This window comes from Myxococcales bacterium (assembly GCA_016706225.1).
In the GTDB taxonomy this organism is placed as follows: Bacteria; Myxococcota_A; Polyangia; order Polyangiales; family Polyangiaceae; genus JADJKB01.
In genome coordinates this window covers 57,672-114,785 of the sequence record JADJKB010000024.1, presented here as the reverse complement: position 1 = coordinate 114,785, position 57,114 = coordinate 57,672, and the positions used below count along the sequence as shown (strand labels likewise).

The following is a 57,114-nucleotide window of genomic DNA, read 5'->3' as shown; positions in this document are numbered from 1 at the left end:
GGTGGCCATGAGGGCAGGCGCCCGCGCCGACGACGCGTCAGCGTGTTGCAACGACGATGAGCACCCGCTCGAACGGTGGCGGGCAGACGTCGCCTCGCGCTTCTGTTCGGAAGCCCTGACCCTCGAGCAGCGTCCGCACCTTGGGCCACGCGAACGTGAGGTAGTACATCACGAACTCGGGCTTCCAGACGGCATTGCGCACGCGCATGACGCCGTTGAAGGCGTGAGTGGCCCAGCGCCATGGCGAGCTCAGCGGTGGCATCTCTCCGGTGGCAAAGAGAAAACGTCCTCCGGGTCGCAGCGCGCGCCAGATCCCGCGAACGAAGCGCTCTTCGTCGCGTGGCAGGATGTGACCCAACGCGCCGACGCAGGTGACGACGTCGAACTCCCGCTCGAAGGGCATATTGAGTGCGTTGCCGTGCACCAGCTCGACGCGGGCCTGACCGGGTGCGTCGCCGAGACGCCGACGTGCCTCGCTGAGCATGCCCTGGCTGAAGTCGATGCCGACCACCCGCGCCCGGCAGACGGCGCGAAGGTGTGCCATCGCCGCGCCTGTCCCACAGCAGACGTCCAACGCAGAGTCGATGGAGCCGGGGCCCCCGATGAGATCCACCATCGGCGCGAGCACTGCATCCGGTGTGCGAAACGGCGTGTAGTCGAACTTCGGCGCGAGCAGGTCGTAGCCGCCCTCGGTAGACGCGAGAGCCTGCCGCACGAGCTCGAAGAACGTGGGTCCTTTGGCGTGGAACATGGGCCGCGCCCGCCTTACGGTTTCTTCCGTGTGAGCGCCACCAACGTGCCTTCATTGTCGCCGCCGTACATACTCGAGCCGCACAGCGCCACCGACACTTGATACGGGCCGCCGAGCGGGATCTTCATGGGCGACGGCGTCATGAGTACGAGGCTGTGCCCGCGCGACGATGCGGCGTCGCTCAGCGTGACGTGCGGCGGAGGTTGAGGTTTGCACGCCCTGCCCTTCGGGCACGGCTTGGGGACGAAGCGATCAGACACCCAGCCCTCGGTGTTGAAGCCGCCCGCCTGCACGGACTTGCGTGACAGCTCCGCCAGAGGCAGGCGAGGCCACGCCTCGAGCTTGGCAAGCGGTGCCGAAGAGTGCACTTCCATGAGACAGCCGGCGGCGGGCGCGCCCACCGTTCGGTCGAGAATACTCGCGCCACGCAGCTCGGCATACGGGCGGCCGGCGTCGTCGGCCCCACACCACACGATCGAAAACTGGTGCCGGCGACCGAGCGCCAGATACTCGCCGCGCTCGTTGTGGCCCGCCCGGAGCTCGATGTTCGTGCCGTCGTCGGCAGCGACCGTCGCAGTCAACGGCGAGAGCTCCGCACAACCGACCGGTGAACCGCCGCAGTTGTAGCCGGGTTTCAGTGCATCGAGCTTGCCACTCACGTTGACGCCGCCACGCCGGCTCGAAACCTCACGACCACTTGCAGTGGGCCAAGCCCGCAGCCCACCCACCCCCACCCCTGAGGCACAACGCTCCTCCGGCGGTAGCTCCGACAACGCCTCGGTAGGGACCGGCGCTGGCTCAGCCAGTTCCTCGGCGGCGGCGGCGTCGCGCACGGGCGGGTCAGGTAGGACACTCGGCGCGGAAGGGTGCGCCGGCTCAGCGCAGCCAAAGTGCAGGAACAACCCGGCGGCCCATGCGAAGCTCCCGCTTCGCCAGCGCCGAGCTCCGAACGCGCCCGCCCTGCTGCCCATCATCCCGCTCGCAGTGTCCAACATCTTCATGACCTTCGCCTGGTCCAGGAGATCATGACACTCTCGCAGGCGGTGAGCCTGCGCTCAAGGCCCCTGACACAGCGACGTCGAGGTGCTGACTCTCTGTCCGTTCACACAGGTAGACAGGGTCGCTCCGGAGCACTCGGGCGCTGCTGCCTCTTCGCCGCACTCCGCTGACACCGGCGCCGGGTAGATACAGCCCTCCGAGCCGTCCGGGGTGGTGCCGCAGATCCCGCCAAGGCGCGTGCAGTCATGGTAGCTCACTTGACCCATGCCGTCGCAGCCGAGGCGAACGTCACCGTCACAACGGTCCTTCGTGCTGATGTCCTTGGGGCACGCCGAGTAGTGTCGGTCGGTACAGCCGGTCTCGCTCTTCGGATCGCACTCCGCGAACGCCCGCGCGCAGTCGCGACTGAACGAAGCACCAGCTCCTTTCAGCGTTGCCACACTGCCGTTGCACGACACCTCGAACTTCTCCGAAGCAGAGCAGCCGTCCTCCTGACAAGTGATCCTGGAATCGCGCTTCGTCGCACAGGCGTTGACCGCGCCGCAGTCATTGGTGTGCGTGAGCACACAGTCGACCCAGTACTCCGCGCGCTCGTTGCGAGCGGACCACTGGCTGATCGGAATGGCGCGCTCGGCCGAGAAGACCATGTCGGAGACGCAGAGCTGAACCAGAGAGACTCGGGTCGACTTGTCCTCAGCGGTGACTTCAGGGGCGCAGGCGCCTGCCAGCGCGCAGGCATCGAGAATGGCTTGCTCATCGATGGCCGGGACCTGTGTTGGCGCCTTGGGCCAGGCCTCCGCCGCCGAGGCAGCAACGGGCCCCTCGGGATCCGTGAGGCGCGGCGAATCGTCGTCGTGCCGGAACGAGCAGGCGGTGGAGAGACAGACAATCAGGAAAGAAGCGGAGAGAGCTTTCATGACCGAGCCACTCTGCACTGGTCATACCAGTCCACACAGTCGCCCATTTTCCAGCACTTAGCCTCGCCGCGCAGCACTCTGCGCGTCGCTCTTTCGCCACAGAGTGAGCGCAGGGCGTCAGGGCCTCGACCACACCGAGTCGGAGCTCGCCGGCGGGACTGTGCTCTGGGCGCACCGGCGAGCTCCCTCGGAAAATCGACGGGGACCGCTGCAAGATCGACGCGCGCGCTTGTCTTGGATTTGCCAGATCCGCGCGCCGTGGATCCGGCGTCCCATTTCCATTTCCGCGCAGCCAACCGGTGATCACACCACCGGTGAGGCGGCATTGCGAGCAATCGAATGACTCACCTCGGACGAATCATCTGGGTGGCCGGAGCGGCATTGCTCGCGGGCTGTGCTGTCGACGGGGCAGGCGACCTGACGGGGACGCCCGCCAAACAATCGAGCCCGAGCAGCGATCCGTCATTCCCTCCCATTGACGGCAACGACAAGTACTTTGATCCGGGGCCGCCGCTGGCGACTCCCGACGACGTCGAGCTCGACAAACGCTTCGTCTACCACCAGAACGTGATCGACACCCACCAGTACAGCTACAGCATCAGGAAGAGCGACCCGACACACCTCGAGCTCGTGAGCCTCGCTGGCTTCGCGCTCCCGGCGGACGTCGGCGACGAGAAGCCACAGCAAGCGCCCGAGGCGTACGACATTCAGCTGCCCGATCACTGGGATTCGCGCGAACACGGCGTCGGGATCCCGCCCGTTCGCTCGCAAGGCAGCTGCGGCAGCTGCTGGGCCTTTGGCACGGTGGGTGTGGTCGAGGCCGCCATCGCCGTCTACGACAAACAGATCGTCGATTTGAGCGAACAATTCGTGCTGAACTGCAGCGGCAAGGGCAGCTGTGGTGGCGGGTACTGGGCCTACACTGCCTTCACCAAACAAGGCGGTGTGTGGGAGAAGGACTACCCGTACACGGCCCACGATCAGTACTGCAAGAACGTCCCAGAGCACCCGTACAAGATCGAGTCATTCCACAGCATCCAGACCGGCGACATCAGCGCGATGAAGGCCGCCATCCTGCAGCACGGCTCGGTCGGTGTGACCATGAGTGTGTGTGGGTCGTTTCCCGGATACGGCGGAGGCATCTACGACTCGAACGAGTGCAACTACTACTCGACGAACCACATCGTCACGCTCGTGGGCTGGAACGATACCGTGCAGCACAAGAGTGGCAAGGGTGTGTGGATCTTGCGCAACAGCTGGGGCAGCAACTGGGGCGACAACGGATACGCACTCATCGCGTACGGCAAGGCGCGCATCGAAGAGAATCCGACCTACGTCATCTACAAACCCGAGGACCCGACCGACACGGACGGCGACGGCGTCACCGATCTGCACGACAACTGCAAGGACACGCTCAACGCTGATCAGAAGGACACGGATCACGACGGGAAGGGGGACGCCTGCGACGCCCACTTCGACCCCTTCGAGGAGAAGCTCTCACTCACTGACGACGACAGCCGCAAGCTGAGCCTCGGTTTTTCGTTCCCCTTCTACGACACGAGTTATCCCGAGGTGTACGTGAACGCCGATGGCAACCTCAGCTTCGGAGCCGGCGACAACGCGAGTGTTCCCAGAGACAAAAGCCGCTTCTTGACCGGCGCACCCCGCATCGCGGCCCTTTACGCCGACCTCAACCCCGCGGCCGGTGGCTCGGTGAGCTGGGGCAAGAGCGCAGCCGATGCGGTCTTCGTGCGTTACGACAAGGTCGGCCGCTTCGACAAAACCGGCAGCGGTAGCGTGACCGTGACCCTGAACGCCTCCGGTGCCATCAGCTTGGCGTACGGCGGTGTGAGCGGCTCGGGCTACGTGGTCGGAGTGTCGCGCGGCGGCGCGGGCAACAACGCGGGCGAGCTTCAGCTCAGCCCCGGCAAGCTCGCGTACAGCAGCACGCCCGCCCTGTACCAGGTCTTCGCCAACAACTCCTTCGGCCTGCAGAACCAGACTCTGGAGCTCACGCCCGGCGACGGTCCCGGGCCGACTCCGCCTCCTCAGCCCGTCGAGACCGTGCTCAAGCTCAGCGACGATGCGTCCGCCGAGATCCCGCTAGGGTTCTCGTTCCCCTTCTTCGGCAAGAGCTACACGAAGGTCTTCGCAAACTCCGACGGCAATCTCAGCTTCGGGAGTGGTGACTCGTCGACGGCCCCACGCGACAAGGCGCGTTTCCTCGCTGGCGTTCCGCGCATCGCCGCGCTGTACCGGGACCTCGATCCGTCTGCGGGCGGAAGTGTGGCCTACGAAGCAAAAGACGGCACGCTCACGGTCCGATACCAGGGCGTCCGCCTTTACGGTTCGACCTCCACGAGCACGGTCGCGGTCACCCTGCACAAGGACGGGCTCATCGAGCTCGCGTACGGGCAGGTGGCGCCGGGCTCGTACGTCGTCGGCGTCTCCAGGGGCGGCAACGGCAACAGCGGCACCGAACAGTCGCTGGGCAAACTCGCCCAGCCCATCGGTAACGGTGGAACCGACACCATCTTCCAGGTCTTCTCCGGCTCCGCGCCCTTCGATCTCGGCGACAAGAGCATCGCCTTCAGCCTCGACGGCGGGGTCAAACCGCCCCCACCGCCACCGACCGAGTACCTGTTGCCGCTCTCCGACGACGGCAGCATGTCGGTGCAGCTCGGCTTCAACTTCCCGTTCTTCGGCCAGACCTACGCCTCGGCCTGGGTGAACTCCGACGGCAACATCACGTTCGGCAAGAGCGACAGCTCCCAGTCCGATCGCAACGAGACTCGCTTCCTCACCGGCGCCCCGCGGATCGCGCTCTTCTTCGCCGATCTGGATCCATCGGCGGGGGGCAAGGTGACCTATTACCACGAGGACCCTGCCAGCATCTCGGTGCGTTTCGCCAACGTGGCCCAGTGGGGCGGAGGGGGCACCGCGACTGCGACCGCAAAGCTGACGTCGTCCGGCGCTGTCACGTTGACGTTCGGAGATCAGTCCGCGTCCGGCGGCATCATCGGGGTCTCGAAGGGCGGCGCGGGCAACAACACCGCTGGCATCCCCCTGGCTTCGCTGCTGCAAAGCTCGTGGAGCTACTCGGCCTCCGGCTCGGTGCACGCGGCCTACTCGGGCAACGACCCATTCGGTCTGAGCGGGAAGTCGGTGACGTTCTCCCCCTGAGAGTGACGCGGGTCGACGCGCGCCAGCCTCAGGGTGCCGGCGCGCGTCGGCGCATTCCGGGTCAGAACGGGTTGAAGTAGCAGGTGCCGCCGCTGATGCAGTCGCCAAGCACACAATCGGCGGTCGTCGCGCAGACCGTCTTGCAGAGGGTGCCGCCGCAGGTGAGGAGTCCACACTGCAAGGTGCCCTTGTCGACGCACTTGCCCAGACCATCGCAGGTGTCAGCGTTGGTCTGCAGATAGGTGAAGTTGTTGGCTGGGTCGATGGCGCACGAAGCGGGAGCGCACACCGTGCCGCCAGCCCACAACCGACACCCACCAGAGCCATTGCACGCTCCGTCGGTGCCACAGCTCGATGCGGCCTGCTGCGTGCAGTTGTTGTGTGGATCTTGACCCGCGATCACGTTGCCGCAGCTACCGCTGGCCCCCGTGCCCTTTGCTGCGGCCGAACAAGCCTGGCACGCCCCGGCGCAGGCCGTGTTGCAACACACGCTGTCCGCGCAAAAACCGCTGGTGCACTCCTGCCCGGCGCCGCAGGCAGCGCCGTTGGACTTCTTGCCCTGACAAACTCCGCTCGTGCAGAAGCTGCCGCTCACGCAGTTGCTCGCGCTCCCGCAGCTCGTTGCGCAAGTCGACCCGCCGCATTGGTAGGGAGCGCACTCGGTGGCACCATTGGTCACGCACTGACCGTTGCCATCGCAGGTCTTGGCGTTGGTCTGGGTGGAGCCCGAGCAAGTGGCTGCCTGACAAATCGCGGTCGAGCCGTATTTGCGACAGGCACCAGCGCCGTCACACTTGCCGTCGTCGCCGCAGCTGGCCGGCCCCTGGTCGGAGCAGTCGTTGTCCGGATCCGTGCCGACGAAGACCGGCGCGCAGGTGCCACTGGCGGCAGCAGTCAATTCCCCCGAGCACGCCTGGCAGCCCCCACTGCAGGCACTCTCACAGCACGAACCGTCCACGCAGAACCCCGTGGAACACTGCGCACCGGCCTGACAGTTCTCGCCCTTGCCCAGCTTGGCGACACACGCGCCGGTGAGCTTGTTGCAGTACTCGCCGCTGGCACACGAGGTGTCGTCGACACAGTCAGACGAACAGACGGAGCCGTTGCACGTCGCAGGGGTGCACGGCTCCGTCCCCGTGGCTACACACTGCCCGAGGCCGTCGCACAGCTTCGGCAAGGTCTTGACCCCTGCCGAGCAGCTCGAGGGCCCGCAAGGTGTCCCCGCAGCGTGTCGTTGGCACGCGCCGAGCCCGTCACACTTGCCGCTCTTGCCGCAACTTTCCGGAGCTTCTTCAGGGCAATCACCCCGGGGATCCGTCGCGGCTTTCGACGGTCCGCACTCACCGTCCACCTCGCCGCTCTCCTTTGCCGCCGCAACACAGGCCATACAAGGGGCGGAGCACGCGGTGTCGCAACAGATGCCGCTCGAACAATGCCCGGCTGCGCAGGAGTCGTCCGTGGTGCAGAGCGCGCCGTTGGGCAGTGTTCCCTGCGGCCCGCCGTCTCCACCCTTGCCGCCACTGGCTGCGCCCCCCGAAGCGCCAGCGTCGGCGTTGTCCTTCAGCTCATCGAGCCCGTTGAAGGAACAGGCTGCCGCCAGCACCCCGACAGAGAGCAGCAAGCGAACGAAGGACCGCATCCGGCGCTAGTCTACTCCAGGTTGACGCAGGCCCGGATGCTCGGCCGCTGGGAGCGAGCATTTTAGCGAAGAAGGTCGCGCTCTCAATCGCCCGCTGCGAGCCAGGTCTCTTGCAAGTGGCGCCACACCAAGCGGTCGTGGTCGATGACGAACACCGCGGTCGAAAAGCGGTGGCTGGACTCGGCGGACCTCTTCGCTCCGCGCTGGTGCTCCTCGTAGGTCACGACCAAGGTCTTTGCATCCGAGAGCACCACTGCGACGTTGTGGATCTCGATGCGAAAATCCGGATTCGACGCATGGGCGGCGTAGATCAGAGGTGTCAGATCGGCGAACACGAGTCGTGCGCCGCTCGGCATCACGTACGAGAACTCGGCGGCGAAGCGCGAGAGGAAGTCGCGCTCGAAGCGGATCAGGTCGCGCTCCGCCCTTCCGACGAACCAGTCCTCGAAGAACACGTGCAGGCTGTCGATCTCTCGAGTCGCCACAGCCAGGTGCTCGGACTCGTCCACGGTTCAGTGCCGAGTCCCCCGCCCGAGCGGCTCCGTGGCGAGCAACACGACGGCGAGCAAGCGACGGAGAGCGGCTTCCGTGCTGACCCCTGCCCCACCGGCTCCTGGTGTATCCGCGCCACACTCGGCGAGCGCGTTCCTGAGCTCGGGCCGTCCCCGTCGCTCGAGCTCTTCCAACCAGGCCGCGACGTGTGGGCTATGCACGCTGACCTCCGTGATGGTGGCGTGCACGGCACCGTCGACTTGCGCTTCCAGCAAGGCATCGAGCACGGCACCGCGACGAACTCGCGCCGACTCCGAGCGCTGCGCCCCGCCCATGATGGCACCGTTGCGCCGGACCGCGGAGGCCACGCTGAAGGCGTGCAGCCCCTCCGACGCTCGCCGGAGGATCGGCGCTGCCGCCTGAACCGCTGCCCGCAACTGCGCTCGGGTCGCTTCGGACAGCGCAGGGTCGCCGAGCTGATCGGCGATCCAGTAGGCCATCAACATCGTATCCTGCGCCGCGGCAACGTCGTGATTTTCCGCGAGCCACTCGGACGGCCACGGCTCCCTGCGTGCCCGGGGCTCGTGCGGAGGAAGCGGCGGCCGAGTGCTCGAACGGCGTGTGGGCGCAGGCGGCGCGCTGCTCACGCGCCCGCGCGAGGGCGCCGGAGGCACGCTGCTCACGCGCTTGGATGCGGGCATCGCAGGCGGCGCTCCGCTGTCCCGCCGCGGCGGCACGCTGGAGATCGCCGTCGTCGTCCCGCGCCCTGCACCGCCAGCCTTCCTCCTCGCTTTGGGCGTGCTGGGTTCGGCAGCAGCCGGGCTGTCCACCGAGGTCTTGGGTTTCTTCGGCTTTGTTTTTGCCGAGGCCCCCCGCTTCTTGGCCGTGGCCATGGAGCGCCATGCTAGCCGCGTTTGCCCACCCGGGGACAATTGCCCGGCACCGGACTACTTCGGTCCCCAGGTTCAGTGCACCAGGTTGAGCACGACGGCCGCCACCCCAATTCGTGCGCGAACTCCGAAGGGTAACTCGATGGCGTCGCTCTCGATTCCATCGCCGAAGAGCACGCCGTTTTCGCTCATTTCGGAGACGATTTCCACCTGCGCCGGGGCGTCGACCACCCCCTGCGTGAGCTCCGTGCCCGTCGCCACGCTGGGGAAGGCCTCGCGCACGAAGAAGGCCACGCGTTTCTCGGACGGCTTCGGCAGCTCGACGGGCGCGCGGCGTTCGCGCGAGATCGACCGCGCCCAGCCCGTCGCGCCAGTCCCCGTCGCGAAGATGGCTCCCGAGGAGGAGTGGCGCTCCGTCTCCTTGCCACACGTGAGCCGGTAGCGTGCCGACTGATGCCCGCGGTGACCGACGAAGATCTCGTTGAGCGCCAGCAAGTGCTGACCGTCGTCGAGCTCGGCCCGAACCATCGTGCGAACTTCGAGCTCGGCGCGACCCGCCAACACCGCCGCGAGCAGGCGCCCCGCCCGCTCCGGCGAGTGCCGCACGAGCACGCCGTCGTATTGCCCGCGATCTGGGTTGACCCCGATCACCGACTGCCCGTCGAGGTACTTCGCGGTGTTCGCGACCAATCCATCCTGCCCGACCACGAGCACCACGTCTGCCGGCTCGAAGACGAAACGCTCCAGATCACGCCGCGTGACACGGGTGCGACGCAGATCGGCGGGGATGGCCGCCGCGACGCCGCGCATGGCCTGAGTGAAGGCCGCGTGCCGAGCCTCCAGCCCGTCGATGCACTGCCCGCGCGTCGAGAGGAAGAACGCCGCCTGCCCGCGCGTGCCGTGGCGTTCGAGCACGGCCTCATACTCGGTCGGACGCGTCACCAGCACGATCCTCGGTTTCACGCTGGCCATGGACCCTCACTTCCCCGCGTCCAGCCGCGCCGTTCCGGCCCGCAAGAGGTCGGTGATCAGCGGGCCAAACAGCTCGGGCGTGATGTTGACGTGGTCGATGCTCTCGATCTTCTGCGCCAGCGACTGCGCCGCGAGGCTCACGATCACGGACGGCGGCAGCGTGCGGAACACATCCATGCGCTCGCGCTCGCTCGCGACCTTGGCGGACTCGACGACGCGGATCCCCTCGGCGTCTGCCGCAGCGCGGATCCGAGCACGCTCCGCCGCACCCTCGGCGTCGACGCGTTTTGCGAGCACGTCCTCTTCCTTGCGCCTGCGCTCGTTCAGGCCGCTCTGGCGGATCAGCTCTTCCTCGCGCCGCGCCAGCTCGATGCGATTGGCGAGCTCGTTCTCCTGAATCGCGCGCTCCTTGTCCACGGCGCGTGCGCGTCGTTCGAAGCCGGCGTCATCCGCCTGCTGCTGGATACGCTCGCGCGCCGGCGCCTCGAGCGCACGCTGCAGCTCCGCTGTGCTCTGCACCGCCGACACTCGCACCGTCACGACCTCGAGCCCCATGTCGCGAACGCCCGCGTCGTCGAGCAGACCTGCCTGCACGACCTCGCGCACCCGCGGCGCACCCTCCGCGCAGAGCTCGGGGATCGGCGACGCAGCGAGGGTTCCGAGGGCCAGCTGCTCTGCGAGCCCGGTCAAGAGCGTCGCAAGCACGTCCAGCGGCCGCGCGACCCAGGCACCGGTGGCGAGATCGACGCTGAAGTCCACGCGCTCCGCCAGGTTCTTCGGGTCGACCACCCGAAAGGTGATCACCCCCTGGGCGGTGACGTCCTGAAAATCCGAGCTCTTGCCGTGGAACATGAACGGCAGCTCGCGGTCGTCCATCGGCACCTCGGCGATGCTGGTGGAGAGCGGGAAATACCAGAACGAGACGCCGCGCCCGGAGCGAACGAGGCGCCCTCCGCGGTGCGCCAGCACGAACTGACTGAGCTCACTCCTGAGGTGCCGAACGACGATGAAGTTTCTGACCTCTGCCATGATCGTCTCCTTTCATTCAAACCGCTGAGCGCCGCACGAACCGGTACAGCTCCGCCGGGCGATGCCCGACGTCCGCCTGCCGCTCTCCGGTCGCCTCGAGCTGCCCGGAGGCCAGCATCTTGCGGCGGAACGAGTCCTTGTTGAGGCTGCGGCCGAGCACGGCTTCATGCACCGTCTGGAGCTCGAGCAGCGTGAAGGTGTCCGGCAAGAGCTGGAAGCCGATGGGCGTATAACCGAGCTTGCCGCGTACGCGTTTGACCGCCATTCCCAGGATGTCGTCGTGATCGAAGGCGACCGACAGCTCCGCGCCGCTGGTGTCGACCACCTTGACGGGGCCGCCGGTCTCCCCCTCCCACGGCACTTCGAGCCGGGCAACCGTCACGCCCTCACGATTGGCCGGATGCTCGGCGAAGCGCTCTGGCTCGACCAGGGCGTAGTAGGTGACGCTGATCACACGCGTGCGCGGGTCACGCTTGGGATCTCCAAAGGTGTAGAGCTGCTCCACGAACAACTTCGACAAACCCGCCTTGGTCGAGAGCACACGCCGCGCAGCGGCATCGAGCGACTCGTGCATGCCCACGAAACCCCCAGGCAGCGCGAAGCGCCCCCGGTGCGGGTGCTCGGCGCGGCGCACGAGCAAGGTGTGCAGACGTTCGTCTCGGACGGTGAGGAGCGCCACGTCGACGGCCACCGACGGGTGCTCGAAGTGGCTGGGGTCGTAGCCACTCAGGAACGCCGCCTCGCTGTCGGGCGCCGGATGGGCGGCTCGTTCTGCCGGTTTTTGCCTGGGCTTGCTCATTGGCCTCTTATATGCGACAAACATATATGCAGAGTGTATCTATGTCAATGGGCCTACTCACCGAGCTGAGCTCGTTCACCGAGCTGTGCGCCCGTTTGCCCGCCGCGGGGCGGCACGTCGTGGCGGCCTACGACGCGGAGACCGTCACCGTCTATCAAGCCTACCGCCCGGCCATCGCCGAGTTTGCGGTCGCCCACGGTGTGTTCGGCGGCGAGTTCAGCTTCAGCCGCATGAGCTGGATCAAACCCGGCTTCCTCTGGATGATGTACCGCTCCGGGTGGGCAACGAAAGAAGGGCAAGAACGCGTGCTCGCCGTGCGCCTCACGCGTGCGGGCTTCGATCGCATCTTGTCCGAAGCCGTCGAGTCGAGCTTTCACTCCGAGACTTACGGCACCCGTGAGAACTGGGAACGCCGCCTGCGCGAGAGCGACGTGCGCTTGCAATGGGATCCCGATCACGATCCCCACGGCCGCCCGCTCGAACGCCGGGCGATCCAGCTCGGCCTGCGCGGTGAGACGCTGGCGTGTTATGGACGAGACTGGGTACGCGGCATCGAAGACGTGACTCCTTTCGTGCATGCGCAGCACGAGCTCCTGCTGCGCGACGGAGTCGATGCGCTGCGTCTCCCGGTGGAGCGTCCGTATCCGTTCGGCGACCCGGAAGTGGCGGAGCGATTGCGGCTCACGCGTGCGAACGGTTGAGAGGGTCGCGCCTCCGTGAGACAGTCCACGGCGTGGGCGCCCGACCCTTTCGAGCTTGGATCCTGATCGCGGGAGCGCTGTGTCTCCGGCCGGCGCGAGCGGACGCCGAACCGCGCCCCACCCTGGACGATTTCTACGACCGCACTCGCAGCCGCGCCGAGGGTTTCGAACATTGCCTGGGGTACTGCGATGGTGAGCACCTGGCCGCGTTCCTGATCGGCGCCCAGGTCGCAGATCCCACCACGGACGCGGTTCAACGTGCGGTCGCGTACGGCGGCCGATTTGGCGTCGATCTCGGGGTCTTTTTCGGGCGCTACGACATCGCGCGGACCAAGCTGTGGGCGGACGTGTTGCGGGTGCCGGACCAGAACCAGACGATCACGGATCTTGCCTGGCAAAACACCTGGTTCTGGACGTCGGCGGAGCCCGGAGACACCGGCGTGCACCTCTCGCTCGACACCCTCTTCACGAAACGCTCTGAGCTGGAACCCTCGGATCTGGCTGAGCTGCAGCTCGTTCCCTATCGGAGCGCCGACGCGGAGGTCGAAGCGACGCCCGTCGGCGGCATGGTCGACAAAGACGTATTTCTCGCCGTGCCTGTGGGCGCCGCAACCCGCCTGCGCTGGTCCGAGGATGGCCCCATCATCGAGCGGCGTCAGAGTTTCTCCGGAGCGCTGGCTCTGCGCGGTTTTCCCAGACGCGTGCGCCATCACTACCAGTTCGATGTGCTGCGGCTGAAGCGCACGGCCTGGGAAGTGCGCGGCGGTGACGCAACGGCTTGGAGTGCGTCGCTGGGCTACCAGCGCCTGTCGTCGGACGTCGATTGGCTCCAGATCTGGCTGCTCGCTGGCTACGCCTGGAACAGCGGAGCCAACGACGCACGGGGGGTTCTCGCTCAGCTGGGCGCGGAGACGCGTTTCCCGCTGGAGTCGGGTGAGGTCGAGGTGGGGCCGATGTACGAGGCGCACTTCGTGCTCGACCAGCGCAGCGCGAAGTTCGCGCGCGTGCACGAGGTCCGCCTCTACTATCGTCAGCGCTGGGGCCGGCTCCGCTGGGGCCTCGCCTATCAGGGAGTCGCGCTCGAAGATCTCGCCAAGCTGCACGCGCTCACTCCGGAGCTCGGCGCGAGCTTTTTCGGCCTCGATCTGGGTGTGCGTTATCGTTATGCGATCGTGCGGGACGAGCGTTTTCCAGGCATGCCGGACCATCGCTTCAACGCCATGGCGGACTTCGTCTTCTGACGCGACAGCAGAAACGCGGTAACTTCAGGCTCATGAGTCCCGCCGACGATCGCGCCGCCGTCCTCAGACGCCGCGCGTTGTTCATTGGGTCGACCCTGGCTGCACTCGGGGGTTGCCAGAAGAACAGCCCACCCGCCGAGGGCGCCGGCGGCACGATCGTGCGTGTTCCGGCGGGTGAGCCGACGGTCACCGAACCGGACGCTGGCGTGTTGCCGACGCGCGGGGAAGGACGACCCTCGCGAGCGGGCGCGCCTTCCCTGGAAATCCCGACCGGGCTGAGTGAGGCCGGGCAGAGCCGATACGATGCGCTGGTTCGCAGCATGACACGCGCTTACGCGATGCTGGACGAGCTCGAGGCAGAGCTACCCAGCTGCGCCGTTGCCCGCTGCGAGGACCAATGGCAGCGCACGGCCGCGAAGTTATTTCAACTGCACGACAGTTTCAGATTCTCCTATTCCTGTCCGGGCTCCAGCGAGGAGGCGAAGGCCTTCGAGCTGCGGCAGAAGGAACACACTGACTATTATCAAGGGCGACTTCGCAGCCTCGACGAGCTCATCGCTCAGCGCGCGGGAGACGGCGGACGGGCACGGCTCGACGAGCTCCTGGAGCAGGAGAGTGCGGCGAACCCGCGTCCCTGCTTGAGCTTCGCTTGCATGGACTGGTGAACGCCGATTGTTGGGGCGCGCTCAACTCTTCGGCGCGTCGCCGAAACGCCGCCACGTCGGGCCGGGATGCGGCTTCCCCCGTGCTTCCGCCGCGGCCAGCTCCACCGCCTCTAGGATCTGTGTATAGCCGGTGCACCGACACAGGTTGCCGGAGAGCGCCTGCTTGATGTCGCCGCGCGATGGGCTCTTGTTCTTCGCGAGCAGCGCCTTGGCGGACAAGATCATGCCGGGCTGACAGAAGCCACACTGCAGCGCGCCGCAGCGATCGAAGGCATCTTGGACCGGATCTGCGCCGCTGCCCCCGGCCTTTCGATGCAGCGGCGTGAGCCCCTCGATGGTCACGACCTTCTTGGTCCCGACGCTCGCCGCCAGAGTCAGGCAAGCGAGCACTGGCTCGCCGTCGATGAGCACCGTGCAGGCGCCGCAGTCACCCTTGTCGCACCCTTGCTTACTTCCGGTGAGGCCCAGCGTGTAGCGAAGAACTTCGAGCAAAGTCCAGTGGTCCGGCGCCGCCACCTCGAGGGTGTCACCGTTCACGTCGAGCTCGAAGCTGCGCAGGCGGGGCATGGGATCAGGCGTCCGTGAGCGGCCCGGATGATGTGCGGCAACCGGGGGTGGGTCAAGGCGATCCGCCGCGTGCGCCCGTGCTATCTTTTGGCCGTGGGTTTCGGAAGCGGCATGCGCGGGCTGGCGTTGCTCGGGTGCGGCGCGGGCGCCATCGCCTGTTCCGTGCTCGCCCCCAGCGACGAAGAATTTCTCGGTGGCGACAAGAACGCCACCGGCGGTGTGAGCAGCGGCGGGACCGGAGCCACCGGGGGCGCCAACACCGGGGGTGCGGGAGCGTCGGGCGGAAGCGCGGGCGCGGGTGGACTCGGCGGCGTCGCGGGCAACGGCGGCGCGGGCGGCGCAGGCGCAAGCGGCGCAACCGGAGGTACCGGCGCAACCGGAGGCAGCGGCTCAAGCGGAGGCACTGCGGGCGCCGGCGCGACCGGAGGCACCGCGGGTACGGGTGCAACGGGCGGTACCGGCGCAACGGGCGGTACCGGTGGTGCGGTCGGCGGCGGCGGAACCGGCGGAGCGACCTGCACACCCGGGACCACGACCGCAACGGCAAAGGCCGTCGCGGTCTATGCCCTGGTCGATCAGTCGGCGAGCATGAGCGCCGCCGATCTGAACAACATCGTCAGCGGTTTTGGTCTGTACGTCGACTCGAGCCAGTCAGTGGGGGTCGAGTTGGGGCTGCAGTTCTTCCCGATTCAAAACGGGAGCTGCTCCGGTTCGGGATACAGCTCACCGTTCGTGCCCATTGCGCTCTTGCCGGGCAACGCCACTGCCATCAAGAACGCCGTCGGGAGTCCGCCGAACACCGGCACCGGCGACCCCATGGACGGAGTGCTCCAGGGTGGAATCAACGCGTGTAAGGCCTACGCGAACAGCAACCCGGACAAACAATGCAACCTCGTGCTCGTCAGCGACTACGACGCGAACAACACCTGCACATCGAGCACCGCAGGGTTGGCGAGCCTGCTGAGCAACGCGCTGAACACCCAGCCGAGCGTGATGACGTACGTAATCGCCACGGATAGCACGGCGGATCTGTCTCAGCTTGCGACGGCCGGTGGGACAGTCGCCTGGAATGCATCGACTGCCAGCGCGGTACGCACAGGACTGCAGCGCGCAGCAAATCGCTGTCAGTTCGAGCTCCCCAACAGCGGTACGGCAACCTGGCTGCTGAACGCCCAGCCTCTCACCCAAGTTTCCAGCGTCACGGCGTGCGCCTCCGCAAACCAGAACCAGTATTACCTGACCTCGAACGCAATGGTGCTCTGCCCACGCACTTGCAGCGCGGGTGAGGGAGGCGGCCCTGGCGGGAAATCCGTCTCCGTGACGGTCACTTGCAGCTAGCCTCCCATTGACGCCGCCTTCTCGGTCCGACGCGGACGCCGGCCTGCGACATGTGGCTGCGCCCGGTGTCATCGGCTGCATTACAGCGCGGCCAGCCTTGGCAGAGGACGATCGTGCTACCCTTCGCTAGTGGGCTCTGGTCGCTGGACACCGCGCATCGTGCTCGTCACCCTTGCCGGCGCGACGGGTTGTTCGGTGTTGGCACCGAGCGACGACGAGTTTCTCGGCGGTGGGCAGAACGCCACCGGCGGCAAGAGTGGTAGCGGCGGAGCGAGCAACACCGGCGGCGTGACGGCGACCGGCGGGTCCAGCACGGGCGGTGGCGGCACATCGGGCGGCGGAACAGCCGGCACCGGCGCGACCGGTGGAACAGCCGGCACCGGCGCGACCGGTGGAACAGCCGGCACCGGCGCGACCGGCGGAACAGCCGGCACCGGCGCGACCGGCGGAACCACCGGCACCGGCGCGACCGGTGGAACCACCGGCACCGGCGCGACCGGTGGAACAGCCGGCACCGGCGCGACCGGCGGAACAGCCGGCACCGGCGCGACCGGCGGAACAGCCGGCACCGGCGCGACCGGCGGCTCGGGTGGCAGCGGCGGCGCGACGTGCACGCCGGGGACCTCGACCGCAAAAGCGAAACCCGTCGCGCTCTACGCGATCGTCGATCACTCGACGAGCATGGTCGCGAGCGGCGACTGGCAGAACATCGTCGGCGGTGTCAATCAGTACGTCGACCTCTCGTCTTCTGCGGGCGTCTCGCTCGGCTTACATTTCTTCCCGTTCACGCAGGGCAATTGCTCCGGCAGCGGATTCTCCAATCCTGCAGTGCCCATCGCGCTCCTGCCGGGCAACGCCAGCGCAATCAAGAGCGCGCTCGGCAATCCGCCCTCGGGCAGCGGCCTGAGCGATCCGATGGACGGCATCATCCAGGGCGGCATTTCGGCCTGCAAGACCTTCGCCGCCGCCAACCCGGACAAACAGTGCAACTTCGTCCTCGTCAGCGACTACAGCGGCAACAACTCGTGTCCGTCCAGCTCCGGTGCGCTGTCGAGCATGCTCCAGAACGCCGTGGATAACGCACCGAGTGTCATGACCTACGTGATCCGTGCGTATCTTCAAGGAACCACCGTGCTCAACCAGTTCGCGGCGGCGGGCGGGACCGGGAGCGCCTCGTACGCGAGTAGCGCAGCATCGATGCGAGATGGTTTCCAGAGAGCTGCGTCGCCGTGTCGTTTCGAGTTGCCAAACAGCGGCACAGGCACCGTGACCTGGCAGGTGAATGGCTCGGTGCTCAGCCAAGTTTCAGGGCCGGCCGGCTGCGGCGGGCAAAACTACTACCTGACCTCGAACGCGATGGTCCTCTGCCCGAACAGCTGCGCCGGCGGCGGCGGCAATCAGCAGAAGACGGTTACCTCGACGGTCGTCTGCAACGGACCATGACCCGTGGTTGGCTGCTTCCCCTGCTGACCTCGCTCAGCGTCGCGTGCGCCGCGGTACCTGCGAACAGTTCCAGCGTGAGCTCGGCTTCCGGCAGCCCCGAGCCCACGTCGGACGACGCGCCGCCAGCCACCGCCGCGGGAGCCAGCACGAGCGAAGCGCCCCCCGAGCTGCCAGGCGCCCCCCCGGTCACGGATCCCGGGTGGGACTTCCACGCCTGGGCGTACGCCCGCGAGCTGAAGGTCGAGCTCGTCTCCGACGGTTGTGAGGCCGCGAAGCTCGGCGACAAACCGGACGAGACGGTGTGGTGTGCGCATCACCAGGAGTCGAAGGAGGGTGCGGCGCTCTACACCCGCGCGCTCTACGTTGCGCGGAACAAACGGCTGCTCAAGCTGGTCGAGATCCCGATCGCCGTCGGGGTCATGGACAATCCCGACGCGCCAAGGGACGAACAGGATCGCCATGTGATGCGCCTTCGCCTCACCCCGCCGAAGGACGGCAAGGCCGTGTCCCTGGAAGCGGCCAGCGGCTTCGACTGCGAGAAGGCGCTCAAAGACAACGACACCAACAAGGCCTCGGCGCGCGATCTCACGCGTGCGCTGGACGAGCGCATCAAGAAGGTCTGCGCGGCCCGCGGCGAGTGGATCTGGGCTGGCGGCACGCTGCGGCACGGGGCCGGAGGGCGCTGAAAGACCGCTCGCTCCAGCGACACCGCTCGCAACGGCACAATTTCCGCGCTACAAACGCGATCGTCATGGGCTCGAACGGCCAGAGCAACGTTCCGTACGACTGGAACCGCGCGCGCAGCATCATCAAGCTGATGCACGCGGGTGTGACGTTTCAGGACGAGACGCTGCGCGACGGGATCCAGAATCCGTCCGTCATCGACCCGAAGATCGAGGACAAGGTCGAGCTCATTCACTTGATGGATGAGCTCGGCATTCACCTGGTGAACGTCGGCTTGCCGGCAGCGTCGCTCCGAAATTTTTCGGATTCGGAGATCGCGTGCCGCGAGATCGTCTCGAGCAAGCTCGCCATCGCGCCCGTGATGGCGGCTCGCACCGTCGTCTCCGACATCGTGCCGATCGCGGAGATCCAGCAGAAGGTCGGCATCCCAGTCGTGGCCTACGCTTTCATCGGCACGAGTGAGATCCGGAAGCTGGCCGAGAACTGGGATCTCGAGTCCATCGTGAAAAAGAGCACCGACGCCATCGCGTTTGCGGTGAGGGAGGGCGTCGATGTCGCGTACGTGACCGAGGACACGACCCGCGCTCGGCCGGAGACGCTGCGGACGATCTGGAAGAGCGCGCTCGAGACCGGCGCCAAGCGGCTGTGTCTGGCCGACACGGTGGGTCACGCCACGCGTGACGGCGTGCGCAATCTGGTGGTCTTCACCCGCGCGCTGATCGACGAGACGGGCATCGACGGTGTCGGGCTCGACTGGCACGGCCACAACGATCGCGGGCTGGCCCTCGACAACGCGCTCTGGGCGCTCGAGTACGGCATCGACCGCATCCACGGCTGCGCCCTCGGCATCGGGGAGCGCACCGGCAACACACCCATGGAGCTGTTGCTCTTGAACCTGTGGCTGCAAGGTGAGCTCGACCTCCCCGATCCCGCCGCCCTCGACCGTTACTGCGAGGTCGCCGCGCGCGCCTGCAAGTGGTCGGGGCGTCGACTGTCGTCCGACCGGGAGGCGACGGAGTGGGGCAGTTTGGTGCCGTTTCCGTGAAGGTGCGTCACCGGCCAACTCGTCACGATTGAAGCGGGGCTCAGCCGTCCTCTCGACGCGCCCGCACCGGGGGCGGCAGTCCGCTCATGGGCTCCTCGCTCGGGTCGTCGGCGTGCACGCCAGTGCGCAAGCTGCGATACGCCCCCTCGAGGCGATTGACGCCGACCAGGACGCCCAGCGTCAGCAGCGTCGCCGCGATCGCCTCTCCGCCGCGACCGGTACCGACCAGACTGCCAATGGCCGCCAGGATCCAGACCACCGCCGCGCTGGTCATGCCCTTCACAAGACCATCGCGGTTCAGGATCACGCCCGCGCCGAGGAAACCAACTCCGGTGACGACCTGCCCCACGACGCGAGCGGTGTCCGTGTTCGACCCGGCGGTCGCGCCGAGCTCGGCGCCGATGCGCACGAACAGGCAGGTGCCGGCGCAAATCAGCATGCTCGTACGCATGCCGGCGGGTTTGCCCTTGAGTTGCCGCTCCAGACCCACCAACCCGCCGCACACGAGAGCGATGGCTTGCGCCAACCAGAATTCGCTATCGACGGGTACGAACTGCACGCTCGTCGTCCCACATCTCACCGCGCCCGAGCGGCGGCCAAGTTTCGCGCTGAGTCCGCCGCCGAGGCAGGCAGAGCTAGCGAAATCCGTACACGGCCTGCTCGCGGCCGGAAGCATCCGCGGCCAGCGTCGAGCGCAGTGAGTACCCACAACGCAGGCACACCGCCACACTCCGCTCGTTCAACGGGTCCACGCGGATCTGCACATCTTCGGCCGCGAGATCCTCGAGTGCATGGCGCGTCAAACACTCCACGGCCTCGGACACGTACCCGTGCCCGAGCGCTGACTCGGACAAGAAGTAGGAGAGCTCCAACATCGAGTCCGGCTGCTCGCGATCCAGACGCAGACCCGCCGCACCGATCAGCTCTCCGGTCGCCGAAAGTGTGACTGCCATCCCGAGCGGCAAGTTCTTGGCTGGCCCCTGGAGCCGCTGGAGCCAGGCCTCGACCGCCGCCCGGGTCGTCAACGGAACGGGCCATCTGAGCCAACGCTCCAGGTGCTGCCGGTTCGTCTCGATGAGCTCGAGCAGCGCCGGGGCATCGCAGAGCTCGAAACGACGGAGCGCCAAGCGCCGGGTCTCGAGACAGTGAGCAAGGAGATTCAGGTCCACCCGGATCACCCATTCAGTTCTGTTACCCGCCAGGGCGGCGAAGAGCCCGGGCGGCCGCTAGTTGCAGGTCGCCGCGGCCCCTTCCACGCCCAGAACCACCACGTCGCTGAAAATTGCACCAATCGGCATCCCGGCATCCGCAACGGCGTCGTGGCGGGGACAGCCCAACGTGAAATGCAGTTCGGACGGGCCGAAGTCGAGACTGGTCTTGGAGTAATCGTTGGTCCAGACCTCGACGCCGTCCCGAGTGTAGGTCGCCTTGCCCTTGCCCCACACCACCTTGATCTTGGTCGCCGACCCGTCCCAGGTCGCGTTGCCACCCCACGTGCCGTCGCCGTCGTAGTAGCTCTTCGAGCACTGACACGCGCCGTAGCCCGGGGCACCGTCAGGACACATGAGCATCACGTACTTCTGCGACCCCAGTCGATCCGGGACTTGCTGACCGTAGATGCGGATCAGCTGTTTGTAGTGATTGTCACGAAAGTCCGGGTTGTACTTGATGGGTTCAGCGATCCCGTACCCGGCGTCGTACATCGCGAAGATCTCATGGTCCGCCAGATCGAGATTCGCGGTTGTGACTCCGGAGACCGTGAATTCGATGGCCCCCTCGACGAGCCGCGGCAGCGCATACCAGATGCGATCGGTCTTGCCGGTGACCGTCCAACCGCTCGGGCCCAGTGCCCCGCCCACTACGTTACCCTTGGGCTGCCCGTCCTTGAGCGAGTCGGACAAGCTGAAGGGCCCACCGCCACCACTGGCCCCGCCACCGCCGACCGCGCTACTCCCGCCGTCACCGCCGACGCCGCTGACGCCACCGGACGCCGCACTCCCGCCGACGCCGCCCACGCCCGCACTCCCACCGGCAGCGTCACAGGTGCAGGGGCCGAAGGACTGGCCGTCGCCGTCGCACAGCTGGGCTCCTTTTTGACCATTCGGGCAGGCGCACGCCTCCGATTTTCCGGGGGTGCAAGCGGACTCACTGGTGGAGGGCGCACAGCTCGGCGCAAGGAACAGCGCGCAGAGCCACAGCGGAATTCGAGTCCAGGGATTCAGCACGACGCTTGGCAGTTTGTCCTACTTCGCGTTGGAGCGCACGCTCCGCTCGAAGTGGTGAGGCTGAGCAAGGACTCGCCCGAGACGGCCCCGTTCGTCGAGCCGCAGCGTCCGGGTTGGATCCGGACGGCCACCAGTGCGGGATTCTCGACGCTGACAAGACCCTGGAGCTCGGGTCATGGCGCCTGGCCTGCAACTCTTGGGAGCGACCTTCTGACCCTGGCGCACGCCGAGCGGCGCAGCGTTCGGCCCCTGCAGCAAGTGGCTCCTCGGCGCGTGTCTCCCGGCTCGGCCACGGCGGAGCCGAGCGCTACTTCCCGTCGTCGATCCACTGCAACAACTCGTCGACCAGGATGTGACCCCACGATCCCGTCACCTCGTCGACGAACTCGAGCTGCGCTCGCTTGCCTTTGAAGGGGGAGATGTCCCACTCTCGATGTCCAAACGTCTCCGCTCGTGCGCCGGTCTCGGAGAACCGACGTTCGTTGTCCACGAGCAGGCTGACGCGGAGCAAATCCGGGTCGTGACCGCCGGCCACGAGCAACGTCATGCGATCACCGGTGAGCTCGAAGGGAGCACTGCGAAGGGTTCCCGTCGCACGATCACCCAGCGTCGCGTGAAACGATGACAGGAACGCACCCTGCGCATAGGTGACCGCCATCTGTCCCGGCGCGGGACGCGCCACGGGCCACGTCTCGAAGGCATTTCCGGTCGCCGTCCACTCCGGATACGGCGCGCTGCCAAAACGAAAGGAGCGCGCTTCATCGAAGCGACCGCGGCCGCGGAGGTCATCCCGGACCCACAGCCCGGGCATGCCGACGTCCATCGGAATCGACGTGTCGAAATAGTATCCTTCGTTCCAGAACTCACCCGGCAGGTATCCCCACTTGATGTACTTGGGGCGACGACTGAGCACGTAGTCCACGTCGGCGGTCTTCTCGTGGCCGGCCTTGCCGCGACCGAGCCTCGGCACGTCCTTGTGCGCGACCACGGCGTCAATCACACCGTAGTAGTCGATGACACGGAGGTTTGCGTAGAGCCCGGCCGAACCGATGTCACCAACGGAGATGTACTCGTCCGGTTTGCTGTGCTCGCCGAGCCAGACCATGTAACGCCGCTGCTCGTCCACCTTGTGGCGCCAGGTTCGGATCTCGAGCGCCAGCGGCCCCAGCTTCATGCCCAAGAGCCACAGCTGACCGAGCCCACCGGAGACGTAGATGGCCAGCAGACACCCGAGCGCCAGCTGCGCCCGGGCTCGACCGAGCCAGAACGCCACGCGCGGCCGCCGGAAGAAATCACCGATGCCGAACGTCGCGTGACCGATCAACAGCCCCAAGGCCGGGATCAGCTGCACCAGGAAGCGATGGCCCGAGTAGAAGTCACCTCCAGCCTTTGCCACGTAATAAGCGTGGATCGGCACCCAGATTGCCAGGGTTCGAACGGTCGGGTTGCCGATGAACGGCAGCGCCAGGAGCGCAACCAGCGGCAGGTCGCCGCGCTCCTCCAAGAATGCCTTCACGTAGACCGTACCTCGAGCGAACCCGTCGAACGACGAACTGCCGACTTTCAGATAGTAGGTGTTGGGGAAGGGCCAGCCGTAGTAGCGCCACTTCCAGGCGAAGTAGCTGCCGAACACCACCGCCGCGACGGCGCCAACGGCGGACAACGACAGCAGTCGACGCTTGGCTAGCTCGCGTTCGCGTCGCAGCAAAGGCGCGAGCGCATGCAGCCCCTCGCTGACGGCGAAGGCCACGACGAACAGCGCCCCGTCCGGGCGCGCCATTGGCACCGCCGCGAGGCACACGCCGGTCAGGACCGCGCGGTGCCGAGTTTGTGAGCCCCAGACCGCCAGTGTCGCGAGCACCCAGAGCGCGACGTAGTGGCTCTCGAGGGCCATCATCGCCCACACGGTGTACGAGTTGTCGAGCACACACAGACCAACGGCCGCAATAATGGGCAGCACGCGATCACCCCAGAGACGCCGCCCGATAAAGGCCACGAGCAGGATGTCGAGCATCGACACGAAGATGCTGGTGCCGACGCACCACTCAACGAAGTCACCGCGGAACAGCCGCGACAGCCAGTAGACGGGCGCCAGCGTGACCGTCCAGAGGAAGTTCGTGTAACCCTCGACCTGTTCGCCCGGGTTGAACACCAACCCATCCCCGGTTGCCAGCCGGCGGGCGTAGACCATGGAGATGAGCGCGTCGTCGACGACGTTGTCGTGGTACTCGACGAACCAGCGGTGGGAGAGGGCCCCGGCCAGGATGGCGCCGCCGAGGGCGACCACGAGAACGGCAAACCGCCGCCCACGGGCGAGGCTTTCAGCGCCGGGCAGGCCGGGATCCGTGGACGCCATCCGCGCGCAGCATACGTCGGTTGACAGCAGAGCCTCGCCGAGGCACAGTGGCTGAGCCACTCACTCACTGGCCGAGCAAATGTCAGCGGAAAACACCGAAAACGAGGTCGAGCCTCTCGAACGACAGAGCCTGGTGGACCGCCTGACAGCGCGCCTGGGTGAGGCAATCCTGGCTGGGCGCTACGGACGAGGCGCCACGCTGCCCCCCGAACGTGACCTAGCCAAATCACTCCAGGTCAACCGCACCAGCCTGAAGCACGCGCTCCAGCGCCTCGAGCAGCTCGGGTTCATCACGACCCGTCACGGCATCGGCTCGGTGGTCCTCGATCCAACGGAGACCGCGGGCGCTCGTCTGCTCTCGTACCTGGTGTTTCGAGCATCGGGCATCGACACGACCGTGCTCGCGGATCTGATCGAGGCGCGTACGTTGCTCGGAGCGTTCTTGACTCGGCTCGCGGCCGAGCGCCGGGCGGACGCCGATGTGAAACACCTCGGCGAAGTGCTGCGAGAGCTCGCCGAAGTCGGCGACGAGCCCGACGAGGTGCAGCGGCTAGAGCTGGTCTTCTTTCGTCAGATCATGCGCGCAACCAAGAACCAGATCTTCGTCACCCTGGCGGGCTCGATGTTCGCGGTCTACCTCGGCCGCGCGCATGTCTTCCGGGAGGCCTTCACGGATCGCGTCGCAGTGAGCCGCGCGCTGGAGGCAGTGCTCGCGGCGATCGAGTCCAAAGACGGCGAAGCGGCGGAGAGAACTGCCGGGGACTACCTGAAGAAGAATGGCAAGGCGCTGCTCGAAGCAGCACGACGCAACGCTTGAAACGAGGGAGGTGTGACATGCCTGTACTGCTTTATGGATTCACCGAGACGATGCGCGGAACCTGGACCCCGCTCGACGGCAGCGGCAGAAAGACGATGTGGTTTCGAGCCGAGGCGGACGCCACCGACGCCGTCGAATACCTGCGCCACGGCGTGCTCGAGCTGACGGGAAAGATGCATGCTGAAGGGCTCGCAGACGAGATGCCCGCGACCGGCCGCCTGGAAATCCAACCGCTCTCGCGGCGCATCGGCTACGACCTCACCTTCTGCGGTGACGATGGCCAGCGCTACCGTTTCGTCGGGGAAAAGACCCTGAGTTTGACCCGAATCTTCCGGGCCATGAGCACGCTGCCGGGGCAAGTGCTCGCCGCGGACGGCCAGCTCGTCGGCACCGCACTGCTCTACTTCGACCTGAAGCAAGACCTGCTGCCCTTTTTGGGCACGTTCCGCCGCGGTCGTTCGACTCCACTGCTGCGAGCAGCCGAGGCCGAGACATGACGCTCTCACTACCACTGGTGCAAGAGACCTCGACCCGCCCGAGACGCCAGCCGGAGCCGACGACCACGGCGGGAGTCATCGCTCGCGACGCGTTCGGGGTGCGTCACGCCGAGACCGCGCGTGCTCTGATGGAGGCCGTCATCCCCGGGGGGCCCACGCTGCCGAAGGGAGACGCCGCCGCGGCCGATCGCCTCGCGCGCATGCTTGGTTCCTTCGACGGCCGTTCGCTGCGCCACTACACGAAGTTGCTCGGCCTGCTCGACGGCTTCGCCATGGCGAGACATGGACGACGTTTCTCCGCGCTCGACCCGGAGCGGCGCGGTGCGCTGATCTGGTCGCTCCACTCGGGTGGAGATCCGGTGCGACGCGCGTTGTTCCTCGCCCTCACCTATCCGGTCAAGATCGCCTACTTCGACGATCTGGGGGTGCACCAGAGCCTGGGGTGTGTCTGGGAGAAGCCGGTTGCGGCGGAGAGACCCCCTACGTGGATGCAGCAAGTGACCGCCGCGCGCGATCTTCCGCCCGGCGAGACGCTCGAGTGTGATGTCGTGGTCGTCGGCACCGGGGCCGGCGGCGCGGTGGTGGCGAAGGAGCTCGCCGAACAAGGCGTCGCGGTGCTGTTGGTCGAAGAGGGCGACTACCATCAGCGGCAAGACTTCACGCGCCGCTCGATGCCCGCTACGCAGCAGCTGTATCGAGACGCCGGGTTGACCGGCGTGATCGGCAACGCCGTGATCCCAGTTCCTCTGGGCAAATCAGTCGGCGGATCGACCACCATCAACTCCGGGACCTGTTTCCGAGTTCCGGACTGGATCCTGGAGAACTGGCGCAAAGATCTGGGTTTGCTCGAGCTGACCGCGGAGCACCTGGCGCCGTACTACGAGAAGGTCGAGCGCACACTCGAGGTTGGTGCGTCGAGCAAGTCGGCGCGCGGCCCGGTCAGCGACGTGATCGGCGAGGGCTGCGACAAACTCGGCTGGAGTCACTTTCCGGTCCGCCGCAACGCACCGGACTGCGATGGCCAGGGGGTGTGTCAGTGGGGCTGCCCGACGGACGCCAAGCGAAGCATGAACGTGTCGTACGTGCCGCTCGCGCTGAAGCGTGGCGCGCAGCTCGTGACCGGGCTCAAGGTCACCGAGGTGCTGATGGAGCGAGGGCGTGCCGTGGGAGTGAGGGGCCGGGCGCTCCCAGATGGACGCCGAGTCGACGTGCGCGCTCGGGCGGTCATCCTCGCCTGCGGTGCGCTGCTGACGCCGGTGTTACTGCTGAAGAACGGGCTCGCCAATCACAGCGGCCAAGTGGGCAGAAACCTGTCGGTGCACCCGGCAACGAGTGTCACCGCGCTCTTCGACCGACCGATCCGCGGTTACAACCACGTGCCGCAGGGACACGGCGTGGATCAGTTCCATCGCGAAGGCATCCTGATGCTCGGCGCGAGTGCGCCGCTCGACATGGGCTCGACGTTGTTCCCGTTCGTTGGAAGACGCTACGTGGACCTGATGGAGAAGTACGAAAACGTGGCGTCCTTCGGCGTGATGGTCGAGGACGGCCCCAACGGCCGTGTCACGCTCGGACCGGGAAAACGACCCGTGACGCTGTATCACCTCGGCAAGCACGAGCGGCGTTTGTTGGCCAAGGGCAGCGCGGCTATCGCCAGGATCTTCCGCGCCGCGGGCGCTACGACCTGTTACACGGAAATCCACGGCCATGACCAGCTCTCGTCCGACGCAGACATCGAGCGCCTCGAGCGAGCCACGCCCGCGGGCCACGACATGACCATGGTCGGCTTTCATCCCCTCGGCAGCTGCCGCATGGGCAAGAGTGCGTCCTCGAGCGTGGTCGACACGTCCTACGAGACCCACGACGTTCCTGGGCTCTACATCGTCGATGGCAGTGTGGTGCCGACGTCGCTCGCGGTGAATCCTCAGCTGACCATCATGGCGCTCGCGACCCGCGCGGGCGAGTTGATCGCCAAGCGGTTGTAATCGAAGACCACACCCTCGGCCTGGACACGCAAGGCGGAGAGAATGCCCGGAGCTCCACACGAAGCTCCGGGCAAATTTCTCTAACCCCGGCGGCGACGCGCGAAGAGCGCGCCGAGTCCTGCGAGCAGCCACCAGCTCGAGGACGGGGCGCTCTGGGTCGGAACACGACACCCGCAACCCCCGCTGTCGTCACTGGAGTTGCCGGTGCCGCCGTCCTTACCACCGCCGACACCGCCGTCCTTGCCACCGGTCGAGCTGCCGCCCGTCGAGCTGCCGCCCGTCGAGCTGCCTGCCGCTCCGCCCGCCGCACTGCCGGCCGCGCCGCCGCTGGCACTACCCGCAGCGCCGCCGGTTGCGCTGCCCGCTGCACCGCCGGACGCGCTGCCTGCGGCTCCGCCGGTTGCACTGCCGCCGCTGCCTGCCGCACCACCGGTTGCGCTGCCGCCGCTGCCCGCCGCACCACCGGTTGCACTGCCGCCGCTGCCGCCGGTTGCGCCGCCCGTGCCGCCCGTCGCGCCGCCGCTGCCACCGGTTGCGCCGCCGCTGCCGCCGGTTGCGCCGCCCGTGCCACCCGTCGCGCCGCCGCTGCCGCCGCTCCCGGCATCCCCGCAACCGGTGATGGGTGTATGGGTGCAGCCCGTCGTCGCGCCGCAGGCGTCGGTAGTACAAGGATCGTTGTCGTCGCAGCTCACTGCCGTGTTCGTGCACGCCCCGGTGGCCGGATTGCATCCATCCGTCGTACAAGCATTGTTGTCGTTACAGCTCTTGGCGACGTGAGCGCAGCCGGTCGCGGGGTTACAGCTGTCGGCTGTGCAAGCGTTCTTGTCGTCGCAATCCGTCGGGGTCTTGCCCGGCTGGCAGGCGCCGCTCGCGCAGGTGTCCCCGGTGGTGCAGGCGTTCTTGTCGTCACACGGGTTGGTGTTGGGCTGTCCGAGGCAAGCGCCAGTGTTCGGGTTGCACGTGTCGGTCGTGCACACGTTGCTGTCGTCGCAGCTCTTCTTGGTGGCCGACGTGCAGGTGCCGGCTCCGTCGCAGGTGTCGGTGAGCGTGCACGCATTGCCGTCAGAGCAAGTGGTGGTGTTCAGCAGGTTGACAGCCTGGCAACCCGCTCCATTCGAGGTGACGATGCAGGTGTTGACCTTGCAACCGGATCGGCCGTAGGCACAGGCATTGACAACCGCAGTGCAGGTCCCGGAACCATTGCACTGTCCGCTGCAAGTGTTCGTGTTGATGGAGTTACCGGGCCGACAGGCAGCGCCCGCTTTTGCAGCCACCGCGATGCATGCACCGTTGAGGCACGAGTTGGCGCAGGGCCCGCTGCCTATTCCGGAGAACGTGCCGCACGCGGCCCCGTCGAGCGTCTTCAGCCCGACGGTCGTCAACGCAACACAAGCTGGAAGGCCGCTGGTGTTGGCCAGACAGATGCCCCCGCACTCGAGCAGCGGGCCGGCGGCACCATCAGGGTCGCACGGTTGTCCCACACTCGCAGCGCTGCACGGCCCGGTCAGAAGCTCCGTGGTTTCTCCGGTGGACTCACCCAGACCGTCGGGGGTCGGGTCATCGGCAGCCGAACAAGACAGGATCCCAAGAACGCTGAACAGCGCCGCAGCGCCAGTGAGCTTACGCATCAAAGTCCTCCCGATTCGTTGGATAAGAACGGAACTACGGGCTCAGCCACGTGCCGGCCCGCTCCCGGCACCGGCGAGTGTCGCACGGATCCCGCGAGCGCGGCGGCGGGCACCGGGAACTGCCACGAGTCTCGATACTTCGGCGATGGCCCCGGTCCCGAGGATACAAGCGACCTACACGAAGCCCTCGGCGATCACGCGAACGCCGGCGCGCGTAACCTCGTGCCGCTGGCCCGAGCCATCCACCACCCGAGACCAGCTCTCCGTGATCATCACTGGGTCGCTGCCGCAGCGCTCCAGCCAGAAGCTGAAGCCCCCGTACATGCCGGGGACTGGACACCACATTCGCGGCTCGGCGAGCTCGAGCAAGACGTCGAGCGCGGGCAAGCGCAAGGCCTGCTGTTCCACGAGGTCGGCGGCGCGCTCGCGGATGATTGCGTGGAAGTGTGCCTCCAACGTCGCGAGCGCGTCAGCAGGCACTGCGCGGATCAAGGTTGGCTCGAGCGGCCCAACGAGGTGCGCGTGGTGGTGACGTAAAGCGATCTCCAGTGGTCGCTCCCCAGTCCGAGTCCGCAGCGTTCGCCACGCGCCGAGGGCCATCAGTCGCCCGACCACGTCGAGCGGCGCGCCGGCGCGGGCGGCGTGATGGAGCGGCGTGAACCACGCCTGCCCGCCTGGGCGCCACGAGTTCACGAGGTCGGGGCGCGCGTCGAGCTCACGCAACACCCTATCCCAGTCGGATGCCTTCGCGTGGTCCGCGAGCGCGTGGCGCTGTACGGCTTCGTGGGCGGCGAAGCCGTCAGCAGCAGTGACGCTCGACCACTCGGAGCTCTCACGAGGCGTCGTCACTGGAGCACCCTCTCTAGCCCAGGCATCGTCGGCATCACTCCGCTTCGTCAGCCCGCCGAGCATCGCACGAGCGTTTGGGTTGCAGTAGACTGCGCCTCCCGCGCGGCTCGAGCGCAGTTCACCCGTCGAAGGCGAGCCGCCCATCGGCATGTCGCAGTGCGGCACTCCAATGGCACTCCCCGCCGCTTATTGCCGGGTAAGTTGCGGCCCGAAGCGCCCGACGCAATCATTGCCCGATGGTGATGCGAAGGCTGGGTTGGGCTGGCGTGTGCTTGTTCGCCGGAGCGACCGCCTGCGGTCAGTTGCTCGGGTACGATGACGTCGACTTCGCGGGCAGCGGCGGCGCGAGCACAGGCGGAGCCGGCGGCGCCGACGCTTCGACCGGAGGCGGCGGAGCCGGCGCGGGAGGTGCAGCCGGCGCAACTGGCGGAGCCGCGGGCGCGGGTGGCGCAACTGGCGGAGCTGCGGGCGCGGGTGGCGCAACTGGCGGAGCTGCGGGCGCGGGTGGTGCGACCGGCGGAGCCGCGGGCGCGGGTGGCGCGACCGGCGGAACCGGCGGAACCGGCGGTGGAACCGGTGGCGCGACCGGCGGGACCGGGGGCACGACCTGCGCTGCAACGCCGCCTGCGCTCAAGCTGACGAACGTCGGCACGTCGCTGGGCGGGACCGGAGTCTTTCTCACCTCGCCACCGGGCGACAAGAACCGACTCTTCGTCGTGCGGCAGGCGGGTCAGATCTCGATCATCAAGAACGGCACCAACCTGGCCACGCCTTTCCTCGACATCGCGGGCACGATTGCCAGCGGCGGCGAGCGCGGACTCTTGGGGCTCGCGTTCCATCCTCAGTACGCGACGAACGGCCGCTTCTTCGTCTACTACACCCAGAGCGCGAGCCCGACCGGCGACATCGTCATCGCAGAGTACGGCGTGTCGGGAGGCAATCCGGATGTCGCGGCGACGGCGCAGGTCCAGAAGCTCGTGCAGATCGCCCACAGCATCAACAGCAACCACAACGGCGGCATGATCGCGTTCGGCCCCGACGGCTACCTGTACGCCGGCATCGGCGACGGCGGAGGCGGCGGTGATCCTTTCAAAGCAGGACAGGATCTGAACACCAACCTCGGCAAGATCTTGCGCCTCAACCCGGACTCACCGACGACCTCGGTGCCGGGCAATCAGCAAGGGCTCATCTGGGATTTTGGTCTCAGAAATCCTTGGCGCTTCAGCTTCGACAAAACGTTGGGGGATCTCTACATCGGCGATGTGGGCCAAAACGCCTGGGAAGAGATCGACTTCGAGCCGAAGGGCGCGGGCAAGAAGAACTACGGCTGGAGTGTGATGGAAGGCACTCACTGTTACCCCTCCGGCACGTGCACGCCGACCGGGGTGCCGCCAATTCAAGAGTATCCGCACAGCCAGGGCTGCTCGGTAACCGGCGGGTACGTGTACCGTGGCAGCGCGATCCCCTGCCTCCAGGGCTGGTACCTCTACGGCGACTACTGCCAGGGTACGATCTGGGCTCTGAAGGTCGTCGGCGGTGCCGCCCAGGGCAACACGGCGGTCAACATCACCCAGGGCAGCCTGACGTCGTTCGGTGAGGACGACAACGGAGAGCTCTACGTCCTCAGCGGTAATCAGGTCCGACGCATCGACGCGAACTGACAGAGCGCGTCGCGAGGGCGATGGCTCTCTGGTCTTCGCAGAGCCAGACGCTCAGCTGAAGGCGCGGTCGAGAACCGCAATCGCGCGAGTCGCGCCTCGGTGAACGCCTCGGTGCCACGTCGGCACGCTGTCGAGCCCGCCCGGCGGGTGAATGAAGTCGAGTACCTTGGGGCCGAAACCGTCCCGCGGGTTCACCACGGCGCGCATCACCCGCCTACCGTGACGCTCGATCATCTCGCGTAGGACGTCGTCCTGCATCTTGGTCACGCGGGTCGCCATCTTGCGCTGGTCGAAGCCGAGCTTCTCGAAATCGTCACGGAACGAGAACCCGCTGGCCATCAGCAAGAGGATGCATTCGGTGTGAAAGCGGGCGGTCCGCCGCGCCTCCGCGGGGGTCATCTTCTGGATCAGCCGCGGCAGGAACATCACACCCAGCCCCACGTGCCGAGACTCGTCGCGTTCGAAGTACGGCAAGAGCTCCGAGAGAATGGGGCAGATCCCACTCTCGCCGAGGCTGTGGAACAGCACCACCGCGTTCGTCTCGAACAACAGCTGCATGCCGACCAGCTTCGTGGCCAAGGTCGGCGCGGCCAGCACTTTGCGCAGCAAAGTCCGGGGAAGCGCCCCCATTTCGGGGTCCATGCCGAGCTCACGGACGTAGGCGGAGAGCACGCGGAAGTGTCGCGCTTCGTCGAAGACCTGCCCCGTCGCGGCCATCTTTGCGTCGAGGTCCTCGATCTCGAGCGCGATATCCGCAGAGATGTTCCACGCCGCGAGTTCGCCCCACATCAAGACCGTCAACACCCGCGAGAGGCGCGTGCGGACTTCGGCGGACATGCCACTGCCCGGCGCCCCGTGTTTCTCGATCAGCTCGGCGAGCAGCGCGGGCCCGTCCCAGGCGAACTCCCGGGTGAGATCGTAGAGGCGTTCGAGCCGCTTGGTCTTCGTCGTGGCGTCCTCTTCCGCACGCTCGGCGAACATGTCCTTGGGCGGGAAGGCTTTGGCGGAAAACTTCATGGCTCGGTTGCTCCTGGGGCTTCATGCGAGTTCGGACGGGCAAATATTCCGAGTACCTCGAGCAGCGCGGCTTCTTTTGCAATGCGCCGAACGTCCCAAGGGCGGTTCTCTTCGAGGTACGAGAGCACGGTCTTTTCGACCCCGCCGAGGAAGAACCGCGCGACGAACGCGACATCGACCGGTCGAATCACGCCCGCGTCTTTGGCCAGAGTCAGCTCGGCTTCGAAGCGCTCGAGCACCGCGCGATCCACCCGCCGCAGCATTTCGTCGACGACACCGTCGGCGCCGCGCCCTGCGCGCAGCACCAAGCGTGCGGTGTCGGCATTCTCCAGCACCACCGAGAGCACCGTGACGATCCGCCCCTCGATGAAACGGACCGCCTGCTCTTCGGTAGGCTTGAATCCGGGCGGAACGTCGAGCGGGGGACGGTTTTCACACGCCTCGACCACCCGCGCTGCGATGTCTTCGGCGAGGGCCGCCAGGAGATCGCGCTTGTCCTGGAAGTACTGGTACAGCGTGGCGCGGCCGATGCCCGCGCGGCCGCAGACGTCGGCGATGCTGGCGGCGTGGTAGCCCTTCTCGGCGAACGCCGCGAGGGCGCAGTCCAGGATCTGCCGGCGGCGGTCCGGCGCTGCCTTGTAACTGCGCTTTTCATCGGATTTCTGAGGGGATCGGGGCTTACGGCGGGGCCCCCTTCGACTCAGAACTGACATGTCAGTTCTCGGCATGAAGGCTCTAGATGCGCCCGGAACCGCGCTCTGTCAAGCGGGAGGCCACTTCGTCGGGAGCGCGCCTGCCACCCGACCCACGCTTCGCGACCGATGAGGTCGAGACCTGCTTCTTCCAGCTCGCGTGCCCTCGGCGCCCATCCGACGGGAGCGACCAAGCGGGGCGCGCACGCCGACCGGGCCGAGCCGTCAGGGGGGAGGCAGGTTCGTGTCGTAGATCTTGAAGTCGTCGTACACGCCCGCGCCGTAGTCCGCTGCGACACAGCCGAGGTTTCCAACGTACATGTTCAGCGGCGAAGGGACCGCGACACTCGGAACGGCTTTTGTTCCGGTGCCCTTCTGCACTCCGTCCAGGTAGATGTTGACGGTGATCTGCCCGCTGTTCTCCAGCCAGGCCACCGTGATCCGCTTCCACTGGCCGTTCACGAACCCCACGTCGCCCGGCGCGATCTGCACGATCGGCGTGCTCGGCATGCCGAAGCTCAGGAAGTTCTCGGGACTCGCCGTCTTGCTGAGGAGCATGTAACCACTGGTCAGCGCAAAGAGCTTGTGGCTGACGCCGTCAGTCGTGTTGAAATTCGGCTTGAAGAAGAAGTCGATGGTGCCTTTCTGGAGGTCCAGGTTCTGCGGAGCGAGATACTTCACACAGTGAGAGTTGTGGCTCACCTGGAAAGCGCCGGCGCACGGGCCTTCCGTCACGAACGTGCCGACGACGTAGCCCGCCTGCTGGGACTTGATGAACGCTGGGTTCTGAGCAGCGCCCATGTTGTCGAGGGTCGTGTGCAAGAGGAGGTTGCTCTGCACTGCCGGCGGGACGCCGCAGCCAGCGACGGTGCCGCCCGTGCCGCCCGTGCTTCCGCCAGAGCCGCCGTTACCCGCGGTGCCGCCGCCGCCACCGCTGCTTCCGGCTGCGCCGCCGGTGTTCCCGCCGCCGCCGCCAGTGTTCCCGCCGCCGCCGCCAGTGTTTCCGCCGCCGCCGCCAGTGTTTCCGCCGCCGCCCCCCGCCGCGCCGCCCGTGGCCCCGGTTCCCGCCGCCCCGCCGCCAGAAGGAGCCCCGCCACCTCCGCCGCTGGTTGCCCCGCCCGAGCCGCTGGCTCCCCCGGTACCGCTCGTTCCACCAGTGCCACTCGCGCCTCCCGAACCGGAGCTCGCGAACTCCTCTCCGCCGCAGGACAAGAGAAGCACGCAGCCGCCCAAGCTGACCCACCACTTGCGCATCGAGCAAGCGTAGCACGGCGGGCCGGCGCCGAGCGCAACGGGGAGAGGCGGACGACGCCTCGCGCCCGCCCCAGGTTGAACCACTCTTCGCCCTAGCGTTTGTTCTTCGCGCGCTCGACCGCAGCCAGGATGTCCGCCACCGGCGGCCGTTCCTTGTACGTCTCGAGAAACGCACGGTAGACCACGGTCCCGTCCGGTCCGAGCACGTAGACGGCGGGCCAGGAGACTTCGTTACCCGGGTCGTCGAGGCCGAAAGCCCCAATGATCTTGCGCTCCGGATCCGAGACCAGAGTCAGCGAGAGCTTCTCGCGCCCGGCCAGCTCCTTGCTGGTTTCGACGGGATCCGCACTGAGCGCTACCAGCTCCGCGCCGCGCTTTTCGAACTCACCGCGTTGACTCTGCAACTCCCCGAGCTGCCGGCGACAGTAGGGTCACCAGTGCCCTCGGTAGAAGACGAGCGCCGTCACCTTCGAGGCGCGGCTCCACGAGCCCGACGTCGAGGCAAGCCCCTCGAGCGCCGGCGCGGGCTTGCCCACGGCCAGCGCACTCTCGGCGATGCCCTTGGGTGGCGAGTCCCGGCGCGCCTCGGGCGGAAACCGCAGCTTTCCCTCCGCGCTCGGCCTCGGCGTCGCGGTGGTCGCGGAGCCGGCGCCAGGCGCCACTCGCTGCTTGGACTCACAGCCAAGAACCGCCAGCGCGCCCAGCCCGAACATTCCGAGCAGCCGCGCACGCTGTAGCAGGATCGGCATCGCTCAACCGACTAACCCGTGCCGGCCCCACACGCAACTGACCGCAAATTGGCACAGGGACGGTAAAGACTGCGCCGCTCCGGGACTTCTGCCGCCAAAACAATTCTGCGAGAGTGGGTCGTATGCCGGAACGGACGAAGCTCCTGATCCTGGGTGCCGCGGGACGAGACTTTCACGACTTCAACGTCGCATTTCGCGCCGATCCCAGTGTTCAGGTGGTGGCGTTCACCGCCACGCAGATCCCGAACATCGAGGGGCGCCGGTACCCGCCGAGCCTCGCCGGCCCGCTCTACCCCGAGGGGATCCCAATCTACCCCGAGGCGGAGCTCGAACGCCTGATCGAAGCCCACGACATCGACGACGTAGTCTTTTCGTACAGCGATGTCGAGCACGGAACGGTGATGCACCACGCCTGTCGTGCGCAGGCGGCGGGCGCAGGGTTTCGCTTGCTCGGTCCCAAGGCGACCATGCTCGCCTCCACGAAGCCGGTGCTCAGTGTGTGCGCCGTGCGAACAGGCGTGGGGAAGAGCCCGACCACCCGCCACATCGCCAACTTGCTGCGCGACGCCGGCTCCAGAGTGGCCATCGTGCGCCACCCGATGCCGTACGGTGACCTTGCCGCTCAGGCGGTGCAGCGCTTCGCGACCCTCGAAGATCTCAGCGCTCAGCACTGCACCATCGAAGAGATGGAGGAGTACGAACCTCACATCAATCAGCGGCATGTGGTCTTTGCGGGGGTCGACTACGAACGAATCTTACGCGCGGCCGAGCAAGAGGCGGACGTGGTCTTGTGGGACGGAGGCAACAACGACTTTCCCTTCTATGCATCGGACTTCGAGGTCGTGCTGCTCGACCCTCACCGACCGGGGGACGAAGCTCGTTTCTACCCGGGCGAGACGAACCTGCGACGGGCCGACGTGCTCGTGCTCAGCAAGGTCGGCACTGCGGACCCGGCGATGGTGGACGAGGTGCGGATTGCGGCGCGATTGACCAACCCCACCGCCACCGTGGTCGAGGGGGACTTGGCGATCGAGGTCGACCGACCGGAGCTGCTCCGCGCCGCGCGTGCCTTGGTAATTGAAGATGGCCCGACCACGACCCATGGGGGCATGCCCTACGGCGCGGGTTGGGTCGCCGCGCGCGCCCACGGCGCGACGCTCACCGATCCCAGACCCTTCGCCCAGGGCACGCTCCGCGAGACCTTCGCGAAGTACCCGCACCTGACCCAGGTGCTTCCGGCCATGGGCTACGGCGACGCCCAGATCCACGAGCTCGAAGCCACCATTGCTCGCTGCGACTGCGACGTGGTGGTCATCGCAACGCCGGTCGATTTGCGTCGTCTGATGACGATAGGCAAGCCGACCGTGCGCGTGACCTACTCCTATACGGACCGGACCGACCCGACGCTGAGTGAGGCGCTGCAGCCGTTCGTCAAGAAGCTCGCGCGGGGTTGAGCGGGCGGCGCGGGTAGCTCACGGCGCTGCGAGCAGGAACGCCTTCACCGCCGGACCGGCAAACGCCGGGACCGTGTGGCCGCCATCGAACGCACACCAGACCACGGGCAGCTTGCAGCCGTCGTAGGTCACGCAGGCCGGCTCGGCAGCGTACGGCTTGCTGGTGGCGCTGCAGCCGTTCTGTTTCAGGAAATAGTCGCGCGTCTTCGCGCCGTCGGCGGGCGGGACCGTCGGGTCCTGGTTTCCATGGGTGATCATCGCTGGCAAGCTGGCGGTGCAGCTGGCGCCAAACCAGGGGCCGGAACCTCCGGTGGGCGCCACGGCCGCGAGCTTGGCGGCACGCCAGCAGGTCAGGTTGTTGGTGAACATCGCGCCGTGGGAAAAGCCCGTCGCGTAGACGCGTGCCACGTCCACGCAGTGGCTGGCGCTGAGACTGTCGAGCAATGCGTCGAAGAACTCGACGTCGCCCTCGCCTTCCTTCATCTTCCAGCCGGTCGCCTTGTTGGTCGCGGTCGGGTACACGAAGATCGCGTCCTTGGCGCCGCCTGGTTCCAACTTCAAGTAGTTGCGCGCGCCCTTGCCGTCGGCGTTCAGCCCGTGGAATCCGAAGATGAGCGGCCAGCCCTTGCTCGACACGTAGTCGGCCGGCACGCTGAGCACGTAGCTGCGCGAGACGCCGGACACGCTGATCGTGGCGCTGTCATTCACCCCCACGAACGCGCCGCTCTTGCCGCACCCCGCCGTCGCAGAGCCGCCGCCCGTGCCAGCGCCACCGCCGGACCCAGCGCTGCCGCCAGCACCCGCGATACCGCCGCTGCCCCCACCGGATCCCGCGGAGCCCCCGCTCGCGCCGCCGCCGCCGCTCGGGCTCCCCGCACTGCCGCTGCTCCCGCCGCTGCTCACCGAGGTGCCGCCGGTGCCGCCAGAACCACCGCCGCCTCCCCCGCTCGTGACTCCGCCGGTCCCGCCCGTCTTGCCGGATTCATCGCTGCTTCCATCCGAACAACCCAGCGAGCCCAGACACGACAAGAGGAGAGGGAGCCAATCACTGCGCATGCCGTCGAGAATCGCACGCTGAGGTTGCCTTCGCCAGCGCGCGGCGCGCGAGTGCGCTATCGCGTGCTAACTTCTCGCGCCATGACCGCTTCACTGTGGGACGCAACGACCTTCGGTCGTTCGGGGCTCAGCGTGAGCCGCCTGGCCGTGGGTTCGAGTTACGGGGTGGGTGGCGCCGACCTGGAACGCGCGCGCGAGCGCGGCATCAATTTCTTCTTCTGGGGCCTGCGGCGGACCGACGCCTTCGCCGACGGCCTCCACCGTGTGTGCCGCACGCGCCGCGAGGAGCTGTGCGTCGCAGTTCAGACGTACTCGCGATCGGCGCTGCTGATTCGCCCGAGCGTCGAGCTGGCGCTGCGCAAGCTGAAGCTCGACTACGTCGACCTCTTGACCTTGAGCTGGTGGAGCGACATGCCACCGGACCGTATCGTCGATGCGGCGCTCACCCTCCGGGAGCGGGGCAAGGTCCGGCAGATCATGATCTCGTGTCACCACCGTCCGAGCTTCGCTCGCATGATCGACGACTCGCGCTTCGACGCCATCATGCTGCGCTACAACGCGGCTCATCCCGGCGCCGAGCGCGAGGTGTTTCCGCATCTCCAGACCGAGGCGGGCGCGAGGCCGGGGGTGCTGGCCTTCACCGCAACGCGCTGGGGATCGCTACTCCGCGCCGAGTACTGCCCAAAGGACGAGCGCACGCCGACTGCGACCGACTGCTACCGATTCGTGCTCTCGAATCCCGCGGTGGACGTCGCCATGTGTGGCCCCAAGAACGGCGCCGAGCTCGACGACGCAATGAAGGCACTGGAGCTCGGTCGCATGTCCGAGGAAGAGCTCGGGTGGATGCGGCGGGTCGGGGAGACCGTGCATCAACTTCGACCTGGCCAGGGGCCCGTCTCGAAGCTGGACAAGCTGAGCGCCTTCTTCGCCGGGCGAGCGCGCGACGAAGACCGACCCACGGCAGGCCGGTGATACTCTGTCGCCCTCGATGCGTCTTGCCTGGTTGACCCTCCCCGCGTGCCTCGTGGGCGCGTGTTTGTACGACGTTGCAGAGGTCGACTCGGGCGCAACGGACGCGGGCAACGGCGGCGACGCCAGTACCAACGACGTCGGCGGTGAAGGCTGGCTGGGGGGAGCGGGCGGCGCCGACGCCGAGGGGGACACGTGGGTCGAAGCCGCTCCTGACGCCGGCGCTGACGTCGCCGACGCACCCGTCGACGGCGCGAGCGACGCGAGTGACGCCAAACCGGACTCCGGCGTCACCTGGAGCTCCTGCAAGGCGCTCGGATACGCTGGCTCCTGTTTCAAGGACAACACCCTCTTGTATTTCGAGACGCCGAGCTGCGGTGGCGGCTCCAGCAAGTGCTACGTGAACAACTGCGGTCTCAAGGCTGGCAAGTGCAAGGACTTTGGCGCCGGCACCTGCGGCGGATTTGGTTGCGAGATCCTCTTGGACAACAACCAGGTCGAGCACTGCTTCGAGTGGACGACCGCAAAATGCCGCGACAACACCCTGATCATGGCCGATCCCAGCGATCCGACCAACTGCCTGTACCGAAGCTGCGGCACGAAGTCCTGCTCCACCGACGGCGGCGTGCCGGACTGTTTCTAGTCTCGAGTTGAGCGGTCTTGCGACGCTCAGAGCGCTCGGGTCGAGCCTAGAACACCGATCAGCTTGCTCTGCTCGTGTTCTAGGACCTTTACGTTGGGGCTGCGCCCCAAACCCCCGGCCTTCGGCCGTGCGCGCTCCGCGCGCGAGCGCCGAACACCTTGCAAGTCGCTGAAAACAAACGACGTTCAACCTGTTCGGCGCCCTAGTGGTCACCAGTGTCGAGCGACCAAGCGCGCACCCGTCGGCGCAATCTCGAGCGACCAGCGCGCGCTCTCGGACGTCGGCTCGGAGGGCCTCGGCGACACCAGGAGAACAGCAACGCCGGCACCTACCAGCGCGCCGCCGCCGAACAACGTGACGCTGCTCCACGTGCGGTACCCGAGGGCGCGATCGTGAGCGCCGGCGTCCGTGCGGCCAGAGGCCTCGAACTCGTCGCGCGCAGACAAACCTCGGTTCAACAGGACTGCGCCAGTCCCCATGGACAGCGCACCCGCCGAAAGCAGAAGCCAACCCCAAGGACCGCTACCTGCCCTGCCTTCGTCCGCGGAAGTGCGGTGTTCCCGCAGCGGTTGCTCGTGCTCTACCGGGTGGGGGGCGTCGCGAACGACGGCCTCCGCTCCACCGAGCCCGAGAGTCTGCTCTCGCCCCGCGCTCACCCGCACCTGATGCGTCTGGCGCTTGCCGCTGGCCCACCGGACATGGACCGGATACTCCCCGGGCGTCAGGTGCAACCGCCGCGGTGCCGGTGCGTCCTCGAGCGACCCCACACTGACGCGGGCCTTCGGCGGGCCGTCAATCACCAGGACACCGAGCCTGGGGCTCAGGGCCGCGAGCCGCTTCTGTGCATCGGCAAGCCGTGCATCGACCAGCTCTCCGCTCCGAAGCGCACGCTCGAACGCATCGGCAGCTCGCGGTTCGTCCCCCGCTTTTTCCCAGGCTCTTGCCGCGTTGTAGGCCGCGCCTCCGTTGGGCGATCTTTCGTCGGCGGCCTCGAACGCCAGCGCAGCAGCTCGATACTCGCCGCGGCTGAAGGCTGCTTCTGCGGCACGGAAGATCTCTCTGGCTGCCGCCTTTTCGTCGTCCGCCCAGGCCGGCGCCGCCAGCGAGTGTGCGACGCAACCGGCAAACAGTGCGACAAGGCGGCGACGCATGCAGAGAGACTCTATCGCATCGTACGCGCCTTGATGATCTGGAAATAGCGCCGTGCGACGCCCGACGCCGCCGCCGCCTGGGCGACGTTGCCATCGTGGAGCTCGAGCAAGCGCGAGATGTAGCGTTCTTCGAACAGAGCGAGGACTTTGTCGCGGGCGCTCGGGAACGGGAGGTTCTCGGCCAGCACCGCCGCGATGAGATCAGCGGCTGGCACTTGCCCCGCAGGCGGACGCCCGGATGGATTCCCCTGTTCGCCGAGAGTGCCGAGTGCCGAGAGCCGCGCCACGACGTTGCCCAGCTCCCGGACGTTTCCCGGCCACGCGTAGTCATCGAGTCTCGGCAACACCTCGTCCGGGAACGGTCGCCCGGCGCGCAGCTGGCCCCAGAAGTGCCGCGCCAGGAGCGCAACGTCGCCGTGTCGCTCGCGCAGCGGGGGCAGCTCGACGCGCGCCACCGCCAGCCGATAAAAGAGGTCGTCACGAAATCGTTCGGCTTGTACCTCGCGGTCCAGGTCGCGACGGGTAGCCGCCAGCACGCGCACATCGACCCGGATCGGCCGCGAGCCACCCACGCGGCGCACTTCCGCACGCTGGAGCACCCGGAGCAACTTCGGCTGCAGCGCGAGTGGCAGGTCCCCAATCTCGTCGATCAGCAGCGTGCCTCCATCGGCCTCCTCGAACACCCCGCGATGCGTCGCATATGCCCCGGTGAACGCACCCTTCTCGTGTCCAAACAGCGCCGACTCCACCAGGTTCGGTGCCACGGCAGTGCAGTCGAACACGACGAAGGGTTTTTGCGCGCGGGGCCCGCGCTCGTGAAGCGACTCCGCGAGTACCTCTTTGCCGGTGCCGGTCTCTCCCTCGATCACCACCGTGACGTCGGAGAGCGCGAGCCTCTCGCACAACGGATACATGCGACGCATCGATGCGCTCGCGCCGATCAAGCGACCGAAGCGGTCGCTGCTCGGAAGTGGGCTCGACGCTCGGCCTGCCACAGCTTCCACCCTCAACGCCGTCTGTCCAATGCGAACGATCTCGCCGCCCCGTAGGTAACCATCGAGCAGCCTCACGCCGTCGACGAACGTGCCATTGGTGGAGCCCAGATCCGAGATTCGGAGTCGCCGCCCCTCCAGCGTGAGTCGCAGGTGACGGCGCGAGGCGAGGTGATCGGCGAGCCTGAGTGCGCACGTCTGGCTGGTCCCGACGAGCATCGGCGCCGGCTCGTGCCCATCAACCCTCACACGCGCGCCTACAGCCTCACCTTCGATCACCTCGAGCACGTACGCGGCCAGCGGGTCGACCTCCGGTGCCGTCTCGAGCGCCGTGGTGCGCAGCTCCTCGCCGAGCTCGTGGTCGTGCGATTCGTGGTCTCGGCCCATGGCGTGACGCGCAAGAAAGAGCCTAACACAGGCCTTCCTGCCGACCTCGCGGAGCATGATACGCTCCAGCCGTGAACGCTTCCGGCGATCACACGGCGAGCTTCCCGAAGACCGTGGGTCGCTACGAAATATTGCTCCCCATCGCCAGTGGTGGGATGGCGACGGTGTACCTGGCCCGCGCCCGCGGCGACCAGGGTTTTACGCGCGACGTCGCCCTCAAGCTGGTGCACGAACACCTGCGGCGTGAGCCCGCTTTCTTGCGCGACGTGATCGAGGAAGCCAAGATCGCAGCCAAAATTCGGCATCCTCACGTGGTGCCGGTGCTCGACGTCGGAGAGGACCGGTCCGGCGCGTACCTCGTGATGGAGTACATCGAGGGAGCCAGTCTCAGCGGTCTGTATCGCGCGGCAGCCAGCGCCGGCACGCGTCTGTCGCCGGGGGTGACGCTCCGCATCTTGCTCGACGCTCTGTCGGGGCTGCATGCCGCCCACGAGCTCGGTGACGGCCGTGGCGGATCGCTTGGGGTCGTGCATCGGGATTTTTCTCCCCAGAACATCCTGATCGGCAGCGACGGGATCGCGCGATTGACGGACTTCGGAATTGCCAAGGCAAGGTCGCGAATCAGCCACACCAAGACCGGCGTCACGAAGGGCAAGCTTGCTTACATGTCGCCGGAGCAAGCCCGTGGAAAGCCACTCGATCGACGCACGGATGTCTGGGCGGCGGGGGTGATTGCGTGGGAAGCGATCGCGCGGCGGCGCCTGTTCAAGGGGAACGAGGCCGACATCGTCCTGGATGTGGGGCACAAACCCATCCCCGACCTCGGCCAGATCGACCCGGAAGTGCCGCCGGAGCTCGCTCAGGCTGTTGCGGGCGCGCTCTCGCGCGACCTGAAGCAGCGCACGCCGACCGCCCAAGCGCTTCGCGACGCGCTGGCGAGCGGGGCTCGAGGTGAGTGGCGAGCCGCTGACACCGAGGAGGTGGCGAGCACGGTCGAGCGGCTGCTGGGTGCCGAGCTCGCAGAACGACGCAGTCGGAGCGCTCGCGAGCTAACTCGGGAGCTGACGACGATTCAGCCGCAAGAGCCGACGCTGCCGGACGCGGTTCCCGCTGCGAGCCAGCTCGAATCGGCGACGCTGCGCACTGCGCAAGCGACGGAGCCCAACGTCCCGAGCGGCGACCGGGCCGCTGCCAGCCAGCCGAGGCCCCGAAACTGGGGCATCGCGCTCGCGCTCCTCGGAACGCTGCTGGTCGGGATCGGGACGGGCATCGCCTTCCAGAAGCAGAGCGGCGCGGAGCGTCAGGAGCGCGCCGAACCGCGTCCGCGCTACAGCGCGACACCTGCCTCGGCAGCAGCGGCACCGGCGGCAGAGCCGAGCACTTCGCTGGCAGCGTCGAACGGGCCGACTCCGCCCGAAGCGTCCGCCGCTGAGGACGCTGCTGCCTCGTCGTTGGCGCTCACTGCCTTGATCATCGAGAGCAATCTGCCGCTTGCCACGCTCCAGATCGACGGCGCCGCGATGCCGCTCGAACGCGGCACCAAACGGGTCGAGCTCGCGGTCTCGACCGGGCCTCACGACGTCGAGGCCTCGACTACGAGCGGACGCCGGTTGCGAATGAAGTCCACTTCGGGCCGACTCATGCTCCAGTTTCCACCGCTTCCGACCTCGCGTCCCTTGGTCGAGAACCCGTACTGAGCGGGGCATCAGAAGTGATTCGCCAGGATGAACTGGGCGGGGGACAAGTAACCGTTCTTGTGAACCTGCGACCCACAGCCGTCTCCCTTCGAGGTGTAGCTGAAGGGTTCATTGGACAGGTTCGAGTAACCGGTGGGACCGTTACTGGAGTCGTAGCCGCAGAGCCCCCCGCTGCCGGCGAGAGCCTGATCGCATAGCGCTTCGGTCACGATCACGTAGTGCAGGTGCGAGTTCTCCGTGCCGTAGAAATAGACCCAGTCCATCACCTCCGCGATCTTCTGCCCGCGCTTGATGCTCTGGCCTTTGGACACCACCGGCGGCCACAAGTGGCCGTAGAACGAGCAGACCTTCTGTCCGTTGCCGAGGTCGTGTTTGATCATCACCGTGTTCTTGTAACTCGACGAGTTGCTCCCGGCGTAGACCACGACGCCATCTGCCACCGAATACACCGGCGCGTTCGCGCTGGCTCCGTTCGGGTTGAAGATGTCCTCCGCCAAGTGTCCGCCGACGAACGGCGGCGAATACAGGTAATTGCCGAGAACTTGTGACACCTGCCAGCCGCCGGCCGGATAGGTGGTCTTGTCGCCGACCGGATATCCGAAGCCCAGCTTGCCGCCTTGACCGACGGGGTTCGTGGCCACGCAGTTGTAGCCGATGGTTCCGTCTTCCCACTTGCACGCGCGGTTGGTGTCGGCGCAGTCCACGACCTGCTTGGTGCCGCCCTCGCACCAGCTCAGAACCGAGCCGTCGCACTTGCCCTTGTCGTCCAGCGTCCCGCAGCCCGACGCCGGAGTCAGGCAGTTGTAACCGACGGAGGAGTCCTGGTACCCGCAGGTCTTACCCTTCGCTGCGCAGTCGGCGGTCTGCACAGCGCCGTCTTCGCACCACGAGAGCACGCTGCCTTTGCATTTGCCGGCGTAGCTCAGCGAGCCGCACCCCGCGCCGCCGCCGCCGGTCGCTCCACCAACACCCGCGCTGCCGCCGCCACTGGTGCCACCCGCACCATTGGTGCCACCGGCGCCGCCACCGCCGGCGTCGGGTTTTGGTTTGCTTGCGCCGGCGTCGCTCGTTGGTTTGCCGCTCGACCCGCCGGCGCCGGCCGCGCCCCCGCTCACCCCAGCGTCACTCGTCGAGCCCCCGCTAGCCCAGTTCGAGCCTCCGCTGCCGACGGCGACGCCCGCCTTTCCTCCACTGGAAGCGCTGGCGCTACCGCCACTGCCCTCGGGTTCGGGTGTTTCGCCGGCGGTTCCGGTTTCGTTGGCGCAGCCAACGATGCAGGCGGCGGACAGGATGCAACGAGCGACGAGCAGCGTGTTCGGGTTCATGCAGAGCGGCACTGCAAACCCAAGACCAGCGCCCTCGCCAGCCAAATTCCGCGCAGATCCGCCGATACGCGCGCGGTCGAGCTGCAACCGGGTGATCGGTGTGATCACCCGCATGGTGATCAAGTCGATCACCCTCGTGAGACCTCCGCCGCCGAGGTCCGCGCCTGCGCGGCATTTCGAGCATCTGTCGCGCTGCGGCCAGCCGGCACACCTCTTGCGACCTCGGTCAGCATGCGCACCCTCGTCGTCCTGTGTTGGTTCGGCTTCATCATCGGCACGCCACGCGTCGCCGCGACCAAGCCCTTCATGGCGCCTGCACCCGCGCTGAGCACCTACGTCGCCTCCCACGGCTTCAAACCGGCATCGAACCCAAACGCCAACTTGTCCGCGCTCTCGCCGATGGCTCACTCTCAACTGGAGGTGTTCCTGCTCGAGGGCGCCGAGGCCGGAGCACAGACCGGCGATCCGGTGCTGCTCGCGTGGTTCGCCGCCGCAGATGCGAGCCTCGCCCCGTGGCGGCTCACCAACTGCGGCGACTACAACTACGACATCGACTACGACTGCAACGTCGTACCTTGGGGGGGCAACATCTGGCAGGTCGGACTGGGGGTCCAGGTCAGTGATCACTATGGCGACGTTGCCAAAGCTTTTGCGTGGGCCCACCCGAACCGCACGACCAAGGACGTGGGCGACGAGGTGTTCCGACTCGCGGCTCAGAGCAAGGCGTTCCCGTCGTCAGTGACGGTCGCCGCGCTCGCCGCGAGCCCGGGCGGCACGACACAGGGCATGCACAACAGCTACTGGCTCTCGGCGCTCGAGCGCGACCTCCGGGTCAGCGCCTACCTGGAGTCGTCGGACACGAATTCGTGGCCCTGTTACCGAGCCGGCTACCCCGCGTGGTGCGCTTGGTACCGACAGCCCAACAAGTGGCAAGAGTACAGCGATGTACTGTCGATGGTGATCCGCTCGTGGAATCAGATCCAGGACCAGTGGCAGTCGGCGAAGGTGCCCGACGTGATCGTGGACGACGCTGCCGCTGGTTTCAGCAGCTCCGCTCCGCTATCGGCAGACGGCAAGGGTGGCTGGCGGGGTCGTTATGCCTGGGTAGCTGCTTCCTCCAGCGCAACCGTGCTCGGAACTTGGAGCGCAAAGCTCCCCGTCGCGGGCAAGTGGACGGTGAGTGCCTTCGTGCCGTACGGCAACCACGCGACCGTGTCCGCCGGGAAGCTGGTGGTCCAGGCGCTGGACGGGCAACACGCGGTGAACGTCGATCAGTCCCAGATCGGCGGCAGCTTCCAGAAGCTCGGCAGCTTCGCGTTTGGAACCAGCGCCAAGGTGACCCTGAGCACTCTGGGCGCTCCCGGTGAATACGTCGGCTTCGATGCGCTGCGTTTCCATCTGGTCGAAGCGACGACGGAACCTCCAACCGACGGCGGCACGGATGGCGGAAGCGGGGGAAGCGGAGGCAAGGCTGGCAGTAGCGGGGGAACCGGAGGCAAGACCGGGAGCGGAGGCGCGGGCGGGGCTGGCGCTGTCGGCGACGACGGAGGCAGCGACGCAGACCCGAGCGACCCCGAGCTTGGCGGAGCTGCGGGCGGCGGTGCCGGTGAGGCCGGAACGGCAGGCGGGTCGGGTGACGCCAGCGCTCCGGACGCGGGCGGCAACCCCGGACGCGTGGGTGGGAAGGCGGGGGAGACGATCCCTGCGGACGACGGAGCGGGCTGCACGGTTTCGCACTCCACGACGAGCGCTGATCTCGTCTGGCTCTTCTCTGGTCTCCTCTGCCTCCGCCGACGGCGCGGAGTGAAACCCAATCGCTAAAGCAACCGCGCTGGCGTCAGGTGTCGATGCAACGGATCGCCCGCGCCCGTGACACCGGCCGCCAGTACACGCCCCGCCGCGACACCCGCCGTCATGCCGTGACCGCCGAGCCCGGCCAGCCAGAACAGCCCAGCGACGCGCGGATCCGCGCCGACCACACTCGCCTTGTCGGGAGCGAAGGTGCGCAGACACGCCCAGTAACGCCGCACGCGGGCACCCGCGACGGACGGCGCCATCTTGCGCAGGCGCTCGAAGAGCAGCTCGAGCGCGGCCGGATCCGCGGCCGGATCTTCCGCGTGCCAAGGCACGGCGTCGCCAGGGCTCGACAGCAGCGCGCCGGACTCGGGGCGATAATACGCGCCGAGCTCTGCATCCCAGACGGTGGGCGCGTCGGGTGCGATGGCAACGTCGGGCTCGAGCATCACGAGGTGACGCCGCACCGGGGTGAGAGGTAGCGGCGCGCCACAGGTCTCGCCGACCTCGCTCGCCCAGGCTCCGCCTGCGATCACCACGACGTCCGCGGGATGGGTCTGTTCGCCGCAGGCGACGCCAGTCACGCGCCCTTTGTCCGTGAGCACACGGACCGCTCGATTCTCGACCGCGATGCGGCCTCCTGCGTCCCGCACGGCCTTGGCGAGCGCCGTCGCGATGGCGTGCAGATCGATCACCCCGCCCCCGGCAACCCACAGCGCAGTGGTCGCGTGACCGCCCATCACGGATGGCGCTCGTCGTACGAGCTCGGCTTGTGTCAGCCACTCGACTTCGATCCCCACGCTGGATGAAATGTCTGCGAGCGGGACCAGGGCATCGCGGGACTTCGCCGTGAGCAGCAAGCCATCCTGCCGGAGCCAGCGTTCGCGCGCCCCGAATAGCTCGTCGAGCAGCGTCGCGCTCCTCACGCCCAGCTCGGCGACTGGACGCGGCGACTCGACCGCCCGGTAAATGGCCGCGTTCTTGCCGGAGCTCATGGCAAAGAGCTGGGCTTCGCGCTCTAGCACCAGAACGTCGCCCGCTCGCGCGGCGCACAGTCCCCACGCGGCTGAGAGCCCTGCGATGCCACCACCGACCACCACGATTGCCATGCGCGCTTCGCTCGTCCGTCTTGACGCCCGATAAATCTGGGGCAAAGCATACGCGCCCGCCGCCCCCACGCGAGCAAACATTCGATGTCGATTGCGCCCGCCCCCGCTCTGCCCTCCGCGCGCCGCGCCGTCGTCGTGTGGCTGTGGCTGTGCGTGGTGCTCCTGCTCACGATGATCGTGCTCGGAGGAGTCGTGCGACTGACCGGTTCCGGGCTCTCGATCACGGTCTGGGAGCCCATCGTCGGCACGCTGCCGCCCCTCGACCACGCGGCTTGGGAGCGGGCGTTTTCGCTCTATCAACAGAGCCCGGAGTTCCGCCACGTGAACTCGGACATGGACCTGGCCGCATTTCAGCGCATCTTCTGGCCAGAGTACCTGCACCGGCTACTCGGTCGCTCGATTGGAATCGTCGTGGCGCTGCCGTGTGCGTTCTTCTTGTTCAAGGGCTGGTTGGATCGCCACACCGTTCGGCGTTTGGTGCTGTTGTTGCTGCTCGGTGGACTGCAGGGGCTCGCCGGCTGGTTCATGGTCGCGAGCGGCTTGGTCGACGCGCCCCGCGTCAGCCACTACCGCCTAACGCTCCACCTCGGCATGGGATTCTTGATCTTCAGCTACGCCGCCTGGCTCGCGCTCGAGCAGACCTTGGGTGGCTTCGTGGTCACCGAGGGTTGGCCCCGGCTGCGGCGCGCGCTCGGTCTCTTCACGGCGCTCGCCGCGCTCACCGCGCTGTCCGGCGGTCTGGTCGCCGGGCTCAAGGCCGGCCACGCATTTCCGACTTTCCCACTCATGGCGGGAGAGCTGGTCCCTACCGGCCTCCTTGCGTTGACCCCGACCTGGAAGAACGGGTTCGATAACGTGATCACCGTGATGTTCCAGCATCGAGTGCTGGGCACCGCTGTTCTGGCCTTTGCGATTGGACTCGCCTACGCGGCGCGCAAGGCGGAGCTGCCGCGGCATGCTCGACGTGGCTTCGATTTGATCCTCGCCGCTGTCTTGTTGCAGGTCACCCTGGGCATCACGACCTTGGTCTTCTACGTGCCCGTGGCCCTGGCCGCCGCACATCAGGGCAACGCCGCACTCGTCCTGGCAGCCGCGCTCTACGCGGCTTACGCACTCAGGCGCTGGCCCGCGCACGTAAAACCTCCAGCGGGCGCCAGCGTCTCGCCGCAGGCAAACCCGGTTCTCAGCGCCTCCTGAGCAATCCCCGAGCGGGCGTTGACGCCGCACCCAGCGGCGCGCTATCTCGCCGCCCGAATCGGAGGGAAATCAGATCATGAGAATTCGACTTACCGCGCTCGTCGCCGCATCCGCACTCTATGCCGCTTGTGGCGGCAGCCAACCGCCGGCCGAAACGCCGACCGACACGCCCCCCGCAGCCGCGGACATGCCACCTGCCGACTCCAGCGCCGCCGACACCGCGCCCGCGCCGAAGGCCGAGGTCAAGCCTCTGCTCGATCGACAGAAGGCGTTTGCCGACTCCGAAGAGAAAGCCTTCAACGCACACGACGCCAAGGCCATCGCCGCGCTCTACGCCGAAGACGCCGTGAGCGTGCACCTGGGCCCGAACGGGCTGGAAGAGCAGAAAGGGCGTGCGCCCGTCGAGAAGATGTTCGCGGAAGTCTTCGCGGCGTATCCGGACATGAAGACGGCGACGCGCCGCGTCCTGGCAAACAAAGACGTATCGATCGCCCAGTGGGTCGCCACCGGCACGCACAAGGGTGAGTACATGGGGATGAAAGCGACCAACAAACCGGTCGGCTTCCATGGCGCGACCCTGTTTTGGATCAACGACGCCGGCTTGGTGAAGCGGGCGATGACCTACATGGACGGCGCGACGATCGCCGGGCAGATCGGCATGATGAAAGCGCCCGTGCGCAAACCCGCCCAGCTGCCCGACGGCGCGGCCACCTGGGTTCTGGCGAGCGGCGACGCGGCCGAGGGCACCAACGTGGACCTGGTGAAGGCCTTCTACGCCAGCATGGAAGCCAAGGACGAGAAGAAGTTCCTGGAGATGGTGGGCAAGGACGGCGTCCACGTGGACTACACGATGCCCGAAGATTCCAAGGGGCAAGCCGGGGCCAAGAAAGAGATGGCCATGATCAAGAAGTCGTTCCCGGACATGAAGATGTCTGCGCCGAAGATCTGGGCTTTTGGCCCGAACTTCGTGGTGGCCGAGGTCGAGTTCAGCGGCACGCACACGGGCCCCCTGGGACCCATCAAGGCAACGAACAAGAAGTTCCACGGCCACGGCCTCGACGTGATCGAGCTCAAAGACGGGAAGTTCGTCCGCGGCGAGAGCTACGGCAGCATGATCGAGCTGATGAGCCAGCTTGGATTGATGGAAGGGCCGAAGCCCGGCGACAAACCTGCGACTCCTGCCAAGGCTGAAAAGACGGCAGCGGCCGCCAAACCCGCCGCCGCTGAGAAGTCCGCGGCGCCAGCAAAACCCGCTGCGAAGAAGTGAGCGGCTGCGGCGAGCGTTCGGTGCGAGGCTGAGCCGGCCGCACAACGCAAGTTTCGGGCTCGGTGCGGACGCGACGTCCTCGCCGGGCCCGCTCTGTTCATGCCGCTGTCGAGAGCTGAGCGAAGATCCGCGAGAAGGCCTGACCGGTGGCGAGCACCTGCAGACCCATGACGTCTCCCTCGGCGCGCTTGACCACCGCCACCGCAACTGCAGTGGTTGCATCGGCCAGCTTCAGCCGAACGGTGACCCGCGTCCCAGGTGCCCATAGGAACGCGCTCTTCAGACCGAGACCCGCCACCGAGGCGTCCAGGCCGACCGCAGGCGTCTCTACCCACCCGTCGCTGACGCTCGCCACGACGTCCAGTGCCATCCGCTCGTGCTTCCGCATCTTGGTTTGCTGGGTCATGGTCACGCTCCTGAGTGTCATCCTGAACGGTTTTGGGCGGATCTTCATTGACCGGGCCGGCCATAGTCCTGAGCGCGGCGGCCAAGTCGCGGGGCCGAGCCCGAGAGCACAGGAAGCCGTTCTGCGTGAGAAGCTCTGGGCTGGTGTTAGCCTTCAGCCCAGCTGATGCTTCGCTGCTTCGCTTCGTCCGGCCGGTGCGTGCCGGCCCGCTTTGCCCCCGCGGCGCCCCCTGACGCTTGGGAGCGCTGCGTCGTCGCCCTGCTCGCGGGCTTCGCTGTCATCGTCTGCGGAGCGGGCGAGGCGCGAGCCCAGGCGGTGGCCCCGACGCCCACCACTGCGCCTGTCGCGCCTCCGACCGCAGCCGGAGAACCCGCGGCAAGCGCCCCCACCGAGCCGGCGCAGGCGGAGGCAACGGCAGGCCCAACGAACGCGGTCGAGCATGCTCCGCCGATCCCCAGCAAAGCCACGGCGAGGAACCCCCGCCCGGCTCGGTCCGAAGCGAACCCGGAGGGCCTGGCCTGCAAGTACTGCGGCCCCACTGTACCGAGCTCACGCTCAGCCATCGGACTGCACTGGCATGACCAGTGGCGGCGAGTGGGGTATGCCGAAGCGATCACCATCGGCGTCGCGACGTCAGTCACCGTGGCCCACTATCTCGTGAAACCCGAGGGCGAGCCGCATTGGTCGAGTCCTATCCTGTACGACAAGGTCGCTCGGGACCAGCTGCGCTTCGGCTCGAGATCTGGCCGCGCGAACGCCGCGACCGTGAGCGACGCACTCATCGTTGGCTCGCTGGTGGCGCCAGTCTTGGTCGACAACGTGCTCGTGACCTGGGTCGGGCACCAAAGCCCGGACGTGGCGTGGCAGATGGCGGTCATCAACGCACAGGCGTACTCGCTGACGTTGAGCCTGAACGCAGTGTCGAAGCGCTTCGTGGCGCGAGAGCGACCCTACGTGCGCGAGTGCCGCGACAACCGCTACTACTCGGTCAGTTGCGACTCACCGGAGCAATATCAGTCGTTCTACAGCGGACACGCCGCGTTCACCGCCACTGGCGCGGGTTTGACGTGCGCGCATCACACGCAGTTGGCCCTGTACGGCAGCCCTCTTCTCGACGGCGGTGCCTGCGTGCTGGCCATCGGGTTGACGACCGCTACGGGCATGCTGCGGATCTCTTCGGACAGCCACTGGGCGAGCGACGTCTTGGTCGGGCACTTGATGGGCTACGCTTCCGGCTACCTGATGCCGTCCCTGCTCTACTATCGGAAACTCCGGCTCAGCGCGGCCGAGCCCCATCCCGCGGCCGAGCCCGTTCAGACCGCGATCATTCCGTTCGTTTCGAATGAGTCCGCGGAGCTGCGAATGATCGGGATGTTCTGAGCCGAGGGAAGCGCGACGGCTTCTCAGCGCTGTCGCATCTTGCGCTCGATGAGCTCGATGAGACCGTCGGGCCCACCGCGCCTGGCCGGCGCCCGCCGGCCGAGATCGCGCAAATGAACGTGGCCGCGACGCGGTTCGACGCGACTGGGACCGGGTTGAACGGGCTCCCACGCTGCCCCAGAAATGGAGCTCTGACGCTTCGGTCGACTCACGGCGGCTTTCCTCCCTCCAATTGTTCTGCAACGCGCGTGCCGGCGAGTCGATTCCGCACGATGTCTGGAATTCCGCAAGATCCGCGGGGCTCGATCTGCACCGACAATCTCGTGACGGTAACCAGTGTGCGCGTCGTGGCAACCGCACCACAGTCATTGTGGTCTCCGGACTCCAGGGTCAGCGAGCAGGACCCGTCAGACCGGTCGCTTCGACCCCTCGCACCAGGTCTTCGGGTCGGATCAACCACTCCGGCTCGGGCACGTCCGTCAGCCGGTAGAACCCGCCACAGAACACCTTTCGGGTGCAGGTCCCACATGGGGGCCCGTAAGAACGTTGCTGGCGGAGGTACTCGAACAGATTCACCTCCTCGTTGTTCACGAACAGCATGTGGCGTTCGAGCTTGAGCAGATCACCGACCAGGTACGCCTCGTACCCCGGCATGAAACACCACGGCAGGTTGATGACCTGCAGCTTCAGGCGGTCCTTCCACTCGTCGATGACCCGCATCACGATGCCGGCCGCGACGGCGGTGTCCGGTGCGACGGTCTCGGTGGCCCGGCCGAATGGCGTCAAGAACTGGATGTTCAGCCACGCGAGGCCCAGCTCGTGGATGAGTGCGGCGATCTCGCCGAGGTGGCGGTGGTTCGACAGCGTCAGGGTCACATTTGCACCCAGCTCCAGTCCCGGCGGGGCTGCGGCACGCACGTTGCGGATCCCCTCCAACATTTGCTCGAAGGCCTCCGGCACGCCAACGTTCGCTGCGTGAACGTGTCGGCTCGGACCGTGAATGCTGAACAAGATGCTGCTGACGCCGCTCGTGGCGAGCTTCCTGGCGTACTCGGGATAGAACGCCATGCGCCCGTTGGTGGTCACGTTGATCTTCTCGTAGCCAATGCGGCGAGCGTAACGGATGAGAGGGAACAGCTTGTCGTAGAGCGTGGGCTCACCCCCGTCTAGATCGAGCAGCGAGACACCGAGACGCCGATACTTGTCGAGCAACTCCCGCTGTCGGTCGAAGTTGCCGTCGACCTGGGTACGCGTGCCGACTGCGCAGAAGGTGCAGTGGTTGTTGCACTTGTAGGTGACGTTCATGATGATCTTCTTCGGCCCCTGCATGGCCGAGAGCCGCAGCTCGAACGTCTCCTTGAATTGCTGCAACTCCGCCGGCGAGGCGTACTGGTTGGTGGCGCTGGCGAGCTTCTGAAAATGCGGCCCGAAATCCGAGACCAGCGGCAGCGCCCCGACGGACCGGGCAAGGCGAGTCCCGGGCAGCGGCGTTGCGAATTGCACGCTGGGCCAGACCCCGAAGTTCTCGTGCAGCTCGAGGGCGTAGTCGAGCGTCCGGTTCATTTCCTCTCGTGTCTCGCCGGGGAGACCGATCATGAAGTGCACCAGCAGGGGCACGTTGGCCGCCTGCGCTTCGCGCGCAACGCGGCTGATGTGAGCAAGATCGAGGTCCTTGTCGACCACCTCGGTCACAACGCGCTGCACGCCGCTCTCGGCGCTGACACTGAGCGTCGTGATTCGCTCGGCCAATAGCCCGAGCTGTTTTGGCGTCAGGTGGTCTGCCCGCAGGCCGTTGGGGATCTCGAGGCGGAGCTCTCGCTCGGCCACCAACGCGAGTAGCGCATCGAAGTGCCGTTCGTTCGCGTTGCTGAGCTCGTCGAGCAGGTGAATGCGTCGTGCTCCGAGCTGAACCAGCTGATCGAGGTGCTGGGCCAGGCGCGCTGGCGAGAGGCGGCGCTGCCGTTTGGGTTGGCCCGGCGACAGTCCCGGATTCGAAGAGCAATGGCTGCAGCGATACGGACAGCCGCGCGAGCTGACCAGCGGCAAGGACTGGCCATCGATGGGAAACGCCCACCCGGGACGCCCGAGCTCCGCCATCAGCAGCGTGTGGAAGCGGAAGTAGGCCGGCACGTCGATGGCGTGCCACGCGGGCAACGGGAGCAGGTCGAGATCCGGCGGCTCGACGCCGTCTACGACCTGGCGCGTGCTCGGCCGCCCGGCGGCGAGGCGCTCGATCAAACCCGGGAGCGACGCCTCGGCCTCGAAGCGCAGGAATACGTCGACCTCGGGATAGGCTGCGAGAATTGCGGCGCCCCCGACGTCCACGAAGTGCTGCCCACTCTGGTAAAGATCCGCCAACACGACCGCTGTTGCTGGGCGCGAGGCGCGGAGCGCCGCGAGTAGCTCGGCGAGCACGGGCTCCCGCACGGGTGGACGGTGGAACGGCGTGTACTGCACCACCACGACGTCCGTGTCGGGGATGTCGCGCGCGCCGAGCGGCGCCCCCAGCTGGAACCAGCTACCGTCAGCCGGTCCGGCTGTCGAATCCGCCCGTCCGAGGGCATCGAACAGCGAAACCTCGTGGCCGGCGGCCTCGAGCACAGCCGTGGCGGAGAGCGCGCCAAGGTCGGCGAAGTACGGGTAATCGACGAAGTCGCGCGAGACCCGGAGAGGGGGAAAAACCACCGCGACCCGCGCCATCACCGAAGCGTAGCGTGGTTCTGACCGGCGGGTGCCGGAAGGCCTTGACCTCCGGCCGCCCGGCGGCAGATACCGTTCACCGATGCGCCGGTTTCTCGCAGCTACGAGCTTCATCGCCGTGAGCGGCACCGCACCGCTCGCCGCGGCGGTGGAGAACGATTGGGACGGCGACTTCGGACAAAAAGCCGAACGTCGCAGCGACTTCACTGCGGGCGTCTCGTTCGGGCTCTTCGCCGCAAATGCCTACGGCTACCCGAACGAAGCTCGCAAGATCGGCAACGACGCCTACGTCGCCGACACGGGCCTCGGGGTTGGCACCGCGCGCACTTATTGGATCGGCGGCGCCCTGCGGGATTGGTTCACCTTCGGTGTCGGCTATTGGGACGTCGGCTATTCGGCCAAGACCCTCGATGCTTCGGGATTCGGAGTGGTGTTCCGGGTCGAGACCTTTCCCTTCTGGGCCTACGGCGGGAAGTGGCGCGACGCGGGGGTTCAAGCCAACTTCGGCATCGGCGGCATGAAGCTCGAAGAGGGGGCCGACAAGAGGGCCGACGGCGGCGCGCTCAGCATCGTCGGGCTCGGCGCTTTCTGGGAGCCCGTGCGCTTCAGCATCTTCTCGTTCGGCCCGAACATCGAATACACCCACCTCTTCAGCCGCACCCTGAGCCTCTACGGCACGACCGTAGGCGCGCGTTTGGTGCTGTACACGCGCCCGTAGGACCGCAGCCTTTCGGGGAGTGACGGCGCACGCCCGTCGTCGATGCGCGCGGCTCACGGAACGTTCTTGCAGAAGCGCGTCGATGGATTGACCAGGTACTTACAATCGTAAAATACCGGGTTCTGCCCGACACCGTAGCTTCCCTTCTTGAACGTGGCGGTCGCCAGGTGCACGTGCGGGCCAGTTGCGCAGCCGGAGTCGCCCACATACGCAATGATGTCCCCCTTCTGCACCTTGGAGCCAACCTTGATGCCGGATTTCACGCCGCTGATGTGGTGGTAGCGCACGTAGAAGTCGTTGTTGGGCTGGAGGGGATCACCACACGCGGCCTTGAGCATGATGAAGTCGCCGCTCTTGAGACACGCGTCGGAGCAGGTCTGCTTCACCGGGTCGTAACACTTGGGGTCGCCGTTGTTGCGAACGAACTGGACCACTCCATCCATGCCGGCCGGGATGGGGGTGCCCTTCGGACTCGAGAAGTCGATGGCCGCGTGCTGTCGCCCGCTTCCGCTGTAGGGGCAGTCGTTCCAACCTCCGTTGGTCGGGATGTTACCTGGGGGTTTGGCCAGACAGCACGCGGGCGCGCTCGCATCGCTCGTGCTCGAGTCCGTGGTACCGGAGTCACTTGCACCGCTGGCGTCCGGAGAGCCGCCGTCAGCGGCACCCCCGCCGCCTGCTGCTGCGGCGGCTCCGGCAGCACCGGCGGCTCCGGCCAGCCCCGCTGTCCCGCCCGCGCCCGCGCTTGCCGACGTTCCGCCCGATCCGCCCGCTGCCGTACCACCCGCTGCGGCGCTGCCCGAGTCCGCTCCGCCCGAAGCGGGCGGAATCGGCTCGCCGTCGTCCGAGCCACCGCAGGCCACGGCACCAACCAGGAGCGCAAACACGGGAGCAGCGAGACGACCGACGCCAGAAGCGATCCGCATGCGAGCCTCCTTGCAAGGACGCGGCCCGCCGGTCCGACCGGGAAAAACCCCGCTGATCCGCCCTAGGAGATGGCCATGACGCCAACCTCGCCTTGGCGCCAGAAACCCCGAGTTGGCGGCGCTACGCCGGCGCCTGCCCGCTCACCACGCGTTCGTGCCCGCCCAGATCGCGCCGCGCCTCGATCTCCAAGAACCCGTGAGACGCGAACAGTTCGAGCACCCGCCCGGCTTGATCGTACTGAACTTCCAGAGCCAACAGGCCACCCGGCACGAGCCGAGCCCGCGACCCGGCCACGATGCGTCGGATCACGTCCAGTCCGTCCGCGCCCGCGCACAGCGCGAGCTTGGGTTCGAAATCTCGGATGCCCGCGTCGAGCTTTGCCAGCTCCGGCTCCGACACGTAGGGCGGGTTGGCCGTGATCAGATCGAAGCGGTCCCCTTCCGGGAGCGGCTCGAAGAGGTCACCCGCAAGCCAGCTCATGCCAAAGACCGTGCTCTGGCGCAGTGAGTTTTCGAGCGCCAGCGAGAGCGCAGACTCCGACACGTCCGTCGCGGTGACGCGCCACGTCGGGCGGCGCTTCGCAAAGGCGATGGCCACACAGCCGGAGCCAGTGCACAGGTCGAGCGCCCTGCCGAAGAGGTAGCGCGCGCGGGTGCGGTCGAGTGCGACTTCGACGAGCACCTCGGTGTCGGGGCGCGGGATCAACACCCGGGCGTCGACGCGAAAGTCGAGCCCGAAGAACTCACGATGACCCAGGATGTAGGCGATGGGCTCCAGCTTGCGTCGTCGTTTGATCAGCTCGCGGTAACCAGAGAGCTCCTTCGGTGAGAGCGGACGTCGACTCTCGGCGATGAGTCGAA

The 57,114-nt window shown here is 67.1% G+C and carries 51 protein-coding genes (1 of these 51 cut by a window edge); 21 read left to right on the top strand and 30 right to left on the bottom strand.

Features of this window, described 5'->3' with window-relative positions; translation table 11 throughout:
- Nucleotides 1-37 precede the first annotated feature (37 nt).
- The 3 genes from IPI67_36355 to IPI67_36345 all read right to left on the bottom strand — a co-directional run bounded on the left by IPI67_36355 (nt 38) and on the right by IPI67_36345 (nt 2,667).
- Complete coding sequence (locus IPI67_36355) at nt 38-751, bottom strand: class I SAM-dependent methyltransferase (GenBank protein MBK7585646.1); 714 nt, start codon at nt 749-751, stop codon at nt 38-40.
- A 14-nt stretch (nt 752-765) separates the two neighbouring features.
- The gene (locus IPI67_36350) at nt 766-1,584 is read right to left on the bottom strand and encodes a hypothetical protein (GenBank protein MBK7585645.1); all 819 of its coding nucleotides are present in this window, start codon (nt 1,582-1,584) and stop codon (nt 766-768) included.
- 222 nt (nt 1,585-1,806) lie between these two features.
- Nucleotides 1,807-2,667, bottom strand: a complete 861-nt coding sequence (locus tag IPI67_36345; GenBank protein MBK7585644.1) for a hypothetical protein — start codon at nt 2,665-2,667, stop codon at nt 1,807-1,809.
- Nucleotides 2,668-3,006: 339 nt separating this feature from the next.
- On the opposite strand from IPI67_36345, the gene IPI67_36340 reads away from it, so the two are divergent.
- Complete coding sequence (locus IPI67_36340) at nt 3,007-5,850, top strand: thrombospondin type 3 repeat-containing protein (protein MBK7585643.1); 2,844 nt, start codon at nt 3,007-3,009, stop codon at nt 5,848-5,850.
- 61 nt (nt 5,851-5,911) lie between these two features.
- On the opposite strand, the gene IPI67_36335 is transcribed toward IPI67_36340, so the two are convergent.
- From IPI67_36335 to IPI67_36310, 6 genes are all read right to left on the bottom strand, one after another.
- Nucleotides 5,912-7,489 (bottom strand): hypothetical protein, encoded by a 1,578-nt coding sequence (locus IPI67_36335; protein MBK7585642.1) that lies wholly within the window; start codon nt 7,487-7,489, stop codon nt 5,912-5,914.
- A gap of 83 nt (nt 7,490-7,572) precedes the next feature.
- Nucleotides 7,573-7,998: a hypothetical protein gene (locus IPI67_36330; GenBank protein MBK7585641.1), complete on the bottom strand. Its 426-nt coding sequence runs from the start codon at nt 7,996-7,998 to the stop codon at nt 7,573-7,575.
- 3 nt (nt 7,999-8,001) lie between these two features.
- The gene (locus IPI67_36325) at nt 8,002-8,874 is read right to left on the bottom strand and encodes a hypothetical protein (GenBank protein ID MBK7585640.1); all 873 of its coding nucleotides are present in this window, start codon (nt 8,872-8,874) and stop codon (nt 8,002-8,004) included.
- 72 nt (nt 8,875-8,946) lie between these two features.
- Entirely contained in the window at nt 8,947-9,843 is an 897-nt protein-coding gene (locus IPI67_36320; GenBank protein ID MBK7585639.1) for an NAD(+)/NADH kinase, read from the bottom strand.
- A gap of 6 nt (nt 9,844-9,849) precedes the next feature.
- Nucleotides 9,850-10,872: a band 7 protein gene (locus IPI67_36315; GenBank protein ID MBK7585638.1), complete on the bottom strand. Its 1,023-nt coding sequence runs from the start codon at nt 10,870-10,872 to the stop codon at nt 9,850-9,852.
- Nucleotides 10,873-10,888: 16 nt separating this feature from the next.
- Nucleotides 10,889-11,695, bottom strand: coding sequence for an NUDIX domain-containing protein (locus IPI67_36310; protein ID MBK7585637.1), 807 nt, complete (start codon nt 11,693-11,695; stop codon nt 10,889-10,891).
- A gap of 23 nt (nt 11,696-11,718) precedes the next feature.
- On the opposite strand from IPI67_36310, the gene IPI67_36305 reads away from it, so the two are divergent.
- Genes IPI67_36305 through IPI67_36295 form a run of 3 tightly spaced genes read left to right on the top strand, consistent with a single transcriptional unit; the run spans nt 11,719 to nt 14,278 of the window.
- On the top strand, nt 11,719-12,372 hold the full coding sequence (locus IPI67_36305; GenBank protein ID MBK7585636.1) for a DUF4291 domain-containing protein: 654 nt from the start codon (nt 11,719-11,721) through the stop codon (nt 12,370-12,372).
- A gap of 32 nt (nt 12,373-12,404) precedes the next feature.
- On the top strand, nt 12,405-13,613 hold the full coding sequence (locus IPI67_36300; protein ID MBK7585635.1) for a hypothetical protein: 1,209 nt from the start codon (nt 12,405-12,407) through the stop codon (nt 13,611-13,613).
- Between the two features lie 32 nt (nt 13,614-13,645).
- Nucleotides 13,646-14,278: a hypothetical protein gene (locus IPI67_36295; protein ID MBK7585634.1), complete on the top strand. Its 633-nt coding sequence runs from the start codon at nt 13,646-13,648 to the stop codon at nt 14,276-14,278.
- A 21-nt stretch (nt 14,279-14,299) separates the two neighbouring features.
- On the opposite strand, the gene IPI67_36290 is transcribed toward IPI67_36295, so the two are convergent.
- A complete protein-coding gene (locus tag IPI67_36290; protein ID MBK7585633.1) occupies nt 14,300-14,845 on the bottom strand; it encodes a (2Fe-2S)-binding protein in 546 nt (181 codons plus the stop codon).
- Between the two features lie 93 nt (nt 14,846-14,938).
- Between IPI67_36290 and IPI67_36285 the strand changes: the two genes are divergently transcribed.
- The 4 genes from IPI67_36285 (at nt 14,939) to IPI67_36270 (ending at nt 19,355) form a co-directional block, all read left to right on the top strand.
- The gene (locus IPI67_36285) at nt 14,939-16,183 is read left to right on the top strand and encodes a hypothetical protein (GenBank protein ID MBK7585632.1); all 1,245 of its coding nucleotides are present in this window, start codon (nt 14,939-14,941) and stop codon (nt 16,181-16,183) included.
- Nucleotides 16,184-16,312: 129 nt separating this feature from the next.
- Nucleotides 16,313-17,626, top strand: a complete 1,314-nt coding sequence (locus IPI67_36280) for a hypothetical protein (protein ID MBK7585631.1) — start codon at nt 16,313-16,315, stop codon at nt 17,624-17,626.
- A 74-nt stretch (nt 17,627-17,700) separates the two neighbouring features.
- The gene (locus IPI67_36275) at nt 17,701-18,312 is read left to right on the top strand and encodes a hypothetical protein (protein ID MBK7585630.1); all 612 of its coding nucleotides are present in this window, start codon (nt 17,701-17,703) and stop codon (nt 18,310-18,312) included.
- 65 nt (nt 18,313-18,377) lie between these two features.
- Nucleotides 18,378-19,355, top strand: coding sequence for a 2-isopropylmalate synthase (locus tag IPI67_36270; GenBank protein MBK7585629.1), 978 nt, complete (start codon nt 18,378-18,380; stop codon nt 19,353-19,355).
- A 40-nt stretch (nt 19,356-19,395) separates the two neighbouring features.
- Here the strand turns inward: IPI67_36270 and IPI67_36265 are convergent, their stop codons facing one another.
- The 4 genes from IPI67_36265 to IPI67_36250 form a co-directional block, all read right to left on the bottom strand.
- Nucleotides 19,396-20,031 carry an MgtC/SapB family protein gene (locus tag IPI67_36265; protein ID MBK7585628.1) on the bottom strand — a complete coding sequence of 212 codons (636 nt, stop codon included), beginning with the start codon at nt 20,029-20,031 and terminating at the stop codon, nt 19,396-19,398.
- On the bottom strand, nt 19,991-20,524 hold the full coding sequence (locus tag IPI67_36260; GenBank protein MBK7585627.1) for a GNAT family N-acetyltransferase: 534 nt from the start codon (nt 20,522-20,524) through the stop codon (nt 19,991-19,993). The genes IPI67_36265 and IPI67_36260 overlap by 41 nt, the downstream gene beginning before the upstream one ends.
- 57 nt (nt 20,525-20,581) lie before the next feature.
- Nucleotides 20,582-21,580 carry a hypothetical protein gene (locus IPI67_36255; GenBank protein MBK7585626.1) on the bottom strand — a complete coding sequence of 333 codons (999 nt, stop codon included), beginning with the start codon at nt 21,578-21,580 and terminating at the stop codon, nt 20,582-20,584.
- 307 nt (nt 21,581-21,887) lie between these two features.
- Nucleotides 21,888-23,936, bottom strand: a complete 2,049-nt coding sequence (locus IPI67_36250) for a hypothetical protein (GenBank protein MBK7585625.1) — start codon at nt 23,934-23,936, stop codon at nt 21,888-21,890.
- Between the two features lie 79 nt (nt 23,937-24,015).
- Here IPI67_36250 and IPI67_36245 point away from each other — a divergent pair, with 79 nt between their 5' ends.
- The 3 genes from IPI67_36245 to IPI67_36235 are packed head-to-tail and all read left to right on the top strand — an operon-like array spanning nt 24,016 to nt 27,235.
- A complete protein-coding gene (locus IPI67_36245; protein MBK7585624.1) occupies nt 24,016-24,753 on the top strand; it encodes a FadR family transcriptional regulator in 738 nt (245 codons plus the stop codon).
- Between the two features lie 17 nt (nt 24,754-24,770).
- Entirely contained in the window at nt 24,771-25,250 is a 480-nt protein-coding gene (locus IPI67_36240) for a hypothetical protein (protein ID MBK7585623.1), read from the top strand.
- Nucleotides 25,247-27,235, top strand: coding sequence for a GMC family oxidoreductase (locus IPI67_36235; protein MBK7585622.1), 1,989 nt, complete (start codon nt 25,247-25,249; stop codon nt 27,233-27,235). The genes IPI67_36240 and IPI67_36235 overlap by 4 nt, the downstream gene beginning before the upstream one ends.
- Nucleotides 27,236-27,315: 80 nt before the next feature.
- On the opposite strand, the gene IPI67_36230 is transcribed toward IPI67_36235, so the two are convergent.
- Both IPI67_36230 and IPI67_36225 read right to left on the bottom strand, forming a co-directional pair.
- Complete coding sequence (locus IPI67_36230; GenBank protein ID MBK7585621.1) at nt 27,316-28,863, bottom strand: MYXO-CTERM sorting domain-containing protein; 1,548 nt, start codon at nt 28,861-28,863, stop codon at nt 27,316-27,318.
- Nucleotides 28,864-29,037: 174 nt separating this feature from the next.
- Nucleotides 29,038-29,712: an ankyrin repeat domain-containing protein gene (locus tag IPI67_36225; protein ID MBK7585620.1), complete on the bottom strand. Its 675-nt coding sequence runs from the start codon at nt 29,710-29,712 to the stop codon at nt 29,038-29,040.
- Between the two features lie 236 nt (nt 29,713-29,948).
- Here IPI67_36225 and IPI67_36220 point away from each other — a divergent pair, with 236 nt between their 5' ends.
- Complete coding sequence (locus IPI67_36220; GenBank protein MBK7585619.1) at nt 29,949-31,373, top strand: PQQ-dependent sugar dehydrogenase; 1,425 nt, start codon at nt 29,949-29,951, stop codon at nt 31,371-31,373.
- A 51-nt stretch (nt 31,374-31,424) separates the two neighbouring features.
- Here the strand turns inward: IPI67_36220 and IPI67_36215 are convergent, their stop codons facing one another.
- From IPI67_36215 to IPI67_36195, 5 genes are all read right to left on the bottom strand, one after another.
- Entirely contained in the window at nt 31,425-32,390 is a 966-nt protein-coding gene (locus tag IPI67_36215; protein MBK7585618.1) for a ferritin-like domain-containing protein, read from the bottom strand.
- Complete coding sequence (locus IPI67_36210; protein MBK7585617.1) at nt 32,387-33,103, bottom strand: TetR/AcrR family transcriptional regulator; 717 nt, start codon at nt 33,101-33,103, stop codon at nt 32,387-32,389. Before IPI67_36210 ends, IPI67_36215 begins: the two co-directional genes overlap by 4 nt.
- A 204-nt stretch (nt 33,104-33,307) precedes the next feature.
- Nucleotides 33,308-34,336: a hypothetical protein gene (locus IPI67_36205; GenBank protein ID MBK7585616.1), complete on the bottom strand. Its 1,029-nt coding sequence runs from the start codon at nt 34,334-34,336 to the stop codon at nt 33,308-33,310.
- Between the two features lie 92 nt (nt 34,337-34,428).
- A complete protein-coding gene (locus tag IPI67_36200; GenBank protein ID MBK7585615.1) occupies nt 34,429-34,740 on the bottom strand; it encodes a peroxiredoxin family protein in 312 nt (103 codons plus the stop codon).
- A gap of 27 nt (nt 34,741-34,767) precedes the next feature.
- Entirely contained in the window at nt 34,768-35,085 is a 318-nt protein-coding gene (locus tag IPI67_36195) for a hypothetical protein (GenBank protein ID MBK7585614.1), read from the bottom strand.
- 122 nt (nt 35,086-35,207) lie between these two features.
- Here IPI67_36195 and IPI67_36190 point away from each other — a divergent pair, with 122 nt between their 5' ends.
- Nucleotides 35,208-36,539 carry a GTPase gene (locus IPI67_36190; GenBank protein ID MBK7585613.1) on the top strand — a complete coding sequence of 444 codons (1,332 nt, stop codon included), beginning with the start codon at nt 35,208-35,210 and terminating at the stop codon, nt 36,537-36,539.
- Between the two features lie 18 nt (nt 36,540-36,557).
- On the opposite strand, the gene IPI67_36185 is transcribed toward IPI67_36190, so the two are convergent.
- Nucleotides 36,558-37,595 carry a hypothetical protein gene (locus IPI67_36185; protein ID MBK7585612.1) on the bottom strand — a complete coding sequence of 346 codons (1,038 nt, stop codon included), beginning with the start codon at nt 37,593-37,595 and terminating at the stop codon, nt 36,558-36,560.
- Nucleotides 37,596-37,676: 81 nt separating this feature from the next.
- On the opposite strand from IPI67_36185, the gene IPI67_36180 reads away from it, so the two are divergent.
- Together IPI67_36180 and IPI67_36175 are read left to right on the top strand one after the other, a co-directional pair.
- Entirely contained in the window at nt 37,677-38,567 is an 891-nt protein-coding gene (locus IPI67_36180) for an aldo/keto reductase (GenBank protein MBK7585611.1), read from the top strand.
- A 16-nt stretch (nt 38,568-38,583) separates the two neighbouring features.
- Nucleotides 38,584-39,207, top strand: a complete 624-nt coding sequence (locus IPI67_36175; protein MBK7585610.1) for a hypothetical protein — start codon at nt 38,584-38,586, stop codon at nt 39,205-39,207.
- 209 nt (nt 39,208-39,416) lie between these two features.
- On the opposite strand, the gene IPI67_36170 is transcribed toward IPI67_36175, so the two are convergent.
- Nucleotides 39,417-40,358 (bottom strand): hypothetical protein, encoded by a 942-nt coding sequence (locus IPI67_36170; GenBank protein MBK7585609.1) that lies wholly within the window; start codon nt 40,356-40,358, stop codon nt 39,417-39,419.
- An 11-nt stretch (nt 40,359-40,369) separates the two neighbouring features.
- Complete coding sequence (locus IPI67_36165) at nt 40,370-41,737, bottom strand: sigma 54-dependent Fis family transcriptional regulator (protein MBK7585608.1); 1,368 nt, start codon at nt 41,735-41,737, stop codon at nt 40,370-40,372.
- Nucleotides 41,738-41,808: 71 nt separating this feature from the next.
- Between IPI67_36165 and IPI67_36160 the strand changes: the two genes are divergently transcribed.
- Entirely contained in the window at nt 41,809-43,434 is a 1,626-nt protein-coding gene (locus tag IPI67_36160; GenBank protein MBK7585607.1) for a serine/threonine protein kinase, read from the top strand.
- A gap of 8 nt (nt 43,435-43,442) precedes the next feature.
- Here the strand turns inward: IPI67_36160 and IPI67_36155 are convergent, their stop codons facing one another.
- On the bottom strand, nt 43,443-44,891 hold the full coding sequence (locus tag IPI67_36155; GenBank protein MBK7585606.1) for a M23 family metallopeptidase: 1,449 nt from the start codon (nt 44,889-44,891) through the stop codon (nt 43,443-43,445).
- Nucleotides 44,892-44,990: 99 nt separating this feature from the next.
- On the opposite strand from IPI67_36155, the gene IPI67_36150 reads away from it, so the two are divergent.
- A complete protein-coding gene (locus IPI67_36150) occupies nt 44,991-46,580 on the top strand; it encodes a hypothetical protein (GenBank protein ID MBK7585605.1) in 1,590 nt (529 codons plus the stop codon).
- On the opposite strand, the gene IPI67_36145 is transcribed toward IPI67_36150, so the two are convergent.
- Nucleotides 46,577-47,662, bottom strand: a complete 1,086-nt coding sequence (locus IPI67_36145; protein ID MBK7585604.1) for an FAD-binding oxidoreductase — start codon at nt 47,660-47,662, stop codon at nt 46,577-46,579. The two genes, IPI67_36150 and IPI67_36145, sit on opposite strands and share 4 nt — an antisense overlap.
- A gap of 84 nt (nt 47,663-47,746) precedes the next feature.
- On the opposite strand from IPI67_36145, the gene IPI67_36140 reads away from it, so the two are divergent.
- Both IPI67_36140 and IPI67_36135 read left to right on the top strand, forming a co-directional pair.
- Nucleotides 47,747-48,859, top strand: a complete 1,113-nt coding sequence (locus tag IPI67_36140; protein MBK7585603.1) for a COX15/CtaA family protein — start codon at nt 47,747-47,749, stop codon at nt 48,857-48,859.
- Nucleotides 48,860-48,935: 76 nt separating this feature from the next.
- Entirely contained in the window at nt 48,936-50,126 is a 1,191-nt protein-coding gene (locus IPI67_36135; protein MBK7585602.1) for an ester cyclase, read from the top strand.
- Nucleotides 50,127-50,223: 97 nt separating this feature from the next.
- On the opposite strand, the gene IPI67_36130 is transcribed toward IPI67_36135, so the two are convergent.
- A complete protein-coding gene (locus tag IPI67_36130) occupies nt 50,224-50,532 on the bottom strand; it encodes a PilZ domain-containing protein (GenBank protein MBK7585601.1) in 309 nt (102 codons plus the stop codon).
- A gap of 165 nt (nt 50,533-50,697) precedes the next feature.
- Between IPI67_36130 and IPI67_36125 the strand changes: the two genes are divergently transcribed.
- Entirely contained in the window at nt 50,698-51,912 is a 1,215-nt protein-coding gene (locus IPI67_36125; protein ID MBK7585600.1) for a phosphatase PAP2 family protein, read from the top strand.
- Between the two features lie 390 nt (nt 51,913-52,302).
- Here the strand turns inward: IPI67_36125 and IPI67_36120 are convergent, their stop codons facing one another.
- Entirely contained in the window at nt 52,303-54,612 is a 2,310-nt protein-coding gene (locus IPI67_36120; protein MBK7585599.1) for a radical SAM protein, read from the bottom strand.
- 82 nt (nt 54,613-54,694) lie between these two features.
- Here IPI67_36120 and IPI67_36115 point away from each other — a divergent pair, with 82 nt between their 5' ends.
- On the top strand, nt 54,695-55,330 hold the full coding sequence (locus IPI67_36115) for a hypothetical protein (GenBank protein MBK7585598.1): 636 nt from the start codon (nt 54,695-54,697) through the stop codon (nt 55,328-55,330).
- A gap of 53 nt (nt 55,331-55,383) precedes the next feature.
- Here IPI67_36115 and IPI67_36110 read toward each other — a convergent pair whose 3' ends face one another.
- Both IPI67_36110 and prmC read right to left on the bottom strand, forming a co-directional pair.
- Nucleotides 55,384-56,253, bottom strand: coding sequence for a M23 family metallopeptidase (locus tag IPI67_36110; GenBank protein MBK7585597.1), 870 nt, complete (start codon nt 56,251-56,253; stop codon nt 55,384-55,386).
- 121 nt (nt 56,254-56,374) lie between these two features.
- On the bottom strand, nt 56,375-57,114 hold the 3' portion of the coding sequence (prmC, locus tag IPI67_36105; protein ID MBK7585596.1) for a peptide chain release factor N(5)-glutamine methyltransferase. It continues 151 nt past the right edge of the window; 740 of the gene's 891 nt are visible here — the last part of the coding sequence; its start codon lies beyond the right edge, outside the window; its stop codon occupies nt 56,375-56,377.

Coding starts and splice junctions, on each gene's coding strand:
- IPI67_36355 (MBK7585646.1), bottom strand. CDS start 751: ATGTTCCACGCCAAAGGACCCACGTTCTTCGAGCTCGTGCGGCAGGCT.
- IPI67_36215 (MBK7585618.1), bottom strand. CDS start 32,390: ATGAAGTTTTCCGCCAAAGCCTTCCCGCCCAAGGACATGTTCGCCGAG.
- IPI67_36245 (MBK7585624.1), top strand. CDS start 24,016: ATGTCAGCGGAAAACACCGAAAACGAGGTCGAGCCTCTCGAACGACAG.
- IPI67_36170 (MBK7585609.1), bottom strand. CDS start 40,358: ATGCGTCGCCGCCTTGTCGCACTGTTTGCCGGTTGCGTCGCACACTCG.
- IPI67_36115 (MBK7585598.1), top strand. CDS start 54,695: ATGCGCCGGTTTCTCGCAGCTACGAGCTTCATCGCCGTGAGCGGCACC.
- IPI67_36325 (MBK7585640.1), bottom strand. CDS start 8,874: ATGGCCACGGCCAAGAAGCGGGGGGCCTCGGCAAAAACAAAGCCGAAG.
- IPI67_36165 (MBK7585608.1), bottom strand. CDS start 41,737: ATGGGCCGAGACCACGAATCGCACGACCACGAGCTCGGCGAGGAGCTG.
- IPI67_36345 (MBK7585644.1), bottom strand. CDS start 2,667: ATGAAAGCTCTCTCCGCTTCTTTCCTGATTGTCTGTCTCTCCACCGCC.
- IPI67_36180 (MBK7585611.1), top strand. CDS start 37,677: ATGACCGCTTCACTGTGGGACGCAACGACCTTCGGTCGTTCGGGGCTC.
- IPI67_36250 (MBK7585625.1), bottom strand. CDS start 23,936: ATGGCGTCCACGGATCCCGGCCTGCCCGGCGCTGAAAGCCTCGCCCGT.
- IPI67_36130 (MBK7585601.1), bottom strand. CDS start 50,532: ATGACCCAGCAAACCAAGATGCGGAAGCACGAGCGGATGGCACTGGAC.
- IPI67_36210 (MBK7585617.1), bottom strand. CDS start 33,103: ATGTCAGTTCTGAGTCGAAGGGGGCCCCGCCGTAAGCCCCGATCCCCT.
- IPI67_36135 (MBK7585602.1), top strand. CDS start 48,936: ATGAGAATTCGACTTACCGCGCTCGTCGCCGCATCCGCACTCTATGCC.
- IPI67_36190 (MBK7585613.1), top strand. CDS start 35,208: ATGCCGGAACGGACGAAGCTCCTGATCCTGGGTGCCGCGGGACGAGAC.
- IPI67_36235 (MBK7585622.1), top strand. CDS start 25,247: ATGACGCTCTCACTACCACTGGTGCAAGAGACCTCGACCCGCCCGAGA.
- IPI67_36175 (MBK7585610.1), top strand. CDS start 38,584: ATGCGTCTTGCCTGGTTGACCCTCCCCGCGTGCCTCGTGGGCGCGTGT.
- IPI67_36340 (MBK7585643.1), top strand. CDS start 3,007: ATGACTCACCTCGGACGAATCATCTGGGTGGCCGGAGCGGCATTGCTC.
- IPI67_36270 (MBK7585629.1), top strand. CDS start 18,378: ATGGGCTCGAACGGCCAGAGCAACGTTCCGTACGACTGGAACCGCGCG.
- IPI67_36120 (MBK7585599.1), bottom strand. CDS start 54,612: ATGGCGCGGGTCGCGGTGGTTTTTCCCCCTCTCCGGGTCTCGCGCGAC.
- IPI67_36315 (MBK7585638.1), bottom strand. CDS start 10,872: ATGGCAGAGGTCAGAAACTTCATCGTCGTTCGGCACCTCAGGAGTGAG.
- IPI67_36205 (MBK7585616.1), bottom strand. CDS start 34,336: ATGCGCAAGTGGTGGGTCAGCTTGGGCGGCTGCGTGCTTCTCTTGTCC.
- IPI67_36265 (MBK7585628.1), bottom strand. CDS start 20,031: ATGCTTCCGGCCGCGAGCAGGCCGTGTACGGATTTCGCTAGCTCTGCC.
- IPI67_36320 (MBK7585639.1), bottom strand. CDS start 9,843: ATGGCCAGCGTGAAACCGAGGATCGTGCTGGTGACGCGTCCGACCGAG.
- IPI67_36310 (MBK7585637.1), bottom strand. CDS start 11,695: ATGTTTGTCGCATATAAGAGGCCAATGAGCAAGCCCAGGCAAAAACCG.
- IPI67_36220 (MBK7585619.1), top strand. CDS start 29,949: ATGGTGATGCGAAGGCTGGGTTGGGCTGGCGTGTGCTTGTTCGCCGGA.
- IPI67_36125 (MBK7585600.1), top strand. CDS start 50,698: ATGCTTCGCTGCTTCGCTTCGTCCGGCCGGTGCGTGCCGGCCCGCTTT.
- IPI67_36185 (MBK7585612.1), bottom strand. CDS start 37,595: ATGCGCAGTGATTGGCTCCCTCTCCTCTTGTCGTGTCTGGGCTCGCTG.
- IPI67_36195 (MBK7585614.1), bottom strand. CDS start 35,085: ATGCCGATCCTGCTACAGCGTGCGCGGCTGCTCGGAATGTTCGGGCTG.
- IPI67_36230 (MBK7585621.1), bottom strand. CDS start 28,863: ATGCGTAAGCTCACTGGCGCTGCGGCGCTGTTCAGCGTTCTTGGGATC.
- IPI67_36145 (MBK7585604.1), bottom strand. CDS start 47,662: ATGGCAATCGTGGTGGTCGGTGGTGGCATCGCAGGGCTCTCAGCCGCG.
- IPI67_36140 (MBK7585603.1), top strand. CDS start 47,747: ATGTCGATTGCGCCCGCCCCCGCTCTGCCCTCCGCGCGCCGCGCCGTC.
- IPI67_36110 (MBK7585597.1), bottom strand. CDS start 56,253: ATGCGGATCGCTTCTGGCGTCGGTCGTCTCGCTGCTCCCGTGTTTGCG.
- IPI67_36150 (MBK7585605.1), top strand. CDS start 44,991: ATGCGCACCCTCGTCGTCCTGTGTTGGTTCGGCTTCATCATCGGCACG.
- IPI67_36335 (MBK7585642.1), bottom strand. CDS start 7,489: ATGCGGTCCTTCGTTCGCTTGCTGCTCTCTGTCGGGGTGCTGGCGGCA.
- IPI67_36240 (MBK7585623.1), top strand. CDS start 24,771: ATGCCTGTACTGCTTTATGGATTCACCGAGACGATGCGCGGAACCTGG.
- IPI67_36295 (MBK7585634.1), top strand. CDS start 13,646: ATGAGTCCCGCCGACGATCGCGCCGCCGTCCTCAGACGCCGCGCGTTG.
- IPI67_36305 (MBK7585636.1), top strand. CDS start 11,719: ATGGGCCTACTCACCGAGCTGAGCTCGTTCACCGAGCTGTGCGCCCGT.
- IPI67_36290 (MBK7585633.1), bottom strand. CDS start 14,845: ATGCCCCGCCTGCGCAGCTTCGAGCTCGACGTGAACGGTGACACCCTC.